Source organism: Candidatus Nitrohelix vancouverensis (genome assembly GCA_015698305.1).
Classification (GTDB): domain Bacteria; phylum Nitrospinota; class Nitrospinia; order Nitrospinales; family VA-1; genus Nitrohelix; species Nitrohelix vancouverensis.
Map to the genome: position 1 here is coordinate 1,678,299 of CP048620.1, position 57,671 is coordinate 1,735,969.

Here is a 57,671-nt window from a genome sequence, read left to right on the forward strand (position 1 = left end):
ATGGCTGCTGGTGCAATGGGCGAAGGATCGGCGGAATGCAGATGCCGCCAGTCAACCACCTCTACGTCTCCACAATGTTGAAAAACAGCGGGCATGAGGTGACATTTCTGGACGCCCAGATCGATTACCCAGCCTACGAAAAACTCGAACAGAATAATTTTTCGGGTTTGGATTTTTTGATGATGCTGTCTTCCTCAAATTCCTATAAAGAGGATTTGAATGTGGCGCGTTTCATCAAATCTAAGAATCCTTCGATCAAGGTATTATTCTGGGGATCGCATCCGACCTTTGCCCCTGAATCCTGCCTCGAAGAAGACGCCATCGATTATGTCGTGATTCGCGAACCAGAAATGACGATTCGCGATCTGGTCAACGGGGTCATCGAAGGCACAGACCTCAGCGGAATCAAAGGCTGTGGCTACAAGAAAGATGGGAAGGTTTGCATCAACCCCTTCGAAGGGTTCTTCGACATGAACCAGCTTCCGATACCGGACTGGACCTTGCTTCCCAAGGGCGTGGACTATTTCAATCCCGTCGTCAAGCGCATGCCCTATGCGACCATGCAGACTTCGAGAGGATGCCCGGCCAAATGCATCTACTGCACATCGCCCTTCTTTTACGGCAACGACATCCGCGTTAAATCAGCTGAAAACGTGATGAAGGAGATCCGTTACCTTGTCGGCCTGGGTTATAAGGAAATTTTTTTCCGCGACGAGACCTTCACCGCCTACAAGAAAAGGAACATGGAAATCTGTCAGGCCATTCTCGATGAAGGCATCGACGTGACCTGGATCGCCAATGGCAGAGTGGACATGATCGATCGCGAAAGCGCGGTCATGATGAAAAGAGCCGGGTGCCATATGCTTAAATTCGGCGTTGAGACTGGCGACGATCAGATGTTGCTCAACCTGAAAAAAGGCGCGACGGTCGCGCAAGCCAAAGAAGCCTTCAAGATTTGTCATGAAGTCGGTCTGGACACGCACGCCCATATGGTGTTTGGCGGACCGGGCGAATCGAAAGAGACGATAAAAAATACCCTCCAATTCATTTTGGAAATTGATCCAACCACGGCAAGTTTTGGTATCTTGACCCCCTATCCGGGAACCGAGCATTTTGAAATGGTCAAAAAAGAATTTCCCGAATATTCAGGGACCGAAGCGGATATGGCCAAACTGCACACCACTCCCTATTACGCTCAAGTGCTGACCGAATTGCACGGAGACGATCTGCAGAAAACGATCGGCAAAGCCTACCGAACCTTTTATTTTCGACCTTCTTATATCTGGAAGTGGCTGAGAAAAATTGAGAGCGTGGATGAACTGCTACGGTTGATGGTGGCGGGAAGCAATATTTTTCAGTTTGGCCTGACGAATAATAAATGAGCGGCTCTTCAAAGCGGTTTTTTGGCGACGATGTACCAGAAGTATCCAAAAGGGTTGAAGGGCAATCTGTCGAATAGCTGGTTGACCTTGTCCGCCCCTGGAATCCCCGCTCCTTTGGCTTCGATTTGGACCGATTCAAAATTGCTGAACATGTGTTTGATCTCTGCCCGAGTGTAGGACTTCAGGATTGGAACGCCAATCCCTTCAAGGATCATCGTCCCCAGCGCATGGTCGCTCCCGAAACTTCTCACCCGTTTTAAGACAAAGCCCTTTTGAAAGACGATGGCATCAACCACCCTGACCAAAGCTCTGAGCGCATAGGCGCCTAATACTTTGGGTGAAAATAATCTGTAAAGTGCGATGAAAACCGTCCCGCCAGGTTCGAGAACCCGATAGACTTCGTCAATCGCTGCTTGAGTCCCCGGGGTATGGTGAAGGACGCCGATGGAAGTCACGCAATCAAACGAGTCGTCCGCGAATCGTAAATCCTCAGCATTGCCAACAGATAAATCGGGCCGAACCTGAAGCGAATCTCCCGCTTCTTCGATGCTGACCAAAGCGCTCTCAACGCTTTGCGGTGAATAATCGATGCCGGTGTATCGACCGCCTGGTTGCATTTTTCGGCAAATACTAATCGCATCGGTTCCCTGTCCGCAACCCACTTCTAGAATATTTTTGAATTTTGAAATCGCTTCAAAATAGTCAACCATCCAGGTTTCTTTTTGGTATTTGAATTCCAGTCGCTGTGAAAGGCTGGGTTGACCGTCGCAAGGGTTGGCGTCCCAAAATTCGCGAGTGGACTCAAGATCAGGATTGTGCATATCAGATTCGATGACCGATTGGATTGATTGAGTTTGTCAACCGTCAGAAGTTACGATGAATTGCAGGGAGAAGATAACAGGAATGAGTTATATTATTCTCCAGACTTCAATTGATTTTTAAAGTAAGCCAAAATGAGGAATATCACAACTCCTTTTTGACTGGGTATAACGGGGAAATGATTTTGTGAAAGCCCTTTTAAATTCGCGAAATTCGCCTGGATAATTTTGTTTCGGAAATTCTTTGATCGCTTCAATGCCTTCAAATTAATAATTTCCAATGCCCTGTTTTTTATTTTAAAATGAGGTCGCTTTAGGGCCTCTTAGCTGGCGCTATTACATTCAGCCCTTATATTTCCCCTTCTATGGACCCCCTGTCTCTACTGGGGTTAATTCGCTGTCACAATACAAACTTTAGATTCCTGCTTTTAAAATATGAATATTCTTGGATTTATTTGTTTTGGCGAGCATGATTCTGCGGCCTGCCTTGTAAGAGATGGAGAGATCATCGCCGCTACTGAAGAGGAGCGATACACGCGCATTAAATACGATTCTTCTTTTCCCGTACATTCTATAGAATTTTGTTTAAGAAAGGGCGGCCTGAAAATCAGCGATATAGACCTTGTTTGTTATAGCTGGCTGAAAAGTGATTACCAGTTGCACAAGAAACTGATTCATATGTTGAAGTATTTTCCTCAGAGTTTGAAACTATTGAAATACCGGGATGCTGTGAGCCGAAAAAATGATGCTGAAAACGTATTCCGCGACACGTTCGGGTATGCGGGTCGGTTTCAGCATATGAATCATCATCTTTGCCATGCGGCCAATGTCTTTTATCTTTCGCCCTTTGAGCAAGGTTCCATACTTTCTCTGGATGGAATGGGGGATTGGGCGAGTTGCTGGATGGGGACGGGGGAGAAGAATCAGATCACTCCTTCTAAAGAAGTTTTTTGGCCCCATTCGCTTGGGAATTACTATTCAGCGCTGACGCAGTATCTTGGATTTAAAATGCATTCAGATGAATACAAGGTGATGGGATTGTCCGCGTATGGAAAGGATGCTTACAAAAAAGAGTTTGAAGACGTATTGAAAATTCGTCCGGGTGGCGGCTATAAACTCAACCTTTCTTATTTTAATTTCCATGTCGGCGGTAAACAAAAATTTTCTGATAAATTTGCGGATACATTTGGAGCGCCTGCCACTCCGGGTGAGAAGCTTTCGGATCGTCACGCAGACATTGCCTGCTCTGCGCAGAAGAGATTGGAAGAGGTGGTTCTCAATACGGCTGATCATCTGTATGAGAATGGCGGGTCTGAAAACCTGATGATCACAGGGGGCGTCGGCTTGAATTGTGTCGCCAACGGTCGTCTGCTCCGCGAGGGAAAATTTAAGAATATTTTTGTAGGCCCCTCATGTCATGACAGCGGAACCGCAGTCGGGGCGGCATTGTTAGGGTATTTCAGTTCAGGCAATAAGGCGCGCGGTAAGATTGATGCATCGGGATACTGGGGGGAATCGTTCGACGATCAACGCGTCGAGACAGCCTTGAATGCTAAAGGATTGAAGCCGACGCGTGTGGATGACATTGCGCGCACTTGCGCTGAACTTTTGAAAGATGGGAAGATTATCGCCTGGTTTCAGGGAAGATCGGAGTTTGGTCCAAGAGCTTTGGGAAACAGAAGTTTTCTTGCCAACCCGACGATCAAGGAAATGAAAGAAATCATAAACGTTAAAATAAAAAAACGTGAAGAGTTCAGGCCGTTTGCCCCCAGCATTTTAAGAGAACACATGGAAGCATATTTTGGCGAGGACTACGCCTCGCCCTACATGACGCTAGTTTTTAATATTAAAGATGAGAAAAGGGAAGAACTCCCTGCGGTCGTTCACGTCGACGGCACATGCCGGGTACAGTCTGTTTCGAAGGAAGACAACGCAAGATATTATGAGTTGATCGAACATTTTTACAAATTAACAGGCACCCCGGTCATTCTGAATACATCCTTCAATATTCAGGAACCCATCGTTAATACCCCTGAAGAAGCTGTCGCGTGCTTCCTGAAAACCGACGTGGATTATTTGGCGATACACGATTATCTGGTAGCCCGGAATAAATAACACCCACCCACGGTCACTCACTCGTTCTTTGGAAGATTGCAAGGCGTGAGATCGGCCCCCGGCAGTTGTCGGATACAACGTCCCAATCGGTCAGCGTAAGTTTCATTTTTATTCTCCCATAACCAGCCATTTGAGATTTGAAACTTTGAAGGCGTTTCAGGTTTTCTAGGATGATGATTGGTCAAGACGATAGATATTGTTCTGTTGTTCCTGACATTGAAGTTAATATCTTTTCCCGCAGGAAGCGGAGAAACCAACCATTGCTCTGATTCGTCAAGAATGCCAACCCTCACATTACCTTCCAGAATTTTGAGAGGGACCCTCAGCATATAGTTTGAATCTGGAGAAACGAGTATCTCGGGGCTTTGTAATTGATAGCCCCACTGCGAATCATTGCCTTGAATTTGCAATGTATCCCCATCGGGCGATTGAGAAATCTTATGCGTGTTTTTAGAATGACTCCATGACCTGATGTCAGGTATTGGAACAGAGGGCAACTGTACCGTGCCGTTTTCCAGCGTTTCAACAGGGAACACATTTCGAATCTGAAAACTGGAATCCAGATTCGAGTCCAGTTGCGAGATAAATAAATCCCCTCCTGGATGGTTCAAGAGCATGTATGTTTGTTTTTCGAAGGGGAAATACTGCATGACTGGAAACCCCACACCCAGATCGCTACCGCTTCCGACGATTTTGTTGCTTCCCGTAAAGGTTAAAATGCTTGAATAGTCTTGCGCCGGGTTGATGATGTCAAATGCGATCAGATAAGAACCTTGCGGAAGGTTGCCTTTCAGAACTTTGTTCGACTCGGTTTTGTATTGGACGCCATACATTGTGACGTCGAAGTCAACGGGACCGTCTTTGGTGAATTTTATCGGCAATGCATTCCCTAAATTGTAGGACCATTGAGGGCTGGAGCCGGTGTGCAATGCGACGCTTGGAGTTTTCGGAGCGGTGTTATGCTCGGATGTTTTCATATAAACTCGTGTGGAACCATAAGGAGGCGCTTCCACCAGGCGAACCAGCGCGTAATTTGCGTTTGGAAAAACTTCTTTGAAATAGTAGAAAAAGTTTTTCTCTCTCTTCAATCCTGAAATCGCGGCAGAGCGATTTTCTTCATAACTGAGGATCAGGAAATTTGGAGCCAACGCATCCCGCGCAGAGGGCTTGAACGTTCGTCCCATATACACTCCGTCGGCGAACTGCATCAGATTGACCCGCGTTCCAGATTCAAGGCCAAAAATAGGAGTGCCAAAAGCGGATGCGCCTTTGGGCAAAATGGAAATAACATGGTCGATGTAGTCTTGGATCTGCACCGACTGGTTTGCGTGGCTTTGCCATGGCGACCCCTGTTTAAGAACGCTGATCGATTGATTGGCTATGATCAGCGTCAGGAGAAAGCATAAGCCCGTTTCCATTCCTCGCTTGAAATCCGTTTCCTTCGGAAGCCATATTTCTGAGCTGGCGGCGAGAAGAGAGCAACCAGTCCACACCGGTATCCATTGCGTCAGAATTTCATAACCCGCATGAAAATTAGGATAAACGCCAAGGCTTAGTTGATAGCCGACGCCGATGAAAGTCGGTGGAAGGACCCAAGCGATCCACTTGTTTCTGGCCTCTCCGCTCATTTTGGGCAGAAGCAATAATGAAATGATAGCGATGCTGTAGACGCCGATCGACAAGATCATTTTCCTTCCTGTTCCAGGTTCCTGCCAGGCGAAATGCATGTGCTGTAGCAAGACGTCTATAAAAGGAGCGGGATTCTTCGTGGTATGCGTGCTTGCATAGTTTTGCCACATTCCCAAGAGATCCTGAAAACGAAACTCGATCATGACCAGGTAAACCAGCGCGCTGGAAAGGCCGCCTGCAAGCGCTGAGAAAAAACTTTTGACTGCGAGATTGTCTTCCAACGTCCTGACCTTGTCGGCGCGTTTATAGTCGATCGCCCACACGGCCCATATCAGAACCAGGGCTGGGACCATGGACCATGCGACCTGATGATTGGTGGCGGCGCCTGATGCGCAAAAACCGGCAATGAACCAGTTGAGCAATTTTCCATTTTTAATCGCTCCATGACAGCAAACTATGGCGATGGCGGCGAACACCGAAGCCATGATGTCCGGTCTCACCATCGGCCAATGCATCTGGAAAAATATGAGAAAGATCAGGAGGGATACAATGCCGGCGAGGGCGACGGATACCTTTCTGAATTGCCAGTAGGCCATGAAACAGATGAAAATCAAACCCAGCGGATGCAAGGCTCTCATCAGAACGATCGAATTGCCAAATAACCAGCTCACCGCGCCGCCAATGACCCAATACCAGGGGCCATAGTTGAAGAAGGAGTCGCCTCTCCATGCATTGATTCCGGTCTGCACAGGAAGAGCTGTGAACCCGTATCGTTTTAAATCTGCAATCGTAAAAGAGATATTCATCAATACGTCATCGAAGGATAGAAATGGAGCGCGATCAATGTAATTGAAGAAAATATGTAAATGCGCCAGAAACCAGGCCATTGTGGTGATGATCAGCAGATTCTGCGACCAGAATTTCAGTCTGGGAAGGATGGATGTCATCGTTTTGTTTTAAAGGTGAGAAGGTGCATGCTTGGTTTCAATTAAAGACTCAATTTTTAACCACGGTTGAAATCTTCAATAAAATTGTTGTACCAGAGTTGAAAACTCAATAGCGCCCATAAACTTCGCCCATGGTCGACTTTTCGAGACCTGTGCTCCGAAATCATCCTGTCTATTTCTTTAAATTGAAAAATACCTTGCTCGATCACCCTTTCTTTATCGAAAAGATCATCGAAAAGTTTAGAAAAGACATTGCGAGTCCAATTAGCAGACGGCGGGCCAAAACCTTTTTTAGGTTTGTTGATAATAGATGCTGGCAAATGCGGCCTTAAAACATTCCGCAACAGTTCCTTGGTTTTCCCGTTCGGCATTTTATCACTTGAAGGCAGGGCATTGACGTAATCAATGAGGTCGTTGTTCAGCAAGGGAACGCGCGCTTCCAGAGAGGCGGCCATCGTCATTCGATCGGCTTGAAACAGTCCATTGCCTTCAAGAAAAAATAGAGCGTCGAGGTGCATGATTCTGCTGACGAGGTCTTTCTCTGGAAGCTTGGGAAGTATTTCACGAACCGGAGCCAATGTGTCCTGATCGGACTGGTTCAGGATGGAAGGCATGAAGAGACGTTGTTTGGCGCTATCTTCCAAGTATCCCATCCATAAAAAATGTTGCAGTTCCGGCGCCAGGTTCATGCCTTTGATGAACCGTTTCGCCTTAAATTCCAGGCTCATGTATTTGTCTGAAACCGGCAGGCTCTGGATTAGAGGAGCTAATAACCCTTCCCTGAAAAATTGCGGGAGTTTGCGGTAGCATGACGCCATCAGGTGGGCTTTGTAGGTTGGGTAGCCCGCAAAGATTTCGTCTCCACCCCAGCCGGTCAAAACAACTTTCACAGACTTCCTCGTGTGTTTTGATAGCGTGAGCAATGGCAGGACGGTCGAGTCGCCAAAGGGCGCTTCCAGAATTTTTGCGACCTCAAATAACGAATGCGTCAACTCTTCTCTTGAGAACAAAAATTCATGATGATCCAGTTTCAGATGATCGGCGACAACCCTTGCGTCTTTCGACTCATCATGCGTTGACTCTTCAAAGCGGAGCGCAAATGAATGGATAGTCCTGCTTGAATTTTTCTGAGCAAAGACCGCCACGGCGGAAGAGTCGAGTCCCCCGCTTAGAAAAACGCCGACAGGCACATCGCTCATCAATTCAAGTGTGACTGCATGTTCGATGAGTTCCTGTATTTTTTTTTGAGATACTGCGGGCGTTTGCGACGCGCCCATTCCATATTCAGGCGCCCAGAAGCGGGTCGGTGTCAGTTCTCCGTTCTTCAGCCAGGCGTAATGTCCCGCCGGAAATTTTTGGATGCCGTCAAATGGGGATTCTGAACCTGGGATGTATCCAAAAGAAAAGAATCGGTAAATGGCCGACCAGTTGGGTCGAATCGGTTTTTTCAGCAAGGGTAGAAGAACCTTTGCCTCAGAGGCAAAGGCGAATCCATTGTGCAATGGAGCGATATACAGCGGTTTGATGCCGAGTCTGTCGCGCGCAACAAACAATGACTTGTTTTTGAGATTCCAAATGGCGAAAGCGAACATGCCATTGAATCGATCGACGCATTGTTCTCCATATTCCTCGAACGCGTGCAGGATCGTTTCGGTATCGGTTTCAGTACGGAAGTTGTGTCCCTTGCCGATCAACTGATTTCTCAATTCCCGATGGTTGTAAAGCTCGCCGTTATAAACGATGGCGAGAGAGCGATCTTCATTGAAAATTGGCTGACAGCCTGCATCCAGATCAATAATGGATAATCGCGCGTTTCCAATGAGGCAACCCGGCTCGGCATAATGCCCCTGTTCATCGGGGCCGCGATGCTTGATCAGCGTGTGGAGTTGTTGAATTAAATTTTCAGGCGATTCAGAAAGATCGGGTTGAATGACGCCAAAAATTCCACACATAGAATTAGAGGATTGAGAGGATTAATGATAGAGATTCAGGCGATGCGTTCACAGCTGGGGCGCTGAATGTGGGGGCGCATGGGCTAGTCAACGGAGCGCCGGGATTTGGAAAGAATGGTTTCCTTGATTAATTTGCTTCTCCACTCCACTCCCTGGGAACGATAAGCTTCTATCTCTAGGAAAAACCCAAAAAGAGGAAGTATCGTACCGACAAACAAAGACCATAGGCCCACGATGAGGATAAGGATTTCGGCAGTTTGTGAAAATACATCACGGGTCAATGCCCAACCCGAGATAGTGAAACCGGCGATCAAAAGAAATGCCAGACCGAGTTCGCTAAAAAAATGAAAAGGGCGTATTTGCGCCGTGAAGCTTACGGCAAGAGCGATGATATCTAAAAGCCCTCGATGTCGCAGGAGTTTGTATTTTGAAACTCCGTACTTCCTGTTATCATGCGAAATTTTAATTTCACAAACCTTGAATCCCTTGTTAGCTATCAGAGCCGGTATCAATCGGTGCAAATCTCCTTTTAGATTCAACTCCTTGTAGGCGTCTTTTTTGAACGCTTTGTAGCCGCAATTGATATCGTGAACGTTGAATTTGAAGATAAAGGTTGTGATCAGGTTGAATAGTTTGGAGATGGATCGCTTTAAAAAAGTATCCTTTCGGTTGCTTCTCCAGCCGTTGACATGGTCGAATCCTTGATCGAGTTTTTCAATGAATCTGGGGATATCTTCCGGTTGATCCTGCAGGTCGGCGTCCAGCATAATACCGATCTCTCCTTCAGCGAGATCAAAGCCTTGCATCAAGGCAAGGGATTTCCCGAAATTTTTAAAATGCCGGACAATGAGCAGGTTAGGATATTCATTCTGGAGATCTAATAGTTTCTCGAAGGTGCCGTCCGTGCTCCCATCGTCGATAAAGATCAATTCGAAGGGACGATTCATCGTCTCGAATACCTTGGAAATCCGGGAGCAAAGCTCTTCGAGGCTTTGCTTTTCGTTAAAGGCGGGAATGATGATGCTGACTAAAGAATCGGTCACGTAGGCTCGGTAGAATTTAGAAAATTAAAAACGCTGTTGGCTCTTGGACGTATTGCGTCGGTTGGCGCCCTTGACCCATATTATAGGCGATTGCCTGTTGGTTTTCCATAGGATAGGCGTCTGCGTTCAGGCTGTTTGCAGTAAAGAGTTAAAAACAATCCGCTTTTCCTTCGACCCAGTATTCATGCCAGAGAACGGCGTTCATGACGGTCCAGATATGAAAGCTGTATCCGCCTCCCTGCTTCATCTGATGTCTGATGAGATCGGTGAAGTAGTCGTTGTTCAACAGTTTTGATTTGCTGATGTGCGAGCGTTTGAAGGCGGAAAGACATTTTTCTCCAAAGTCGCCTTCCATAAACCATTCGTCCATAGGCGCGCCGAACCCCTGTTTTTTTCGGTAGATGATATCGTGGTCCAGATAAGGCTCCGACGCTTTCTTCAAGATTTTCTTGCCAAGGCCTTCCCATAGCTTGTAAGAGGGCGGAAGGCGAACGGCAAATTCAACAAGCTCGTGGTCGAGAAAGGGAACGCGCGCTTCCACCGAATGGGCCATGGTCAATTTGTCCACTCGCATTAACAGGTGCTCGGGCAGTCGGAGTTTGTGCTCCATATAAGGAATCTTTTGCAAAATTTCCGGTTCACTCAGGCGCCCTTCGAGACGATCCATATAACTGGCAACCACATTGTGGCTGTCCAGTTCCCGATAACTGTCCGGTAGTAAATTTTCAATTGGGCACTCAACCGTTTGCATGAAGGGCGAGGGATTGGGAGTTAATTGGTCTCGCATTTCTCCCCACCAGCAAGTGGCGCCGCCCCAGAACAGTTCCTGACCCGCTTGCGCCCGTTTTTGAATTTCCAGGTCCTCGCCGGATAGCAGGCCGGGTTGCAAGGATTTCCCCTTGATAAACATTTTTTTCCACCAGCTCAGTTGCTGGTTACGCATTGGGTTGTAGACTTCTTCGGCTTTTTTCCTGAAATGTTCAACCCACCAATAGCCGAGGAAATTTTCATCCGCGCCTTCTCCGACCTGCACGACGGTTGTGCCGCTTTGTTTGACAAGCCGCGATAAAAAGAAAAGCGGTATGCAAACGTTGTCCGCCACCGGTTCGTCCTGAATGTGTACCAGTTGAGGGAGAAACTCCTGCATTTCATTGCGATTGATCAAGGTTTCGTGGTGGTCTGTCTTGTAGCGTTGGCTCACGCGGCGGGCGAACTGAAACTCATTGTAGTCTTCCTTGCCCTCATAGCCGATGGAAAATGTGGACACCGGGCGGTCCATCAACTCGCTCATCAAAGCGACATTCATGCTGGAGTCGACTCCTCCGGATAATAAAACGCCGAAGGGAACGTCGGATACCATGCGTCGTTCAATTGATTTTTTGAGGAGTTCGGTGAGGCGGCGCGTCGCTTCTTCTTCGCTGATATCATTCGGAGTCAGGAGCGTGTTTTTATCTGGCAGACAATCCCAGTAGGAATGCGCTACGGCTCTGCCGCTGGCGTCTATACTCACGAAATGCCCTGCCGGTATTTTGAAGATCCCCTTGAAGAGCGTCATGGGAGCCGGAGCGACGATGAAGGTCAGGTAATGCCAGAAAGCCGTCAGGTCCATTTCCTTCGTCATGTCGGGGTGAGGGAAAAAAGCTTTGATCTCCGATGCAAACAGCCATTCCCCTTTAAGTGTGCGCGTGATGTAAAGCGGCTTGACGCCGACGCGGTCGCGAACCAGGTGAAGGAAGGGGCGGGCTTTGTCGCGCGCATCGTAGACGGCAAAAGCAAACATGCCGTGCAAGCGTTGCATGCAATCCATGCCCCATTCTTCATAAGCGTGAAGCAGGGCTTCGGTATCGGAATGATCCGTCAGCCATTGATAACGGCCCGTAGCTTCGAGCTCTTTCCGGATTTCTCTGTGATTATAAATTTCGCCGTTGAATGCAAGGACGACCGAGCCGTCGTGATTCGCCATTGGTTGAGACGCAGATTCTGACAGATCGATGATGGAAAGGCGACGATGGGCAAGGCCGCAACGGCCCTCTGTTTCGCGCCAGATTCCGGCGCCGTCCGGTCCGCGATGGATCATTTGATCTCGCATGGCGGTGAGAATTTCGTCGCTACATACGTTTCCGGTCGGCTTAAAACTTCCTGCAAATCCGCACATTGAGTGATTCCAAGAGAATGAGTATTATTTGAAAAAAGAGATCAGAGAATAACGCCGCCTGCGACGGGGTTCCCTGAAATTTCAAATACGAATCTCCCTAGTTCGGGTATTTCGCTGAAACGGTCGTACAGAGAGTCCGTGTTCAGGGTGATTTCAACTTCAGCCACTTCTCCCGGAAGGATCTGTTTTGAATTCGATTTGTCGATGCTCACAAATGCAGGGTCAAATTTATTGTAAATGGTTTGAATTCTGGCTGTTGCTTCCTGCGTCGTGCATTTCCATTCGAAATTGGCGTTGATGTCCAATGGCGTGTTTTCGAGGCAAAAGACATGCGCTCTGAAGGAACGACCGACCCGGCAGGGGATGACATCCGTCACAACGTTGCCTCTTTGGGGAACGATGCCTTCAAGTAAAACGCCAACGCATTCTCCAGCATGGACTTCATCAATTTTTTCCTGTTGGAATTTTTTGATGGAAAGGACTTTGCATTCCTTGTTGTCAGGATAGATGTGAACGGTTTGTCCTTTTTTTAACACCCCGGATTCAATGCGCCCGACGGCATGCGTTTGCCCGTCGATATCGAAGGCGCCTTGGATGGGAAATCGCAGATGTGTGTCGGCGATGTCCTTCTTGCCGAATCCCCCCAGTGTGGATAATGCAGTTGGGCCTGTATACCAGGGCATGTTGTGAGAAGTTTGGACGATATTGTCGCCATTTTTTGCGCTGACAGGAATGATATCTGCGGCCTTCAGGTTTAACGAGGACAGTTCTTCCAGAATTTCAGTAGTCATCTGTCCGAATGCGCTTTGTGAGTATTCGACCAGATCCATTTTGTTGACCAGAACGGCAATTTGCTCAATGCCCAACAAAGATAAGATGTAACAGTGTCTGCGGGTTTGTTCGCAAATGCCTTGCTGAATATCTATCAAGAGAATGGCGGCTTCTGCCTGCGAAGCGCCGGTGATCATTTTCTTCAGAAATTCATGATGACCGGGCGAATCAATGACGATGTAATTCCTTTTGTTGGCTTGAAAATAGGTGTGGGCGATATCAATGGTTCGCCCCTCTTTTCTTTCCTCTTCAAGATAATCAAGAAGGCTTGAGTATTCAAATTCCCGACCTTCCGATTCAGCCAACCTCTGGAGTTCTTGAAATTTCTCTTGAGGCACGTTGCCTGTTTCGCAAAGGAGTCGCCCGATCAAGGTGCTTTTACCATGGTCCACATGACCGACAATGATGATGGGGAGATTTTCTGTGAATTGCTTGGTATCTTGCTCTGACATGCGTGGGTCCATTTCAAAAACTGTCGTTATTCGCTGGTGGCTCGCGGCCAATTACATATAGCCCAACGCCCTTAATTTTTGCATGGTGTAGGCGTCTTCTTTATCCTGAGATCTTCCCGCTCTCTCTGATGTGTTGGTGCTCTTGAGTTCTGTGATTATTTCTGAAATGTCTCTCGCCTCCGATTGCACAGGTTGGCAACAGGGCATGCATCCGATGCTTCGGAACCGGTTTCCAGAACGGCTGAAATAAAGCTCGTTGATGGGAATGTTCTCGCGTTGAATGTATTCCCAGATATCCAGCTCCGTCATATGAAGAATCGGGTGAATTCTGTAATGAGTGTCTTCAGATAAAGTGGATTTGTGCTGATCCCAGAGTTCGGCAGGCTGGTCCTGATAATCCCATTTAAAATCCTGAGTTCTGGGCGAGACGAATCGTTCTTTGGCGCGTATTCCATGTTCGTCGCGCCGGATCCCCAGAAGGATGGCTTTGAAATTGTGTTTCTCAATGCCTTGTTTGAGAGCGTTGGTTTTAAGTTGATTGCAACAGTCAAACTTGGAATTGCTTTCAGGGTTCATTCCTTTCTGAATTTGATCTTCGTTTCTTTCGACGATCAGATCCAAATTCCAGTCCTTGACGTATTTGTCCCTGAACTCATACATCTGCGGGAATTTATAAGACGTGTCGATGTGGAGGACGGGGAAGGGGATTTTCCCAAAAAATGCTTTTCTACAAAGGTGCAGTAGCGTTGTGGAATCTTTTCCCATCGACCAGAGCAAGGCGATGTCTTTAAATTTAAAATAGGCTTCGCGGATGATGAAAATACTTTTATTTTCGAGCGCGGTTAAATGATCCATTATAACGGTCTCTCAATTTTCAGATGCAATGTGGTCAAGAATCAGACTGGCGACATCTTCGATATGCAGTCGGTCCTGATACAGTCTGGACGGCAGAATACAATGCGCGTCGTAAGATGTGTGCATGCCTGTCATGGGACCTTTGCCCATGAGCGCTTCTTTCTGGATGTATCCTTTCAGGTCGTAGCCGTCGTTGGCGAGGCAGACAAGGTCGGGCCCTTTTGACGAAGATTGTCCCGAGTACAGATCTTCCTTTTTATAAACGGATCGGATGATTGGAATTCCATCGTCGTCTTTTAACTGGGACAAGCCGTCTTCTAATTCTTTCAGAAGAAGGTCCTTGCCCGAAGCGTTTACCGACCCTCTAGGGAACTTCCCCTGTTCATTAATATAGAGTCTGCCCGGGTCCATGGCAAAGGCTTGGCTGGGCGTTTCGATTTGCTCATAGAAACTTTTACCGGGGTTCAGCTTGAGGAATCCCTGTTTCTTCAGCCAGGCGTTCAGATAGACTTCCTTTTTGGACTCGGTGAAACCGTGATCGGAGACGGTGATGAACAGTCCTTTTCCCTGTGTCTGATCCATGAATTTGTTGAATAGCCGTCCAACAATCGTATCGAGTTTTTTGTAGAATTTAACAAAGGTTTCGTGGCGCGGGTGGTTGGCGTCGAATGCGGCGTCGTAGAAAAAGTGATGCAAACGATCCGTTTCGGTGATGCCGCCCATGAACAGATCCCAGCTTTCATTTTCCATGAGGTGTTCGTAGGCGAGCAGTCGTTTGTCCAGTGCGAGAAACAGTTCGCTGAAAAATTCTTCAGGAGCAGAAACCGCTTTGGTCGCATCAACGTCCGGGATATAGCCGATGGAGATCAAATAATTGTAGAGCGATTGGGGGAATGTTCCGGTTTTTAAGTCAGGGCAAACAAAGCCCGCCGTCATGAGTCCGTTGAGTTTTTGTGCGGGGTAGGTCTGCGGGATATTTAAAATGATGGAGCGAATGTCTCTCGTAAATTTATTCTTGTAGTTCCCGCTCAGAAGTGACGTTTTGCCGCTAGACCCATTCTCCATGATCTCCCACACTGTTGGCGCAGTTATGTTTGTGAAGTTTGGAAAAAATATTTCGTAGCTGTTGGGGAGCAGGTCGACAAAGCCAAAGATGCCATGCTCTCCGGGATTGCTTCCGGTCATGAAAGACGTCCACGATGTGGAAGATACATCGGGAATGGATGCATCCATTTGAGTCAAACTGTGTCCTTGTTGCCGGATTTTTTTGAATTCGGGAAGATGGCCGTCGTTGATATAACGTTCCAGCAATGTGAAGGAAACTCCATCGAGCCCCAGCGCGAGCGTCTTATTGTGGCTTGGCATTGAATCAGAGTGGGGCATGGGAGTTTAGTTTGCCTGGGATAACGGTGACTGGATGGGCGATCACTTAAAGCCGTTGCAAAAGCGATTCACTTTTGAAAAGAGCGTATCACTTTTTCAATAATTTTAAATGGAGACGCGCTCTCAAATTCTTTTGAAAACTGCTTGAGCATTTCTTCTTTAGTTTTGAGTTCTTTGTATTGTTTCTGCAACATGTCGTCTCTGATCGCGATCTCTCCGTATAACTCGTCGTTCAATTGAGCGTATGCCTGGTCTCTTTTTTCAACTTCTTTATAGAGGTCCTGCAACATGGAGTCCCTGAGTTTTACGGATTCGTCTCGTTTAGCATTTTCATAATTTAACGATTCTACGATTTTTTCGTGATCAGTTTTTAATTGATTGATTAGAGCGTCTTGTCTTTTCAAAGAATCCTGCATTGTTTGAATGTACCGATCCTTGTCGGAATCCTGGTTCTCAGGTTCTGGGGGGCTCGGGGATTCAAGTTCAGAGAATCCCTCTATGTAGCCAAGAGCCGCCAGTCGTTGTTTGATTGCGTCTGAGTGGTCTGGATTCGCAGTCTCTGCTTCCTCGGATGTTTGTGGTGAATTCCATTTGAAGTCAAATGGGAAATGAGACTCCTCGTTAGGGTAATAGTCAGAGAGTTCTCGAATTGGTTTTCCGTCGATGCCTTGGGGGAGTGGAAGACCCATCAGGCGCATGACGGTTGGCGCGATGTCTTCTATTTTAGCGTGAGGAATGCTGGTCGGCTGAATGGGCCCATGGCCGACAAATAAGACGCCCCATTTTTCGTGCATGCTGGTGTAGCCTGTGATCGGTCGTTTGCGCGCCAGCAGTTCCTGGGTTTTTAACGAGGGATTGTTCAGGGTTCCCTCGTCGTATTCAATGACGATATCCGGCATTTGATGTTTCAAGGCGCCTGAAAACAACTCATCTCCGGAGTAAATCCGTTTGAAAAGAACTTCCCTGGTTTCTTTTTCATAGGCGTAAAGTTTCTGGGTTATTTCCGATGTGACTTTTGATGCGTCTTCGGTGGAAATTTTACCCCAGGGTTCTCGACCCTTGACGTTCAGCCGAATCCCTCCGTGTAGTCCAAAGGCGTAAGCGGTGGTTTCTCCCCAATCGATCATTTCATGAAAATCGTCGATTTCATATCCCGAGTGGTAGTCCTTGTTCTCTGTCTTTTGTTTTACAAGGTAACCATTATTTTCGAGCCATTTGTTGATGGCAAAGCTCTGGTACACCCTTGTCATGCCATGATCGCTATTGATGACGACGATGACATCGTCATCCAGCGTTGAAATAAATTGCTCGAATGCTTTATCAAAGGCAAGCGCGATTTGCTGAAGAGGGCTGTCCTCTGCTTCTTCGTAGGCCTGAAAGTCAGGGTGAGACAGGTCCACGTTGTGCCATGTGAAATGTTGAAACACGTCAAAGTCTGTGAACGTTGTTACGATGAGGTTCCATTCGGCCTTTTGCATGATTTGCTGAATCATATCAAAGCGTGCTGGAATACTCGCCAGTGTCTGGCTCAATATTTGACTGCGGTATGCTGAATCATCGTCCCATTTATTGTGATCGACTACGGGGTTTTGAAGATACTTTCCCAGCAGGGAGTTTTTATATACCGTGTCGATGCCCAGTTGTTGGAAGCCCCCCTGAAACAGGGAATCAGACTCTTGCAATGGGTGGTAGGGCGGATTGATGACAACGGTATGATCGTTCGTTTGCGTGGCGTCTGCAAAAACTGTGTTGAATAAAATAGTTTTTTGGGACAAGGCGTCCAGATATTTCCATAGCGCCCCGTGCTTGTAATGATCCAGATCGAGAGTCAGGTTGTAAAGCCCCTCTTTATGAGTCAAAAAATCCAGTATTCCATGATTGGCCGGGAGTAAACCGGAATAGGTCGTGTTCCATGCGCCAGGGGACATGGGCGGAACCACAGTCGCCAGATTGGCTCTGAAATTTCTATGCATCCACTGAGAAAAAAAAGGAATTTTCCCTGAGTGATGCAATATGTTCAATAGCCTGTAATTTAAGGCGTCAAGCCCGAGCATCAAGACTTTCATACTAAGGGTTCCTCAAAATGGACGAAAATTCAGTCTCATAATTATGGACAAGAATCACGTCCTTTTCCAGATTATTATGTCCTTGAATATTTATTTCATAGCTCCGCGAGTGGATGTCCAGCACGCCTTCGTTGATGGTGTAGAATTTTCCGGAGGAGCTTTCAAAATAACCTTCATTGAATATCGCGGCAGTCACCTGATATATTCCCTCTCCCAGAGAGAATTTCGGGCAGTCAAAGTTCACCACACCTGATGAAACTTCTTTGCCGTCGATCAGCGATTCCGAATGCATCAGCCGCATTATCTTTATCGACTGCATCTTGAAAAATGTAAGTACAAAAATGGGTTTCTGTTTTACGTCGGGATTCAAGACCTTGAAGCTGAATTGAACCTTGAGTGGATCGCCCGTTTTGAAAAAATCACTCGATTGGTTTGATTGATCTATGAAATCGACAGATGTGATCATGATATCATGAGTGCCGACACGTTTCATTTCCTGCCCGAGATGGAGAAAATTTTTGTTTTTCACGGTTTCGAACGATTGGAACTCGGTGAAAATTCTTGCGTCGAGGGGGAAGCGAGTTTCCCGCCATTGTTCCGTTCCAGAATGATCGATAGTTCCTAGTGGAATGGCCTGTCCGTTGGGAGGAAAAACATTCACGATAAATTTTGCGGGATAGGAATCAAAGGATTTGATTTTCAGAGCGAAATCCGCGGGGTTCTCTTGTTCCGCGGCGCCCACCATCATAAGCGAAATTGAATTGGCAATCGCTCCTACAGGTAGAAAATCTCTTGCGCCGGTCCCGTCTTTTTCATAGGCTTCTCCCCAATTGGATTCATCTTTGTCGAAAATCAGACCGCTTTCTGAATCCTCCGACGGGTGTTGAGGGCGTCCGCAATCAACAAATGCAAATTGACGCTCGCCTTGTAACAACTCAAACGAACTGAAGGAGACCGGGGATTCGAAATTGACCCCCTGTTCTGGCTTGATCTGTATATAAAGAGCGGACGCATTCGTTTTGGAACTTTCTGAGTCTTTTGACAGAATCTGGCTTGCGCGATTCGATTGTACGTTGAAAAGGGATTGCTTTGTCATTCGCAGTCGCTTTCTCCTCAGCCGGTCTTCTTCCTGGGTTTTAATCGAATATTCATAGGCGTCGATCACTTTTTTGGGCGAGTCGTCGCAGATGATTCGTCCGTTATCAATCCATATGAAGCGGTCGCATAGGGAGCTTGCGGCGTACACATCGTGGGTTACCAGTAAAAGCGTGGTGCCCTGGCCTTCGCAGAGATATTTGATCCGTTCCAGACTTTTCTTCGCAAAATAGGCGTCGCCGACGCCGAGAACTTCGTCGATGACAAGTATGTCGGGCGTGATGATCGTGGAGGTTGCGAACATGAGTCGCATTCCCATTCCCGTTGAATAGGTTTTGACGGGTTGGTTGATGTATTCTTCAAGTTCCGCAAATTCGACGATTTCTTCGAGTCGGTTTTCGGCTTCCCTGCCGATGACTCCGAGTTGGGCAAGGTAGGAAATGACGTTTTCCCTTCCGGTGAAGTCCTGATGAAACCCGGCCCCCATGGTGAGAAGGGCGTGTACTTTTTCAGTGATCTCAATGGAGCCTGATGTGGGTTCAATGACGCGTGAAAAAAGTTTTAACAGAGTGCTTTTGCCCGCGCCATTCCTGCCGATGAAAGCCACCTTCTCGCCCTGGCGGATTTCAAGGTTGACGGATTCAAGCGCTTTGTGTTCGGTGTAGGCCCCGTTATTTGTTTGTAAAAAACCGAGGAGATCAAGAAAACGATACAGGGGTTTTGTATACAGGCGATAGATCTTTGTGAGTTCTGTTGCTTTGATTACGATTTTACTCATGATCCATTAAAAATCCTTTGGATTTTTTGAAGATGGCCGCTCCAACGGCAAAGGTTGCCACGCTAAAGAAAATATAGAGCGACGCCGAGTACAGGTTCGGGAATTTCCCAAAGAGGAGGCAGTCCCTATACATTTCGGCCATATATGATATCGGATTTAAATAGATAATGAAATCAAGGCGCTCCGGCACCATGTCGGGTTTGAACCCTATGGGAGAGATAAACAGGATCAATAAAAGGAATAAATTGACAAAATAGCTGATGTCGGGGAGCGGTATGGCCAGAAAGGAAAGCACCAGAACCAGACCCATCATGAACAAAATCTGAAGGAACAATACAATCGGTAGCCAGAGGATGTGAAACGATAGTTTCCCGTCCAGCGCGACCATGAAAAATAATATGACCAGGCTGACCAATTGACTGGCGATGCCGATGAGAACAGTTCGAATGGGCACCAGCTCAATCGGCAACATGACATTTTTCACCAAATGAATGTTCTGCTTCACAGAAACCGTACCCAGCGACAGGGCCTCCATAAAACCCAGGTAAGGAATGAGGCCGCTGAATATATACAAGACGTAATGGTATTCGCTGAAGCCGGGAAAGCGAACCCTGAAGACTACGAGATAAACAAACAGGTAAAGGCATAACAGCAGGGCGGGATAGATGAACACCCACAGGAAGCCGAGTATGGACCCTGCGTACCTTTTTTTCAGTTCCACCAGCGTGGTGGCCCACAGGATTTCTTTGTACTGAAGGATCATGCGGACAAGTTCAACGGCGGCAAGTGTTGACGTTTTGGCGATCTTGAATGGATTGATTCTCATCGATGGGACAGGCTCTCGCAGAGTTCGCTTATTATTTTCTGAAAATCAGCGTCATTGAATGTTTTTTGAGGAACAATGCCGAAACCGTAAAAATGTGTTCCCTCGAGAGTTTCGTCCAGGTCGAAATTCAATGCAAGACAATCCATTCTCTTTCCGTAAGAGGGCGAATAGTGCGCGTCGTCGATCCTTCCCCTTAGCGCGGGAGAACTTTTAAACAGTAACTCATGGTTGGGAGTGTGAATCAAATAATCATCGTCATTTTCCTGGGAGATTTTCACGCCAGGCGCCGTGTGGTAGTGCCAATGCAGGCGATGCGCCCCGCTCCCGGTCAGTTGATCCACCCAGAACAGGCTACCATCTTTTTTGTATAGCCGGAAACAGCGTTCATGAACCACAGCCTGTTCCAGACGTGAATAGCCGACGTGCTTGCCGTGGTATTGCGCGTAATGTTCGGCTTCGTTCCAACTGATATGTTCCGCTTGAGCCGCTTCTATAAGACGAAAGAGCCATTCCGGGTTGGTTTCATTCTGCTCCACGCCGTCGATGGTCAAGGTATTGTGGTAGCCGGTACTTCGGAACAGGTTGCGCGCTTCGGGATCGGATGTATAGACATAACTCCCGGGGTCCACGAATACGGCATCGTCGTTCCGGTGATATTCAAAGCTCAGTTGATCGTTGTGTTTGTGATTGCCAAAGCCCTTGGTCCCGACGATTCCATTGCTGATGAGCAGGTAAACGCTCTGAGTACGATAGACGGCCAATCCCGCTTCTGGAAACAATTTGAAAGTGTCCGGCGGGGCTTGAGAACGGGTAATAGATTTCTGATAGTCCAATCCCCACCAGGCGGCCTCCCACAAGTCTTTTGGGGAAATATAATTCATCCAGTCGGGGCGATTTAAAATGGAGCTGGCGGGGGCGAGTAGATGGCGTCCGTCTTGAGGGCGCCATTGGCCGTAGCCAGAAAAAATATGCAATCGGCCATCGTCGGCGTCTCCGATTTGCGGCATCAATCCATCGGGACGTAGTGTGCCAAGGAAAAAATCCATCATGTTTTCCAACTGCTGGTAGTATTTTTTTGAAAACGGTTCCGAGTGCAATTCTGCCAGTCGCGCCGGGCCTAAAAACAATTCCACAACCAGACGGTGGTAGGGAACTGAAGATTCATAGTCTGCGCCGTCGTCTAAAATCTGGACGCTGATTTCTTTTTCAAGGTGTTTGCGGCAATACGACAACCATTGCGCTCCAGCGGGCAGTTCCTTGAAGATGCAGGCCAGATAAAACAGCCCTGAAATATTACTTAAAAAATGATTGCTGGTAACTTCATAATTGTTTTCCAGATTATTGAATATGAAGTGACCGTGGTCAAAGAGCGCTTCATAAGCCTCTTCAATGAATTCAGAGGACAGCGCGTTTTGTGTCATTGACAAACCGATAGCCCAATTGGCGGCTCTGAGAGCGACGTCCATCGTGCAGGTCCAGTTGATGCCAATGCCTACCGGGTTGGCCTCCATAAAGTCAACGAGCTGGTCCCTTATCTCATCGGCGTATTTGCTCTCTTTCGTGAGGAGAAATGCCTGACCCAAAGTGGCCCAGTGCTGGCAACGGGATAGCTCCCATGGAAATTTGATGTCGGCATTCCCGGGGCGCATGGAATACAACTCCCATTCCTTGTGAGGAATGCCTTCGGGAAACCTCAGCCTCAGTTTGGGGTCGAGATACCAGTCGATTGGCAAATAGCCATTATGACGCGGTTTGCGTTTGGGGTCTTTGGGAGTGAAGGGACCGCTCCCCAGAAAATCAAATTCATGTCTGAGAATTTGATCGGCATCAGCGATGCAATGTTGAACCGCTTCTGGAAAATCGTTTCGAATGTCGTTGATTTTATCGTCTGATAAAAAAGTGTATAAGGGTTTTTGTGATTTTATAGTCTCAAGCCAGCTTGGGAAGTCAGTTCCCGCTTCGTTGAGTTGCAGAGAAAAAGACGAGGGACCGGTCTTTTTCATGGGCCGATTGCGCAAAGCGGACAGAGATTTCTTGATCGCCTGTTTTACAAAAACAGGAAGGAAGGGAGCGACCTTGCTGATAAACTGATTGCGTTTCATGAGGAATGAGGTTTTTGGGCTTTGACGATCAGATTCCACCCCATCAACGAACCTGCCAGTTTCAGCGGCATCCAGCGCAGTCTTTTGGGCAGTTCGTCTTGAATGAGCTGTCTTTGAACGATATCAATAGTTTCAAAATCGCTGAACATTTGTTTCAATCTGGGTTTTGTATACACTTTGACAAGGGGCTTTTGATCGCTTTCGCTGATCTCGACATGTTGGGACATGATAGCGCCTATGGACATTTGCTCGAGAAGTCTCTTTTGCAATCCTAGTTTCCAGACGAGTTCCGTCCAGTAATGCAATGAATGTTCCGCGTAGACCATGACGATCGCTCGTCCGCCGGGTTTGAGAACCCGAAACATTTCCTGCACAACATGGGATGTGTTGGGTGTGTGATGAATGACGCCATTGCTATAGACCAGATCGAATGAATTGTCTGCAAAGGGTAGAGTCTCAGCGTCGTGATGAATGAATTTACCTTCCAATTTCCGATGCTGAAAATTTTCTTGAGCGAGAGCCAGGTGGCCAGCGGAAAGGTCGATGTCCGTTGTTTGAGCGCCGTGGATGGCAAATTGTGAAAGATCGGTGCCGATACCGCCGCCGATTTCCAAAACCTTTTCCCCTCCGTGTTTTGCGAATTCCATGGTTTTATGCATCCAGGGCGCATAAATATTATAACGATAGGCTTCCACTTCCTTAAACCACTCCAGAGTATGTTGCGCCGTATGCTTAACGTAATGCGATCCTGCGGGATCGTTGTTCCACTGGTTTTGCACCTCCTGTTTGTAATCGTCCTCGGTATCAATACGAGTCAGACCCGGTTTATTGGCGGTGGAATGTTCTGGGTCGGTTTTGAGCTGAGGAAACAGGTCGATTTCTTCGCCTTTGGCAAAGCGCCAGATTCGCTCAATGTTTTTCTGCCATGAAAAAGTATCGAGAACCGATTGTCTGGCATTGTTTCCGAGCGTTTGTCTCAGTTCCAGATTATTGGCAAGCGCCACAACGGAGCTGATGAATTGTTTTGCATTGCCAGGCTCGCACAGGATCGCGCGTTGATCTTTAGCTTGAAAAGAGGACGAATCGATCTCGGCGAGCGATAGGGAGGGGTGCAGGATTTGTCCAATCTGTTCCAGATCACTGGCGACGATGCCCGCGCCCATAGCCATGTATTCAAAGAGTTTGGTTGGCGATCCAAAAAACTTGCTGTCCACCATATGACTGCTGTGCGGCGACACCAGAATGTCGCAGGCCTTCATGAGGCGTTGCCCCTCGGTTTGCGGCACGAGACCCGCGCTGTGCACTCGATCTTGAAGTTTGTGCGTTACGACGGCGTTATCGACCAGATATTTTAGATTGCCGTCGCCGATGAGCATCCAGCGGACATGGGGCGCGGACTCGCAAATGGATTGGATTGATTCGGCCAGAACATCCACCCCGTGCCATCCTCCAAATGTTCCTGTGAAGCCGACGACCGTGTGTTCGTCTGTCCAGCCAAATTCCTTGCGTAGCTCGGTTTTCTTTTCAGATGTCAGAGGGCCATAGGCATCAGGATCGGCGCCATTGGGATTGACCAGCACTTTTGCAGGATCGACGCCTCGTCCGACCACGTCTTCCTTAACAGCCTCAGAAATCACCACGATGAGAGAGGCTTGTTTGAACGCCGCCAACTCTGCGTTCAGGTAAAGGTCTTCAAATTCATAACTGTCGCCATCTTCGAAGCTTCGCTTCATTGAAATTTCAGAGCCGTTGTACTCTATTATGTAGGGAATATCTAGTTCACGACTCAACTTGGCGGCGGCATAATTACCAAGCACGATGCGTTCATAAATATAGGGCGGTTTTAGAATTTCAAGAACAGGTTTGAGCGCTTTGTAATAATGGTCCGTCCCTTTGACAATGTTGGCTTCCGTGCCAACCTGACTTGGCGGGTCCAGAATGATTTGTCGCAACCCCATTTCATCGAGCAGGGTAAAACGCGAAGCCATGAAGCAGACAAAATTTTCAGTTACTTTGGCGAGTTCTTTGGCGACATAGCAGGTATGCCCATAACTGCCTCCTGTATTGATAGGGCACCAGAAATCCATACGCAGATAAACGCCGGTTCCTGCGACAGGCTGGTCCGGGCTAACAAATCCCTGGGGTAGATTGAATGACGCCGGGTTCGCGTTGGATATGATGTTTTGCGTTTCCAGTTTGCCTCGTTCCACGATGCCCTGAATCTCGCGTTCAGACGCTTGTTCGATGAGGCGCGTGGCCATGATGTCGGCAAGATCTGACGGTCGCCTCATCCAGTAACGAATGCCGCGAATGATTCGGTCCGCCTGGCAAAAAAACCAAAGTCTGCTGTAACTTTTTAGCCGCTCCCAGTCTATCTCTTCCAGGGCGCGTTCTTGCGACCAGTGGAACCAGACTTTGTAGCCTCTCAACAGGAGCTGACCCGCAAGTTTTAAATGCGAACGCCCTGGCCAGCCGCGATTTTGCTGGAGAACCACTCCTGCAAAGTAAAATTTGGTTTCCAATTCCCGTAGAATTCCTGGCGAAGACGAAAATTCCGGCAAGTTGATGCGCAGTTGTTGACGTTCTTCCAGCAGGGTCAGTCGTTCATCTTCGAGAATGCAGGTCTGTGTGAGAAAAGGAGAGGCGTATAAAAACTGATTTGTTATGACATCCGTAAAGAGTGCGCGTCTGGAGAGGGTTTTGCTCTTAATGAATCTGCCGAGGAACAGGTCTTTTCTGTAGCGTCTTAATGTCTTAGGGGTGATGCGTTGGAGTAACTTTACCTCTTTCCAGTAAAACCAGACAGGCGCCTCGTGCGATAGCGCGATCTGTGCAAGGTCAATATGCATACTGTCGGGCCAGGCGGTGTTCAGGCAAATGACAAGTCCGCTGATATCCTTGCGGGTTTCAAATTCCAAATCGATTCCCGGGGTGCCTCGCCATTGATTTACAGGTAAATCCAGCGTGTGAACTGCCGACAGGGAATCCAATTGAGCGTTCTTGAACTCACCGGCGGCCGAACAATCGGGGATGCAATAAAGATAAGTTGGCTCTTGAGTCGCATTGATGATTCTTTGGACCTTTGGACGCCAGCCGGAAAACAGTCTGGGAAATTTACGATAGATTCGCGCTTTTCCCCACTGGACTGCTTGTTGCTTCAGATGCGATGCCTCCAGCTTAAAGATCGTTTGTTGAGTTTCCCAGAAAAAAAACACGTCCTTATGGAGCTTCAAAAGCTTGCGCGCAATATGGAGACGTCGCAATGGAATTGCTGGAGCGCTTAGAAAAAATATAACGCCGCCGATGTTTGCGTCGCGCGCGAGTTCGCCAAATATGCCCGGAGTTTCACCTAAAGTGAAAGCGGGCGGGTTCCATTGCTGGTATCCATCAACCGGGCCTAATTCATTTTTGGAAATTGAAGCGACAGACGTCATGTCTGGAGAAAAAATCAGGTAACGGGGCGATGATTCGGATGGCGTGTTTGGGAGGCCGGATTCCATATGCTGTGTCACTCTTGAACGCTCGACGCGAGTCGCCTGGTAGAAATTAAAAGCGATTGGATTGAGAAAATTGTGGGATCTGTCATCAAGGTTTTCAGGATCGAATCAGCATATCTTCAATGTGCAGGGACACGGCAGTCGTTTCAATGATTTCTTCAAAGGCGATAGGCGCGGGCGAGCCTTGTTGGATGGCGATTCCCAGGCGGGTCAACTCTTCATAATGCCCTTTGTCCGCTTCATCGCTTTGCCAGAGGATTACTCCGTCGCTGGCTCGAGTCAAAGATTTAAAGTCGTCAATGATGTAAGCCTCCCCGTCGCAAAAAACTTCAATACGTTCTTTGGGCAAACCTTTTTTGGGTCCCAGCGCAATATAGGTCAGATTGCCAACGCTACCGTCTTCATAGGTCATAGTGGCGCAGAAATTGTCACTTTTCAAATAAGGCAGAGCGCCGGGGTCGATGGAACTGGCGTTGATGGATTGAACCGCAGAACCGGCAAGGAATCGAAAGACGTCGTACATATGGCAGGCTTCGCCAATATTGCGACCGCCGCCCTGCGGCCCTTGCACCCAGTGGTCGAGAGGGATGTAGCCTCCGTTCAGTCGGTAATTGACGACAAGGGGAGTGCGCCGATTCGCCAGGGTCTTGTGCAGGTTTTGCATGGCGGGTGAAAATCTTCGATTGAAACCAACCATGAGAAGAGGCGGCGATTCGAGTTCATTGTAAGTTTGCGAAATCTGGTCCAACTCCGCCCAGTTGAGGGCCAGAGGTTTTTCGACAAAGACATGCTTGCCCGCTTTCAGGCAATCGACGGTTTGCGAGGCATGCTCCTGATGCCGTGTCGAGATCACCATCAAATCAAAATCCGGATCTTTCAGCAGTTCGCTCATGTCGGAGGAAAACACTTCGACCTGATGAGTGCGCACAAAATTGCCTCCTTGCGTCGCGTTGCGGCTGACGACTCCGCGCAGGAAGAACAGGTCTTTTCTTTTTTTCATTTGCGGTACGAGCATGCAGGTTCCAAAGGCTCCGGCTCCGACAAGCGCGTAGCGGGCAGGGCCGTCGGGGCAGATTCGGTGACCGCGCAAGGTAATGCTTTTCGCCTCAGGCGCCTCGGGGAGATCGCGAAGATCGTCCGGGTAGGACAAGAGGACGCCGAGAGGCAGCGCTTCCCCGTCTGAGGCCAGGGCTTTGTAAGCTTCCGGGGCTTCGTCGATTCCGATTTCCAGATCAATCAGGGAAGCGATATCAAGTTTTTTCGATGCGATGGCGTCCATATACGCTTCCATGTTTCGATTGAGCGTCCAGCGCACGTAAGCGTAGGGATAGTCGTGACCTTCCAGTTCGTAGCTGGCGTCGTATCGACCGGGGCCGTATGACGTGCTCATCAATAGATCGATTTCTTTTTTATAGAAAATAGGGCGTTCGATATCGAGTCCGACGTCTCCCACGACCACCACTTTGCCTTTTCTGCGGGTGACGTTCATGGCGAGGTTGACGACGCTACTGGATTTGGTTGCGGCGGTGATGATGGTTCGGTCGGCGCCGAAACCCTGAGTCAAGTCCCTCACCAACACTTCGAAAGCGAGCGGATCGCTGGCGCCAGCTTGCAAACCGTGTTTCCTGGCGCGTTCGACCCGGCTGGGGTCAAGGTCGAGGCCGATCACCTGACAGCCGTTCGCCTGAAGCAGTTGCTGGGTGATTTGTCCTAAAAGTCCGAGTCCTATCAAACAGACTTTTTCTCCCAATTGAGGTTCCGCGCGTCGCACGCCTTGCAGGGCGATGGTTCCGATGGTTGTGGAGGCGGCTTCCTTGAGAGAGCAGTCTCGCGGGACGGGGGCGACCAGATTGCGCGGCACGCACACATAATCGGCGTGATTGGCTTTTCCTGCGCCGCCGCAAGCGACGCGTTGTCCTATCTTGAGATCCGTCACGCCTTGTCCCAGAGCGATGACTTCTCCCGAGGCTGAATACCCGACGTTCCAGCCAAAATCTTCCATCTCGCTCAGCGGCAGACCGTCTTGCGGTTTGGGCGTCAGAACGATTTCTGCTTTGCTCAATGCGACGGAGATTTCTTTTTTGGAGCCGCCGTTGGACAGGATCAAGGTGACTTGCTTGGAATCTTTGGGGTCGAAGATGATCTGGTCGGAAAAAGTTTCATTCTCGTAGCTTCGATTGCCAAGCCAGGCGTCTTTTCTCTCATTCAACAGCCCGATAGAGATCGCGCCTTCGGAGACCGTCCCTTCGACTTGAACGATGGGAATGTATCCTTCCGTAATGCTGATGGCTTGTGAAGACGCCTGATAGGCCCATTCCGAGGCGTCTGTGAGCAGGTCTAGCGTCCCGTTTTTAGTTTCAAAAGTTTTTGCGTCGCAACGCGACCATTCAATCGCGCTTGCCTTGATGTCTTCTTTTTTGGGCGCAGGGCGTTGCGGCATGAGTTTGGCGAATTGCTTTTGAGCGATCGCCTTGACGCGCCGCGCCGCTTTCTCTGGATCCAGAATGGCTTTTTTGAGGTATCTGCCGCCGAGAGATAGTGTTGACTTGGCGCGTTCGATGGAAGTCGATTCTTCGGCGTCGCCGGGGTCTTTGCGAAGCGGAGCGATTTCGGTTCCCACGCTGACCATTGAGTGTTTGACTTGGATCAACACACAGCCGGGTTCTATATTGGGTTTTGGCGCTCGTGTCAGGAACGCTCCGTTGTCGTTACAGAGAATCTGCCGCATGGATTAATAGGAAGTTGTGGAAATAATGGATAGGGACCGTGCGTTACCAGAACTTGACTTCGCAAAGGATAGCATCAGCATATTAATATTTTGGGAAACAAGTTGCAATTCATAATGCTTGAATCCAATGAATGGGAAATCCCTGAGACCTTGTCTCAACAGGCTTCGGGGTCTGGTTCAGGCCCACAATCCTTTCGTGTCTATAATGATTTTTTCCTTAAGAGCAACGGGATCAACATTGGAAAAAACCTGATGATCCACCAGCAATAAAATGATATTGGCCTGTTCCAGCGCCTTTTCGAATCCCGTCAGGCTCACATTCTTCAGATTTTGAAAATCCTCTGGAAGCGCGTCTATATGCGGTTCCACGGCAAGGATGTCGCCGATATCAGCTTCAGCCAGTTGCTTGACAATTTTGACGGAAGGGCTTTCCCTCAGGTCGTCTATATCGGCTTTGAAGGCCAGGCCCATGCAGGCGATGACCGGCGCTTTGAGCGAGTCTGCAATGCGTTTGACTTTATTGATGATGTATTGAGGCTTGCTGTCGTTGACTGTGCGGGCCGTGTGAATCAGCTTTGAATGTTCGGGCGACGAATGCACCAGAAACCATGGATCGACCGCGATGCAATGCCCGCCAACGCCGGGCCCGGGTCGCAGGATATTGACGCGCGGGTGGTGATTGGCAAGGTCGATGAGGTTCCAGACGTTGATATCCAGTTGGTCGCAGATCAAGGAAATTTCGTTGGCGAAGGCGATGTTGACGTCGCGGAAAGCATTTTCGGTTAATTTTGCCATTTCGGCGGTGCGCGCGTCGGTTGTGTAGCATTCTCCCTTCACAAAAGTTTTGTAGAGCGCGGTTGCGCGAACGGAGCATTTGGCGGTCATGCCGCCAACGATGCGCGCGTTTCCAACAAGTTCGCGCAGGATATGTCCCGGCAGGACGCGCTCGGGGCAATGGGCGATGTGAATATCCGCCAGGTCGCCGGCTTGATGCGGGAACGTTAAATCAGGTCTCTCTTCCGCCAGCCAGTTTGCAACGGATTCGGTGCCGCCAACCGGAGAGGTGGATTCAAGGATGACCAGATTGTTCTTCTGCAATACCGGAGCGATGGCCCTTGCGGCGCTTTCCACAAAGGTCATGTCGGGAGTGTTGTCGCTCTTGAGTGGGGTCGGAACCGCAATGATGAAAGCCTGAGAGGCTTCTACCTGTTCGGCGGCCCTCAGTTTTCCGGCCTTGACCATCTTGCGCACCAGCGTGTCCAGATCCGGTTCCACAATATGGATCTGCCCTTGATTGATTGTTTTTACTACCTTGGGATTTTTGTCCACGCCCACCACTTCGATGCCTTGATTGGCAAGGATAGCGGCGGTTGGCAGGCCGATGTAGCCCATGCCAATAATGGATATTTTGTTGAAGGCGTCACTCACGCAATAGCTCCTCGACGATACGCCCGGAGGCTTTGCCGTCTCCATACGGGTTGTGGGTTAACGACATTTCTTTATAGATGTCGGGATTGTCCAGCAAACGATTCGATTCGGCTACGATGGCGTCCCTGTGTGGTCCGACCAGTTTGACGGTGCCGGTTTCCACGCCTTCCGGGCGCTCTGTTGTGTCGCGCATGACCAGAACGGGTTTGCCCAGCGATGGGGCTTCCTCCTGAACGCCGCCAGAATCGGTGAGTATCATATATGAGCGCGTCATTAAATAGACGAAGGGGAGATAGTCCAGCGGTTCGATCAGAACCACATTGTTCGCATCGCCAAGAATTTTCTTTACGGGATTTTGAACGTTGGGGTTGAGATGAACCGGATACACGATCTGGACGTCGGGGCGTTTCCCCTGCTCTTTGATTGCCTGGCAGATGTTTTCAAATCCTTCGCCAAAGTTTTCTCTGCGGTGGCCGGTGATCAGCAATAATTTCTTCTCTGGATTCAGGAACGCAAATTGTTCTTCCAATTGGTTTTTTAATTCGGTGTCGGACTGAATTTTCCCGGTCACCATGAGCAAGGCGTCGATGACCGTATTGCCGGTGACATGGATCGCGTCTTTTGAGATTCCCTCTTGAACGAGATTGTTTTTCGCCCAGATAGTTGGCGCAAAATGAATTGAAGCTAAAGAACTCGTCATCGTTCGGTTGATCTCTTCCGGCCAGGGGAAATGCGGGTCTCCGGTTCTCAGCCCGGCTTCGACATGACCGACTGGAATTTTCTGATAAAAAGCCGCGAGACTCGCCCCGAATGTGGTGGTGGTATCGCCTTGAACCAGTACCCAGTCGGGTCTCCATTCCTTTAATACATCTCTCATCCCGAGCAACACATTGCAGGTGATATCGGTTAAATCCTGATTCGGCTTCATGAGATTCAGATCAAAATCCGGAGTGATGTCGAACAGGTGCAAAACCTGATCGAGCATTTGCCGATGCTGACCGGTCACGCAGATTTTCAAGTCGCAACGCGCATCCTGTTTCAAGAGGTCGATCAAGGGACCAAATTTGATTGCTTCGGGCCGTGTTCCAAACACGATTAGAATTTTTTTGCCTTTTTTATCAATCATTTGGCGGGAGCAGAGAAGGTGACTTCAAGCCGCTAAAAAGTATCAGAAACATGTTTGTTATTCAAGAAATTAACGGAGAATCAGGTTCGCTCAAAGTTCACATTGAAAACAGTCGGTAAGTTGTAAAGATACACATCAGGTGGATGGTATCAGTGCGACATCTTCCTTTTCGGTATTTTGAGGCCAAAGGTGAAGGCCAATGAAGAAAGAAATCGCTTCCGCGAGCAAGTTGCGAAATTTTATTTTCCGTTATGAACCCGGGCTACTCGGCTCCATTCGATCAGAAATTTAGCCTTTGAACAGCTTGTGTCGAACGGCCTTGATTTTCATGAAGCGCTACCCTATAAATGGTTCGATGCGGGATGTCGAGTCTATGAACAGGGCTTTTTTTATTTGGATTCCATGTTTTTGCAATCTTCGAAAATAAAGTTTGCCCGATAGGTGGAGGAGTGGATGGCCTGTTAATTTCCGGAATTAAATCCATATGTTATTTAGCGCCCCAGTTTTTATTTTCTTATTCCTTCCTCTGACGCTGTTGCTGTTTTATTCCGCCAGGAAGCGCAATTTTATATTACTGCTTGCCAGTTTGTTTTTTTACGCCTGGGGCGAAAATCTATTTGTAATCCTGTTGCTGGTTTCCGCAGGGATCAATTATTGTATTGGATTGTTGATCGATGATTCTCAATCCGAAACAAGAAGACGAGTTTTTCTGACAGCGGGCATTTGTCTGAACTTGATCGTTCTTGTGGTTTTTAAGTATGCCGCATTTCTGATTGAAAACCTGAATTCGATTCTTTTAGTTTTCTCTCTTCCAGCCTTAAAACTACCCAGCGTTCATCTTCCTCTGGGCATTTCATTTTTCACATTTCAGGCGATCAGTTACATTGTTGATCTTTACAGAAAGGAAGTTGCCGCGCAACGTAATTTCTTCAGCCTGGCTCTTTATATATGTATGTTTCCCCAATTGATCGCGGGGCCCATTGTCCGCTATCATCAAATCGAAAAAGCATTGAATGAGAAATTTGTAAATCTCAACCGCTTTGCTTTAGGGGTCGAACGATTCATCATTGGTCTTGCTAAAAAAGTTATTCTGGCAGATGGTCTTGCTCTGCTCGTGGATCCTATTTTTGCTCTGCCCAGTTCGGAATTGACATTTACTTTAGCCTGGACGGCTGTCATTGGTTTTTCCCTTCAGATTTTTTTCGACTTCTCTGGCTATAGCGATATGGCTATCGGGCTGGGGAGGATGTTCGGGTTTCGCCTTCCTGAAAATTTCAGCTATCCATATATTTCAAAATCCATTCGTGAATTTTGGCGACGATGGCATATTTCCCTGTCGAGCTGGTTTCGAGACTATCTTTATATCCCTCTGGGCGGGAATCGACTTGGCGCGGTTAGAACCTGCGTCAATCTGTTCCTGGTATTCTTTTTATGCGGTTTGTGGCATGGGGCCAGCTGGAATTTTGTGATTTGGGGGATGATTCATGGACTGTTTCTTGTATTAGAAAGAAGCCGTTTGGGCGTGTTCATACAATCTCTCAGCGCGCCGATACAACATTTATATGCCTTATTCATTGTGACGACGAGCTGGGTGTTTTTCCGTTCAGAATCCCTCGATCAGGCATTGAATTTTCTTTCTGCCATGTTTGGAGTGAATGGATTTTCTAATGCCTTGCATCCCATCAGTCGCTATGTCGGACCTTATATCCTGTTGCTTTTAGTGGTAGCAATTCTGATATCAATGCCGCTTAAAAATTTTGCGAGAAGGGTCTTTGCCCGGGAGGGGTCGTCGCAATACCTCCGACAGCGGTTGTCAGTCCAAAGGTCGGTGAAGTATAGCCTGCTTGTATCCCTGCTGATATTGTCTATTGCATCGATTGCCACGCAAACGCTTCAAACATTTATATATTTTAGGTTTTGATTTTAATGAATGGTTTGCAAACTATGAAAAATCATGGAACCTCAGTTTCAAGAATATTTTTTATATTTGTTTTCCTTTCATTGCTGGTCGCCCCAGCTATTTTAATCAACAGTGAAAGCGGGCTCTTTCCTGAATTCAGGGAAAACCGGAACTTGGCCGAATTCCCGACGCAGGAGTTCAAGGCGGGAAATTTCAAAACGTTTCCTCAGCGGTTTGAAAATTTTTTTAACGACCACTTCGGACTCAGGCCCTTTTTCATTACTCAATTCAATTGGCTCAAATACAAATTTTTTAATTTTAGCAGCAACCCGGAAGTTCTCGTCGGTAAAGACGGGTGGTTGTTTTTTGGGGATGACCGTTTGGACGTTGAGGACTATCAGCGTTTGGCAAGACCGGATACGGAGTCGCTCGACAAGTGGGTATTCTCTCAGGAAAGTAGGCAGACCTGGCTAGATGAGCTGGGGACGCGCTTTGTTTTTGTCGTCGCGCCGAACAAGGCAACGGTTTACGAGGAATATCTTCCAGACTGGATCGGTCAGAGTGATGCTCCGTCTCGTATCGATCGGATGATTAACGGTTTGAGAGAAAAATCCAGCGTTGACATCTTGGATCTGAAGCATGCGTTGATCGAAAATAAGAAGCAGGGTTTATTGTATCACCGTAAGGATTCGCATTGGACGCATCGTGGCGCCTTGGTTGGGGCGACCGCTATTTTAAGTCATCTGAAAAAATATTATCCCGCTCTCGACCTTCCAGACTTGAACGATTTTGAAATGAAGGAAAACTGGATTGCCTCTCCAAATTTTAGTTTGAGGCTGGGGATTAGCTCTGGCGAAACTGTTTTAAAGCCGGTTCCTGAAAATGGATGGACCACTCGCGAAACCGTGGTAAACACCCCTCGGGGCGCAATCCATATCTATGAGAAGGATGACGATTCGTTGCCCACGCTTGTAATGTTTGGGGATTCGTTTTTACCTTATACGCAACGGTACCTGGCGGAACATTTCAAGCGTTCAGTGTTCTCAAACATATGGTTCACTGATTTCATGGATCCGTTTCCGCATGAACTGATCGCCGATGAAAAACCGGACGTGATGGTTTATCTTCGCGTTGAGAGGGGAGTCGTGTCGGACAAGATCAATGAGTATGACGTCCGTTTTGCCAGGATAAAAGATATGAATTGGCTGGATGGATTTGCAGTGCGATTGCAACAGATCTCCAGTGACTCTATTGAAGACAGGTCTTTCGCCGCTAAAAACGAATTGGCCAAAATCTCCAAATGGATTCAGGGTTCCGGCTCTGTGAGCATTGAAGAGAGAGAGAATCGGGAAATTTTCATTACAGGAGATGATAATCCAGGAGCCCTGCAGTTGACGTCGCCTCCCATTCCAGTGGAGAGGGAAAAGCGCATGGCTTTATTGCTTCCCGTTGTTGAGATTCAAGGGGGGATAGCGATGGGGATTCTTGACGATTCAGGCCAGTGGCTTGTTTCACCCAGTCGTCATAACGTCAATAATGAAATCTACTTCAATACGAACAACACCGGCTCCATTAAGATTGTATTTACATCCGCTTCTTCGCCTGATGCAAAAACAACGACTCCAGGATTTGTGATCAATCCCTCTTTTCAGGAAATTGAACACCCAAAGGATCGGCTTGTGTCCGTTCCAGGCGACATGGACTCTCGGCCCGTTGCGGCTTCAATGTTTCATGCAAGCGGAAACGGGGTGAAGGTTTCATTGGGTGATAAAGCCAGTCTCTTGGTGGAGGGGGATTCAAGCCAGTTTGGATATCAAATCTCAAGTATGCCTATTTCTGTTCTTCCCAATAGCAATGTGGTTCTTACGCTGCCCCTGAATGTTTCTGCGGGAAATCTGGGGGTTGGCATTTTAAACCAGTCTCAGGACCGCTGGCTATTAGCCGCGTCTCATGTGAATGAAAGTTACCGTTTCAATACGGGCGATAACCGGATGATCACCATTGTTGTTGCAAACGCGAATCATGACGCTGAATTCATTTTGCCGAGCCGTTTCAGCTTGCGCGCTGGAACTATTGCAAATGAAACTCCATAAGCTGATTGAGACAAGGTGATTCAGGGGTGCGATCTATAATGTTAATTATCCCTGAGTGAGAAACGGGGTTTAACAGAAATGAGAATCGGGGCCGGCGTGTGCGAAAGTTGTCGAATTTGTTTTTGCGGGGTTTTCTTCTTTCGGCTATCATGATTTTGCCGTATAGGGCGCATTGTTATACGGAGTCAAAATAATGAAATAAGGCGGTCATGGGTTTGGGCCGCATTTTGATCAATCGATCAGGGCGATGCAGGAGATCGGTCTGTCAGAACGGTTTTACTATTATGAAAGTTCTCGTTACAGGTGGGGCTGGATATTTGGGGACTTCGATGCTTCCTTTATTGCTTGAAAAAGGGCACGAGGTTCGAATTCTGGATAAATTGATGTGGGGCGTGACTCCCATTTTGAGCTATTTTTCTCATCCACGAGTTGAATTCATGTCAGGAGATATCCGCGATCAACAAGTTATTACGGATGCCTTGTCCGGTATGGATGCAGTGATTCATTTGGCGGGCATTGTGGGTTATCCCGCATGCACGGCGGATGTGGGGCTGGCCGAATCGACCAATGTCGACGGCACAGCCTTGTTGGTCGATTCCCTGCAAAGTCACCAGAAACTTGTTTTTGCTTCCACGGGGAGCACTTATGGCGTTGTCGACGGGGTTTGCGATGAATCGACGCCGATCAATCCACTGACGGTCTATGGGAAGAACAAGCAGGATGGAGAAAATCTTGTCGACAAAGTGGGAGGCGTCAAACTGCGGCTGGCGACGGTTTTTGGCGTTTCGCCGAGATTGCGTCTGGATCTGCTGGTGAATGATTTTTGCTATCAGGCGATTCATAATGGATTCATCATCATGTTCGAGGGCTATCACCGTAGAACTTTTTTGCATGTGCGCGACGCCGCCAAGGCGTTCGTATTTACCTTGGATCATTTTGATGAAATGGCTGGAGATGTTTTCAACGTGGGGGATGAAAATCTCAATTTCAACAAGAAAGATATCGCGCTGAAAATACAGAAATTGAATCCATTTTATCTGCATGAAGCGGATGTTGGAAAAGACATGGACCAGAGAAACTATGAAGTGAATTATGATAAAATCAAGAATCTGGGTTTCACTGCAGATATCTCTCTCGAACAGGGGATCGAAGAACTTTTAAAAGTGTGTCGTTTCATCAAGATTGAAAATCCCTGGCGAAATCATTAAAAGGTCTTCCTTCCCATGAAAGCATGCATTCTCCCGCTCAAACAATGGCGTTCTTATTTCTTTCAACCGACTCTATAACAAGCTAACTAATGAACAGTTTCTGGCCAGGAAAGAAAGTGACGGTCACAGGCGGAGCCGGTTTCCTCGGGCGTCATATCGTAGCGCGTCTTGAAAAGGCTGGCGCTGAGGTGTTCGTTCCGCGCCGGAAGGACTATGATTTTGTTCACCCGGACGCCTGTTCCCGATGTTTCGAGAATCACCCTGCAGATATCGTGATCCATAGCGCCGCCTATTATGGCGGCCTTGGCATCACCCTGGCGGAGCCGGGAAAAATATTTTACGAAAACCTGGTGATGGGAGCCAACCTCTTTGAAGCCGCGCGTTGCGCTGGCGTTGAGAAATTTGTGGGCATAGGAACGGCATGCAGTTATCCGGGTTACCTTGAAGGCGATCTTCGCGAGGTCGATTTATGGGCGGGACCTTTGCATGAAACCGTCGTTCACTACGGCCTCACTAAAAAAATGATGGCAGTTCAAGGCGTTGCCTACAAGCAACAGTATGATTTTGATTCCATACATCTGATCCTGACCAATTTATACGGCCCGTTTGATGATTTTGGTCCCGAACGGAGCCACGCCGTTCCCGCTCTTGTCAAACGCTTTGTCGATGCCTGTCGGAATAAGTCTAATGAGCTTGTATGTTGGGGAACGGGGAGCGCGATCAGAGAGTTTCTTTATGTCGATGACGCGGCGGAAGCGGTCTTGCGCGCGACGGAAACGTATAATGATACGCTTCCTTTAAATATTGGAACCGGCGTCGGCACATCCATTAAGGAACTGGTTGAGCGTATTCAATCGATCACCGGTTTTAAAGGCAGGATAGTTTGGGACGACTCCAAAGCCGACGGCGCCGCCAGAAAAGTTCTCGACCTCAATTTGATGAAATCAGCGCTGGGCTGGACGCCTTCCACCGACCTGCAGTCGGGTCTTGAAAAAACGATTGCATGGTATACTGACAACTCCTGAGGCGACGCGCAGGACGTCAAGCAAAACTTTCTTTAAGCTGATTCATTAAATGCGTATTCCGTTTTGCTGAAAGATGCGATCAGCTGTTGACGATTTCCCACCCTCTATTATTAGCGTCTGCATGAATCACCCGACGTTTTAAAAATTCTTCATTCTGATGAACAGTCAATTTCTGGTTCGGTATGGAAGGGGGATCGTCTTGAATTCAAATGAAATTGGAGATTGCTGGTTGTGAATTCAGTAAAGCGCTCCATGGAAAATCAACCGAATCATTATGAGACAACACCGATGACTTTTATGTGCGTTGATGAAAGTCTGGAACGTCTGGGAAGCTGGCCTCATGCGCCTTTTTCATTGGATGGATTGTGTCAAAGATTCGCTTTGAATTTGCCGGAATTGCACAGGGAGAGCGGTCTTTCTGAGAAGTTACTGCGGCAGAACCAACTGCAAGGCGTCGTTTTTCTGATCGGGACCGTTTGCCCAGCTCGAAAACAATTGGGTCTCGCTCGCAAACTCCTTTCCCAGGGTTTGAAGATCTGGTTTTACTGGCAGGATGTTCAAGTGTTGCGCCCGATAGACGATGGTGAATTGAAGAGCTATTGGAAGCAGTGGGTGCGGGCTATGTTTTATTATCGATTTCCAGATTGGCTTGAAACCTGGGTTCCTTTCATTCCGAGGATTCCGTCGACCGGTTCTCACAGATATCTTGCGGTGGTTCCAAGGCTTTGCGCTGTGGCGGAGATAGTTAATGATCGATTGGATTCGATCACAGAAATACAGGAGCTACATTTTGAATCGGTCCAGTGGCGTCTCACAGACAGAATTCTTGCTGAGCTGGACGGCGATAGCGAATTTCAAGGCGTTGTCCTGTTTCTGGAGACTGAATCGCCAGGGTCGGCTCACATGGCCTTGGCCCGGGCAATTATGGCGCGCGGTTGCCGTCTGTATTTGTATTGGCCGAAAAAATCTGCCATTGAATTGTTTACTGAAACGAAATTCAAAAAATACGGGATCCTTTCAAGAGCGTTTTCCTTCAATAGCAATAAGGTGATTCCGGTATCAAGCGAGATAGGGGAATTTGAAATTCCAGACATGAGCGAATGGTATCGCGGCGCTTCAAAATGGATTGAGGGGGATGTTTTAGAGTCCGACGCTGATAAATACAATACCATCATCCACTCGCCGCCGATTTATCTTCAAAAAGGCAAGTCCTGCAATTTTGAAGCGACAATGGATTTTGTGAATAAAAGCCGCGTCAGCATCCTGCTCCAGAAATGGGGATGCAGGGTCCCCGAAGTGGAACGCGATATTCAGGGAGAGGGTCCGCTCAGTTGTTCGTTTCGATATAATGCCGATGCCGATCATGCTTTCCAGATTGTGATTCGCAACAATCGTCCAGATGCGGCGTTTGCGACGAAGTTGCGGAACTTGAGAGTCACTGCAGACATATCTGATTCTCTCACAGAGTCTCCGACGTATTTGCCGCATTGGGGAGGGGTGAAGCGTTGGTTGCATGCGAGATGCAAGGAGTCTCGTTTCTGGAACTCAGTGGTGAGCGCGTTGGAGATGCGGCTGGGTCGGGAGGAGTTGTTGAGTCTTCCGCAGTACATGGCCCTGTGTCCAACGGGCCAGTGCCAGGCTTTGTGCGGGTTTTGTTCGGTAACGACGAACCGAACGGGGATCGTGAAGAAGGAGTTGCCGTTCGACAAGTTATCGCGATTTCTGGCGCCGGTGAGTCGTACGATTCAGATGTACGGTTTGGAAGGTAATGGGGAACCGGCGTTGTACGATCGCTTTGACGATCTGGTGGACGTTTTGACAATGGACGGCGCGGAAGTTTATTTGATAACGAACGGCGAGCGTTTGACGCGCGAGCAGGTGAATCTGTTGCTGGCCCGCCCGGTATCGTCGGTTAATTTTTCGTTGAATGCGGCGACAGCGTCAACGCACGCGCGGGTGATGAAGCTGAAGGATTTTGAGAAGACGGTGTCGAACATCAAGTTCTTGACGCACAATCGTCTGCAGGAAAGCCATCCAACCGTGTCGGTATCGTTTGTGGTGACGAGCGAGAACATCCACGAGGTGCTGGAGTTTTTGGAATTCTGCGAGGACGAGTTGCTGGCCGACGAGGTGTTTGTCCGCCCGCTTTCGGAGTTGGGCGGCCTTCAAGGCGTTGTCGAAGACGTTCGCGAGCTGGTGCCCTACGAAAATGACGTAAGGGATATGATTGAGGGAGTTGAAGCGTATTTGTCTTCGCGTCCGCGTCGAAGCCGGGTGACGTTTAACGCGAAGTCATTCCGGGCGATCCGTCCCGACCCGATGGATCGCGCCTTGTATCCTGCAGGTTATGAGGGACGTTTGCTGGCGTCGCGTCCTGCAGATTGGCAGTGTTCTGATCCTTCATTGAAGTATTCTTGGAATCAGAATGTATTGCATGTTGAAAGGCGAGAGACTAGTTCTCAAGAACTGTTGCGAAGCGGCTCGATTCCTGTGGAGCGCGATTGCGATTTGAAGTTTCGCCTGCGCTGGCGTTTGCCGAAAGGAAACGCGCGAATGCTGGTGGTGGACGCGTCGGGTGTTGAACTGGGAGCGTTGCGCTTGCAGACCGCTTCCGAATGGCAGGAGGGTGAGTTGTCTGTAGCAACAGGGGCGCATGAATATTTAGGATTACGTTTGGTCGCAGACCAGGGCGCCTTGTCGGGAGAAATTGATTTTGAGCGTTTGCGCACGCCGGGATTTGGCGTGAGCCGCGAGTTTAAATTGCCGTATCGCGAACATTGGCAGGTGGAGAGCGAGGGCGCGCAGGTCGATTGGGAGGGACGTCGCAGTCGCGTTCGCTGGCAGGGCGATCCGGGTCCGTATTTATTGGGGAGTTATTCGACGCCGTGTCCGCGCGATACGCATCTTTCATATCAGGTTGGAGTGAATGTGCGACAAGGCGAGCTGTGCATTGGGGTATTGGATGAAGGTTCCGGCTCATGGATCAAGGTGTTCAGCTTTAAGGAAGGCGAGACCTTGGGCAATCTGGAGTTTGATACGGGAACGAACAGCCGCTTGAAGGTGGTGTTGTCGAGCGTGAAGTCTCCCCTGGATGCGGAAGTGGACTGGGGCGATTTACTGAGCGTGCCGCCGGGTTATTTGAATCAAGCGAAAGAGAAGCCGTCGGTCCCTCACACTGAGGCGTTGAAGCGGCCGTTGGAATTAACGAAGCTTGAAGAGCCGCAATCCAGAGAAGAGGATCCGCGCGGTTCATTGTGGGATCGGGCGTTCAAGAGGAAACCAGAATATTATTGCCAGAAGCCGTGGACGGATTTGAATAATTTTACGGTGGACGGTCGTATGGATGTGTGTTGTATCGCGACAGGGCCGAGCCAGGAGCGCTACGCGTTGGGAAATATATTTGACCAGGAGTTTCAGGAAATCTGGAACGGCGAGCGGATGCGCGAGTTTCGCCGTACGGTGAATACGGAAGACAAGATGTCTCCGTGTCAGCGTTGCCCGATGGCGTATTCGTATCAGGGCAAGTTTTTCGACCCCGAAAGAACCTTTGATATGTTATGGAATTATTTTTATGTCCGATGGGGATGGAACAAAGACAGGCCGCTCACATCGAAGTTTTATTCCTTCTCGAGAATGTTGTTCAATGCGACCGTCTTCATGAGATTTAAAAAACAATAGAGACTGCTGTCATTTAAATAATGATTTCCTATGGAAGAAGTTCTGGAAATAATTCCACCGGTGGACCGATGGAAAGTTAGGCACGCCCGTTGGGTTGAAGGCGGTCGTATGCTGGAATTTGAGGCGTTGCCTTATCGGCGTTTGCTCGAGTCGCCCTCATTCAAACTTGTCGGAGGGAGGGTGTACCGGATTGAACTGTCCTACACTCCTGTGGGAACAGGAGGGCTTGGTATTGGAGTGCGCCGGGGGCGTAACTGGTCCTGGGATCTGCGGCGCGATTATGTCAGCGATGAGCCGGTGAATACGACCGTGTTTTTTCCCGTATCCGAGACAGAGACTTTTCAAATAGTCTTGCATCATTTGCAGGGTGGAGAGCGGGCGACGACGCAAATCAGAGATCTGTCCGTTTCTCTGGCCTGCGTCAATGAAGGCCTGAGCGCAGAAAGCGATAACGCCGAGATCCCTTTCAAGTCGGTCTGGAAACGGAAGCTGCATTCCCTGTGTAAAAATTCTGGATTATGGAACAGCGCTGTTGCGGCTATCGAGATGAGGTTGGGGAGAGAAGAAGTCCTCAGTCTCCCTCAATACATGGCCTTTTGCCCGACAGGACAATGCCAGGCGCTGTGTGATTTCTGTTCGGTCACGATCAACCGCGCAGGCGTGGTCAAGAAACAATTGCCGATGCAAAAGCTGGATCGGTTTCTGCTCCCCGTAGCTAAAACGCTCAGGATGGTAGGGGTTGAAGGGAATGGTGAGCCGACCTTGTATGACGAGTTTGGCGAACTGATTGAACGGATCACGACAAATGGAACGGCGTTTTACTTGATCACGAATGGAGAACGCTTGACTTCGGTTTTGATCGACCGTCTCCTGGCGTCGCCTGTCGATTCAGTTAATTTTTCGGTGAACGCCGCGACTGAAGAGACGCATGCCAAAGTGATGAAGTTGACGGATTTCGATCGTGTTATTGGGAATATTCGCCAATTGACAGGGCAGAGATCTCCGGGATTGAACCCGACGCCTCTTATTAATGTATCGTTTGTTGTGGTGCATCAGAATATCCATGAAGTCGTCGAGTTTTTGAAGATCGCGGAAAACGACTGGGGCGTCGATGGAATTTATATCCGTCCTTTGTCTGAACTTGCAAATGATTTTGGGGCGATTGAAGATCAAAGAGACCTGGTTCCCTTCAAAGAAGATATCGAAGGAATGGTTGAGCAGGTCAACGACTATTTGAGAACGACGCAACGTAAAGCTCAAGTTCATTTCTTTCCTGAGACCTTTCGATCTTTTCGGGAAAATCCATTAAGCGATTCATCATCTACGTTCAAGCTTCCCCCAAAGAGCCGCTGGCAATTGGAGAACCACAGTATCAAGGCATCCTGGTCGGGCAGTCGCGTCGCTGTGAGAGGAGAAGGTTTTGTCGGTCAGTATTTATTAAGCAGTTACAACGCCCCTTGCAGAACCATGCAGGATATGGAGATTCCGATTGAAGTGATTGTGGAATCCGGGACGCTGGGTATTGGCGTGTTGGATGAACAAAATAGTAAATGGATCAAAACGGCATCCTTTGACAAGGGCCGTCACGGGGAAACGTTCAAATTCAATACAGGCGACAACGGCGCATTGAAGCTGGTTCTATACGCAGGTTCCGATGATGCTCTACAATGCGAAGTGGACTGGAAAGACGCTCTGGATGGGGGGGCGAAGGATGAGGCGGTTTTAAATTCAGGATCGGAAGCCGTATCGGAGAATGAAGGTCGCTCTTCTGCAAGGCATAGAGATAAAACACAGACGCTCTGGCAGTCGCTCAGCGGGTTTTTATTCAAACCGCGTTCCCCTGGCTCGGTGAAATATTATTGTCAGAAGCCTTGGACGGATTTGAATAATTTCTCGGTGGATGGGCGGATGGATGTGTGTTGCATTGCTACCGGTCCGAGCCAGGAACGCTATGCGCTGGGGAATATCCACGATCAGAGTTTTCAGGAAGTGTGGAATGGCGAGCGGATGAGGGAATTTAGACGCACAGTCAATTCGCCGGACAAACTGCCTCCCTGTCAGCGATGTCCGATGGCTTACGCTTATCAGGGCCCGTTCTTTGATCCGAAACACACTCTGGACTGGCTGTTTGAAAATCCCTTGCTCATTCTGGGCGTGGGGTCGCTGAAGCCGGTGTATCAAAAAATTATTCACAGAATGATCAAGACCGTTTTGGAGCTTGCGGTGTTTGCTGGTTTCAAAAGGAATTGATTCATTTGTTTCATAGAGTGATAAGGCGATGAAATACGATTTAGCCATGATCGGCCTGGGTAATATGGGAATCAGCGTGCTTGGAGCTTTTCTGCATCGCGGGAAAACCTGTATGGGCATCGATATCGATGTCTCAAAATTGAATGCGTTACAAAGCGGAAAGATGATTGTGCGCGAGTCGGGCGCCGCGGAAATTTTTGAAAAGGCGCGTAACGAAAAGAGACTGGATTATGCGACGGGTATCGATCAAATAAAAAACGCGAAGGTTGTTTTTATCAGCGTGCAGACGCCGGCGAAGGGGAATGAATGCGACTATTCGGCCCTTTCCGGAGTTTTGAGGCAGATCGCTTTGCAGGCGGCGCCCGATCAGGCCGTCATCATTGGAAGCACCATCTTTCCGGGAGGCTTGGCGGACGAATTGCTGAACGAACTCCGAGATCGACCGGATATTCGTCTCATTTATGAACCGGTATTCCTTCGCGCTGGATACGGTATTGAAGATTATTTGCGTCCAGGGAAACTGGTGCTGGGTATCGACGATCCTGACAATCCACCGCCGGAAATTGCGGAGTTATTAAGTCAGGTGGTTGAGGCCGAGCCGAAATGGGTTTCCTTGCAGGAGGCGGAATGGATCAAGATGGTTCACAACGCCTGGATGTGCGGCAAGATTTCCTTCGCCAACGAAATGGGCGCGCTGTGCGATGAATATAAAGTGGATACGAACCGGATTTTTGACATCTGCTTTTCCGAGAACGCGCAGGGAAGGTTGATGACCTTGTCGCATATGAAACCCGGCGCGCCGTATTCGGGGCCTTGTCTGCCAAAGGACGCGACAATTCTGGGCGGAATTCTTGAAAAGCAGGGAAGACCCTGGATGCAATCGGGAAGCGTGCTGGAGGCCTTGCGAGTCAGTAATGAAAATTACATCGACGCCATTGTAGAGCAGTGGCTTGCCACGGGGCGGGAAACGGGCAAGCCCTTGGGCTTGGTCGGCTTGACCTTTAGGCCGGGCTTTGATGAGATGCGCGGTTCTCTGGCGTTGCCCTTCATCCGCAGGGCTTTGGCTGAGGGATTGGAGGTCCGCGGATACGATCCATTCTTTGACGGCATTGGCATCGAAGAGTTTATGCTGGTCTGCCGAAATGATAAGGAATTGGAAAGCTATCATGCCCATTGTTCGCATTCTCTGGAGAGCGTTTGGAACGAATGCGGCGTTGTTTTACTCAATCGCAATCTGGATATTAACGAGCGTCGGCGTCTGGATGATTTTTCCGATTGCCCACGCAAGATAGACCTGTATGGAAATAAATTCTAAAAACGAAACCTTCGATTTGTCGATCGTGGTGGTCGGCAGAAACGACGACCACGGCATCGGTTTTTTTGATCGCATGGTCGCCTGCATGGAATTCAACCGCAAGAACCTGTTGCAAGCAGGGGTGAACGCAGAATTTATCTTTGTCGATTGGGCCTACGATCCGGGAAAACCCCTGTTCGCGCAGTTGCTGAGAGACAAACTCCCCTGGTGGCATACCGCGATTGCTGTTCACCCGGATTGGCAGGAGCGGCTCAAGGAGAATCCGCGTTTGGCGTTTCTGGAATTTTTTGCAAAGAATGTGGGCATTCGGCGCGCTCGAAGCGAATTCATTCTTGCTACCAATTGCGATATCTTTTTTTCAAAAGATTTGGTGCGATTTCTTGGTCGGGGAAAATGGCTGGAGGATTGTTTGTATCGATCCGTGCGTATCGATTTGCTCAGCGCCGTGGGTATCGATAAAATTGACTACGGCATTTTGGAGCGACCCGAGTCGGTGTCTTTTGTACGTTACCCTTGCCCTCCCTACTACGACCACGCTTCCGGGGATATGCAGTTCATGTCGCGCAAGCTCTGGTTTCAGGTGGGTGGTTACAACGAACGGGTGCGTTTTAGCAAAATTCATAAGGACTCCAATCTGTGCGCTTGCGTTGAGCTGAAACATCAGGTCCCCCTGAAGTTGGTGGGTTCGGTTTACCATTTCGATCATGAAATGTCTTATAATGAAAACCGTTTGCCCTTTGGTCCGCGCAATGAAACGGCCCCGTACGGGCCGGACTGGGACTGGGAGGTTTCATACGAAAACCCGCCTCATTGGGGCCTTGGCGATCAGGAAGTCCAAGCCTTCCCCGGCGATCCTTCAGTGTTTTGGATTGATTATCCAAATTGAGACGATGCCTTGACCATGCCAAACACACCTGAACTATTATTGATCAATGCGGTTTCTCCGAAACCCGCCGACGTTGAAAGACTTTGCGCCGCGCTGACGGCTTTGCCGAACGATAGCATCGAGACGATTCTCTATGTCGCGGGCGAGGAAAGAAGCAAGGACTGTGCGAGCCGCTATCCTTTAATTCGCATCTTTCCCTATCATCGACTGTGGTTGCAGGATGCGAATGCCTTGGTCGCTGAATCGCAGGCGCGACGCGTGGCCTTGAATTTTTCCCCTGAACTGGACGCAAATTCTCTAGCGGAAATTGTTCATCGTTCCCGCGATATTGAAAGTAGCGTGATTGCGGCCTACCCGGATTATTGCGAGACGTTAAAGCGTAAGCCGAATGGGTTTGATGCGCATCATTGGCGATACCAGACGCCGCGCGCTCCATCCGGGGCTTTTCTGTTCGACCGGGCTGAAGTGGCGGCGATGGGCGGTTTCAATCCGGCCTATCCCCTGGTCGCTTACTGGGATATGTGCTTGCGCATGGTGTCTTCCGGAGGTTCCTTCAATGCATTGGATGCAAGGTGTCTTCCCGACTCTCCCGCCTACGCGCCAGGGGCGGATGCGTCTGAGCGCATGCAGTTTCTCATGCAGGGCGCTCTCATGCTGGTCGAGCATGGCGAAGTGGCTTTGGGGGCGGTCAACCATCTTCTACTGCAATACAATTTGTACGAGCAAGTGAAGCCCGGTTCGCCTTTGTATCCCTGGCTGAACGATACTATGCGGGACAACTTGTTGATGTCGATACGCTCGACGCTCGCCGGATACAATGCGCAAGGAGCATGGTTCGAGCGAAACGGGCTGGATGCCTACCCGGAGATCACCGGAGGCAAGATTCATGATATGCGAGCGGCGTCGATATACCCGGCGGGACTCCAGCCGCTGGCGCGGTTTTTAAAAAAATGGTTTTTGAAGCGTTTTGAAAATAAATTCCGCAGAGGTTTGCGGTGAGGGCGCCGGCGATTGACGAGGTCAGGGAATTTTGGGATCGCAGACCCTGCAATCTCAAACATGGCGTCGCCGAGATTGGAAGTCGGGAATACTTCGATCAGGTTGAGGAGCGAAAGTATCTTGTCGAGCCGCATATCCCCGAGTTTGCCGAGTTTGAAAAATGGAAGGGCAAGCGCGTGCTTGAAATCGGTTGCGGTATCGGCACCGACTCTATCAATTTTGCCCGGGCCGGAGCGGACCTGACGGTCATGGAGTTGTCCCAAAAGAGTTTGGACTTGTGCAAGAAGCGTTTTGAAGTGTTTGGCCTGAATGCGCGGTTTTTTCTTGGAAACGCAGAACAACTCGAAGAAACGCTTCCAAACGAAACTTTCGATCTGGTTTATTCTTTTGGCGTGTTGCACCATACCCCGCATCCTGAGCAGGCGGTTGCGGGAATCAAAAAATTCATGAATGCAGATTCTGAACTGCGCGTGATGCTGTATTCGAAATTCTCGACCAAGAATCTGATGATCCTGTTTGGATTGTCCCAGCCTGAAGCGCAGACGGGTTGCCCGGTTGCCTATCGCTACCACTTTCGCGAAGTAGAGAATTTATTGAAGGGTTTTAAAATTCTTGAAATGCGCAAAGAGCATATCTTCCCTTATGTGATTTCTGAATACGTTAAATACAATTACGTTCGCAAACTTCCCTGGCGCGTTTTGCCCGATTCCCTGTTCAGACTGTTCGAACGGCAACTGGGTTGGCACACGCTTGTCCGCGCGCGCCTGCCTCGAAAATGAACAGCGATCAACACCCTTCCCCTGCGCTCCCAACCCTTACGGTGGTTGTGCCCAGTTTCAATCAAGGCGAGACGATCGAACAAACCCTAATCAGTATTTGCGATCACAATGCGATGGATGGCGTCGAAGTTTTGGTGTTCGATGCCTGTTCGACGGACGGGACGGAGCGCGTCCTCGATGCCTGGAAGTCACGTTGCACGGTGATTCAGGAAAAGGATCGCGGCCAGAGCGATGCGATCAACAAGGGATTCAAAAGGGCGAGCGGGGACATTGTCTGCTGGTTGAACACCGATGACATGTTTTTCCCTGGCGCGCTGGATCGGGTGCGGACCTTGTTTGCTGAAAACCCGGAGGCGGGCGTCATCAGCGGTCGCGGTGTGCACCTGAAGAAAGACGGCAGTTTTGACATTCTCTTTCCAGAAGGACCCGATTTGAGCGAGCGCAACATTCAATCCATGCGCATTGACCTGTTGCAACCTGCGGTATTTTTCCGTCGGTCTTCTCTGGAGCAGATTGGCGGCATCAATCCGGACTTGCAGTACCTCATGGATCTGGATCTGTGGATGCGCTTCGTCAAGGCTGGCGTGAAATGGAAACTGGTAGATGATTTTTTTTCCTCCGCGAGGGTTTACCCGGAGACAAAAACTTCGAGCGGCGGCTGGACCCGCTTGAGAGAGCATATGAAATTGACGCGCAGGCATACAGGGAGCATGTTTTCCCGAACGACCCTGAGCTTGCTCATGACCTGGGGAATGGCGTCGCCTTATCCTCGACTTCAGAAATTATTTGAGATTCTGTACCGTGTTTATACTTTGATGCGGTCGGGTTCGGTTCGCCCGCCACGGCACCAGCCGCTGGAGTGCTTGGGAGAGACGCGTGTCAGTTTCCCCTGGTATCAAGGGAGCTGTGACTCCATTCGAGTTTGTCTGGAGCGCCTGGACGGGACAGCCGGGGCGGCGAAGGTCAGAATCCTGTGTGATGGCGTGGAATGGGAAGGGCCGTTCCACGCGGGCGAAAACGAAATCGAACTGCGTGGAGATTTTGCATCTCCGTTATTTTCCGTTTCGGTGGAAACCTCACCGCCTGTTGTATTCAAGCTTCTGAATGTGATTCCAGGCCGGAAATTTTGAAACCGGGGCTTAAATGAAACGGTTGATTTTGTGTGGGTAGCAATTGAGTTCAGAAGCCGGTGTTTTCCTTGATGCGGTCGCAAACGTATTCGGCAAAGGGCAGGGCGCAGGTGAAGCCGGGAGAGACCGCGTTCAGAATATGCATGGAATTGTCATCTCCTTCCAACACAAAATCCATTTCCAGTTTTTTCTCTTTTATGTTGAGTAGCTGGGCGCGAATCCCCGGCTTGCCCCATTTGGAATAGTCGGAGAGGCGAACGCCTTCGAGAAGTTCCGAAGCAAGAGAGACCAGACAGGAGCGGGAGTATTTTCGGATTTCTTCGTAGGCGAGTTTTTTGAAATCAAAGTTGGAGTGAAAAAAAAGTCCCAACTGGCGAATAGCGATCTCCATCATTTCGTTCAACTTGAAATTTTTCAGTCCGTCGTATTGTTCGCGCCAGAACGCGGGAATGGCGGTGGGGCCAATTTTGACGTGGCCTGCAGAGGTGACGGTGAAATGAACGCCGAGAAACGGATTGCGAAGATCAGGTACGGGATAAATATTCGTCCTCAGAGAGCCGGGTTCTTGACTGGAATAGAGATAGAGTCCTTTGAAGGGAAGGATGCGATAGTTTTTTGAAAAACCAAAATCCAGGCCGATGGTGTCCGCGTACAAACCGGCGGCATTGACTAGATAGTTGCACTGAAACGAACCTTGGGTCGTTTTTATTCCCGACGCTTCTCTGCCAAGATAGCGAGCGCTTGAGATGATTTCGACTCCAGATCGAACGGCGTCATCTTTTAGAGAAAGTAATACTTCGACTGGATCAACCGAAGAGGTTGAAGGGGAAAAAAGCGCTTTTTCGAAGGTGCGGGCTTTGGGCTCAATGTCGCGCGCTTCCTGTTCCGAAATGAGTTTCAGTTCCACTCCATTGTTTTTGGCGCGATTCAATAACTCGTCGAGCCAAGGCAGTTCGCTTTCATTGCGAGCGACAACGAGTTTTCCGCATTCATTGATATTGAGTTGCTTTTCTTTACAGTATTGGGTGAGGCGCTGGTTTCCCGAACGAGTGAAGCGAGCTTTCAGGCTATCGGCGCTGTAATAAAATCCGGCATGAAGAACGCCGCTATTCCGTCCGCTGGCGTGCAATCCGCATCGCTCTTCTTTTTCGAGGACGGTGACAGAGGCGTCTGCGTGGCGTTTCTTTAACTCCTGCGCGACGGCGATTCCGATAATGCCTCCTCCGATCACCAGAAAATCGCGGTGGTTCATTTACAAGTTCTCCTGATTGTATTTAGGGGCGAAGTATTGGAAGATGGGGGTAGATTTGCCTGGTTCATTTGTGCGTGAGTATATCGAGCCGGAAATGGCGTTTCAATATCAATATTATTTTCATCATTGCCTGATAATTTTTCTCTGGGTTGCGATCAATGTCTGATTGGCAAACGGATTTTTCTTAGGGACAATCAAAGTTACAGGCATTATTATTGATCGGGGTGATCCGAAGGATTAGTATGTGGGTTTATAAAGGGAAGCCCTTTCCCTGCGCGCCTGTTGAATGATATAAAACGTGATTGTTTAAAAACTAAAGTGATTTAACGAATGAAAAAAAATCTCGACCTTTTGTTGGTAACGCCTCCAAGCAAGGATCAGGTGTTTCAGAAATTAGGAGAAAATCTCACCGGAATCGAGCCTCCGGTCTGGTCCACTTTGATGGCTACTTTTGTGCGGAATAGCGGTTTTTCAACTCACATCCTCGATGCTGAGGCGGAGTGCATTGGTTTTGACGAAACGGCGAAAAGAATCCTGGATATAGATGCGGTGTTAACCGTTTTTGTGATTTACGGACATCAACCCTCGGCGTCGACGCAATGCATGCCAGCGGGCAGAGCGGTTTGCGACAGAGTCGTTGCCGCAAACGCTGAGTTAAAGACCCTGGTGATGGGCACGCATGCATCGTCTCTTCCAGAACGCACCTTGTCGGAAGAGCCCTACACCTATGTCTGTCAAGGGGAAGGGCCTGACACCGTCCTCAATTTATTGCAGGCCCTGAAGGCAGGAAGCGATCGATTGGATAAGATTCCGGGTCTCTGGTACCGCAAGGACGGGAAGATTTTCAATAATCCAACGGCGGAGAACATTGTCGATCTGGATGGGCGTTTGCCTGGCCAGGCATGGGATTTACTGGATATGACTAAATATCGGGCGCACAACTGGCACTGTTTTGATCATATTCATGCAAGGCAACCCTATGCTTCGTTGCAAACGAGTTTGGGGTGCCCCTACAAATGCTCCTTTTGTTGTATCAATGCGCCCTTTGGGCAGGCGGGTATTCGCTACTGGTCTCCCAAGACGATTGTGGACCAGATTGATATTCTGGTGAATCGTTACGGGGTGAAGAATATTAAAATTCCTGACGAAATGTTTGTGCTCAATGAACAGCATGTTTTGGGCATTTGTGATTTGATCATTGAGCGCGGTTACGATCTCAATATCTGGGCTTATGCCAGAGTGGACACGGTGAAAGACAGATACCTTGAGAAATTGAAGCGGGCTGGATTCAACTGGCTGGCTTTGGGTATCGAGTCTGGAAGCAAATATGTTCGCGACGGCGTGGAAAAAGGTCGTTTTGGCGATGTGGACATTGTCAAAACAACGGACAAAATCAAGGAGCATGGAATATACATTATCGCGAATTATATATTTGGTCTCCCAGACGACACTCACGAAAGCATGCAGGAAACGCTGGACCTTTCGATTGAAATCAACGCAGAGTGGGCAAATTTTTACTGCGCGATGGCGTATCCGGGATCTCCTCTTTATGAGAGGGCCGTTCAGTCGGGATGGCAATTGCCGGATGGACCGGGCGGACCTGGGTGGATTGGTTATTCTCAACATGCTTATGAAGCCTTGCCACTAAGAACGGATTCTTTGGCTTACACGGAGGTTCTGGATTTTCGTGATAAGGCTTTTGATCATTACTTCACGCATCCCAAATTTCTTGAAATGATCAATAGGAGATTCAGCCAGGAGTTGGTCGACCACATACACGACATGGTTCGCGTAAAAATCAAAAGAAAGCACCGGTCGGTAAGCCTTTAGTTTGGCGATTTGATGAGTCTCCCCGGAAATTCTCTAAATGAATTCCTTCCTTCAATTTAAAATTATTCGCGACGTTCCAATATGTTTGCGAATCTTGAAGCCTCGAGCCAAAACGGTTGATAGAGTTTGGTCGGGTCGTTGTTGCAAGTGAAAATTTTCTACCTGGGTTGCGGCTGGTTTTTTGCGGCCTTTTTTATCCAATGGGCGCTATGGAAAATTCGACTTCCACAACGACAGGCGAAAACCTTGCTGATTCTTTTCGGCTTGATCTGGTTGACGAGTTTGGCGCTTGTCTGGATGGTTTCTAGCGATCCCGACCATTGGGCGGCCTTGCAGAATCCAGCCGAGTACCTTCATTATTCCTTCCTTTATATCGCGTTGACCCTTGCCTATCTGAACACCTACCCGGGACTGGAAGCGGACAGCCCGTCTCTGGTCATTGTCATGACCATTCATCAGGGAGGCGAGGAAGGGGTTGCAGTTGAAAAATTCTATGAAACGCTGACCGACGATTTGCTGGTTAAACCGAGAATCCGTGATCTGCTGGTCGACAAGATGGCGACTCTCGACGATGGAAAGTACCGCCTGACGCGCAAAGGACGCCTGCTCGCCGTTCTATTTGGCGCTTATCGTTCCCTGTTGAAAGCGCCGAAAGGAGGCTGAGGAAATCATGGACTATTCCCTTTTGAATTTGCTCAGCCCGTTCATCGGGCTGGCGGTCAATCTTGCGGTACAAGTTGCGAGCTATCGTTTGATTGCGCGCCTGGCCTTGTTGCAATCCTTGTTCGTTGGTTGCGGTGCGGGCTGGTTAGGTCTTGGCCTGTTTGAGGGAGGCCTGTTGACGGCGACTGACCGGGATGGGATTTCCTTTGCCGCGCAGTTTGTGGTCAATTCGACGATTTATTTTCTTCTGGCCTACAATTATTTTCACTTCATCAATATGGGGGAGACCGCCCGAAGGATTCGCATATTGAGAGAGTTGCATGAATCTGAAAACGGCCTGTCGCAAGAAGAAATTCTGGAGCGTTACAACGCGCAGGATATGATTCGTCTGAGGATGCAACGCTTGTTGAACAACGGGCAGATCATCCAAAAGGGCGGTCGCTACTACATTGCCAACCCCACCGTTCTGAGAATTGCCCAGTGCGTGACATGGTTGAAATGGATCATGCTGGGCAAGCGTAGCGAATTCGAGTGAGGGAAGCTCTGGATTCGATGATATAATCCGACAGCTATAATTCGGTCTGGCGTACGCTAATATTTTTGCATCAAGATCACCTTTCCTGAATCAATGAAGGTCCAATGGACGATTCTCATTCCACCCCAAGGTCGAGACCTTTCTGGCTGATTCCTTCCCTCCTGCTGATTCTTTTAGCTAAAAACCTTCCGGGTTTTTATAAATGGACGCTCCCCGTCCACGATAACTTGTGCGTGTATGAGAGTTTCTATTTTTTCTATAACGACCTTCTTTTGCATAACGAGATCCCGTCCTGGACGCCGTTCATCGTCTATGGAATGCCGACCGATTTTGAATTCGTTCGTTTCCTGACGGCAGGTAAATATCTTGCGGGACTGCTTGGCTGGCTCTTTTCGATTCAGGACACCTTGCTCGTTTACCAGTTTGCGATTTTCGCGGAAGAACTCGTTTTGCTTTATGGCATGTACAAGCTGGCGGATCGTTTGTTTCAACTGGACGCGACCGTGTTCTATGTCTGTCTCGTTGCGATTCTTTCGATCATCACCATTCGCCAGCCAGGGATGGGCTATCATATTTATTATATGTACCCGCTCATGTTCCATCTGCTGTTGAGTTTTCTGGAAGAAAAGGACTATCGCTATTTCTTTGGAGCGGGCATTGTTTTTGTGGTCGCGCAGTTGGGAGGGACGGGGTATACGATGCCGCTACAACTGGCGACTCTCTTTTGCTTCTTTTTCTTCGCTGCATTGGCGCATGTTAGAGATCTCAAGGATTTTGTCGCGCTGGATGGGAGGCGGCGCAGAAATTTTCTGGTTTCGCTTGCCCTGCTATCCATTGTCGCCATCACCTATTACCGATTCGCCACCCTGTCGATGGAATCTTTGGAGTTTGTTTCCTATTTAAGAGATCCCGAGACGTCCAAAGTTTCATTGATGACATTTCTGACCTATGGGAAAGTATTGAAGCCGGAAAATTTACTCTATGACATGTTGTGGCCGATGGCGTTTAGAAACGATTTTCCCAGTTTATACATTGGCGCGATACCTCTCATTTTCTGTTTTTATGCGGTCTTTAAAGTCCGTGACTGGCGATTTTACAGTGTGACGTTGACGGGCATTTTTCTTTTCTGCTTTGCGATGGGATCGCGAACCCCGCTTGCCGTCCTGCTGTACGATTATTTTCCATTCATGCAATATTACCGTCATGTTTCCTATGCTGTCGGCGGACTGATTATAATTTTCGCCATCATGTCGGGCTATGGATTTGACAAGTTTTTTACTTCCAATTCGGTGGAAACAACACTGTCGCGAATCCGGCCGGAGAATATTGCCATAGGCCTGACGCTTTTTAATCTTGCGATATTTCAAATGATGACGGACGTTTATTATCACAACAAGTCGCATGTAGGACGACAAACGGTCATTGATTCGGATTATTTCAATGTGCATCCATATAATTATCAGAACATTCGTGAAATCAGTCGCTCCGTAAAAGAGGGGCTTCCGGTGGATAGGCGTCAGAGAAAAATTCTATCCAGCAATATACATATTTTAGGCGAATTGGATTATCGTCTCTACAATCACTTGCAGTGGGATGTGTGTTTGATTCCCGCCCGGATTGATTTTTCAGGTAAGAATGTCGAACAATTTTTCAATGAGCATGATTTGACCTTGTTTGAGGAGAAAGGCGGCTGGTTGGATCAGTCTGATTCGTTTTACGAAAATGAGGTAATACTTTCTAAACTGGGTTGTAATTTCCCCAAAATGCATATTGTGAATAACGCCGAGGTTGAAGGGGACGCTTTGAGGACGGTGACGTTTGAGCCGGATCGGCTTGGCACAGTTCAGATTCTGAATTATCGGGCGAATTATGTCGAAGTGGGGCTTGATAACCCTTTTGATGAGACGTCTTTTCTTTATTATGCGGATCTTTGGAGTGCGGGGTGGGATGCGCGTGTCAATGGTCGTTCCACTCCAATATTAAAGGCAAATACGGCTTTCAAGGCTGTAGCTATTCCTGCAGGCCAATCAATCGTAGAGTTTCATTATGAAACGCCGCATAAAATTTTGAGGTGGATTTTAATTGTTTATGGCCTGTGTTTCATCTGCTGGGTATTAATCGGGATTCTGTTGGATTCATTTGAAAATGCAGTATCAAGGAAACAAGAAATTATTGCCGGTCCTCAAACCGATGAGAAAAGTTGATGAAGAGGATCGAAAGATATGCGCCGCTTCAATAAATCATCGCACTTTTGTGAACCATTAAATGGATAATACCCTTTCTGTTGTCAAGAGACGATCGTTTTGGTTGATCCCTTCTCTTATTCTAATTCTTATTCTGAAAAATTTACCACTCTTCCTGAAGTGGAACGTCCCAGTCCACGATGGGCTGGGAGCGTTTCAGTCATTTTATTTTTTCTATAACGATCTTCTATTGCATAACGAAATCCCGTCATGGACGCCGTTCATTGTCTATGGAATGCCCACTGATTTCGAATTCGTTCGCATCCTCACTTCAGGGAAGTATTTGACAGGTCTGATGGGGTGGTTGTTGCATGTTGAAGACGTTTTATTGCTATACAGTGTTGCCGTTTTGGCGGAAGAGCTCGTTTTGCTTTATGGCATGTACAAGCTGGCGGATCGTTTGTTTCAATTAGATGCGACGGTCTTCTATGTCTGTCTTGTCGCTGTTCTTTCGATCATCACCATTCGCCAGCCGGGGATGGGTTATCATATTTATTATATGTATCCGCTCATGTTCCATTTGCTGTTGAGTTTTCTGGAAAAAAAGGACTATGGCTATTTTTTTGGAGCGGGCATTGTTTTTGTGGTCGCGCAGTTGGGTGGGACGGGCTACACGATGCCGCTACAATTGGCGACGCTTTTCTGTTTCTTTTTATGCGCGGCGTTGGCGCATGTTAGAGAGCTCAAGGATTTTGTGGCGCTGGATGACAGACGGCGCAGAAGTTTTCTTGTATCACTCGTCTTGTTATCCCTTGTCTCCATTGCATATTACCGCTTTGCGACGCTTTCGATGGAGACTTTGGAATCAGTTTCATTTTTGAGAGACCCAGAAACCTCAAAAGTTTCTCTTAAGACTTTTTTGTATTATGGAAACACTCTGAATCTGTCGACAGTTATCTATGACATGTTGTGGCCAGTGGCATTCAAGGAAGATTTTCCCAGTTTATACATCGGTGCGATACCGCTCTTTTTTTGCGTTTATGCGGTCTTTAAAGTCCGTGACTGGCGTTTTTACAGCATGATGTTGACGGGTATTTTTCTTTTTACTTTTGCGATGGGGCCGGGGGCTCCGCTTGCAGTCCTGCTGTACGATTATTTTCCGTTCATGCAGTATTACAGACATGTTTCCTATGCGGTCGGAGGTCTGATTATTATTTTCGCCATCATGTCGGGCTATGGATTTGACAAGTTTTTTACTTCCAGTTCGGTGGAAACAAAACTGTCGCGAAGTCGACCCGAGAATATTGTCATAGGCCTGACGCTATTTAATCTGGCGATGTTTCAAATGATGACGGATGTTTACTATCATAACAAGTCGCACCTGGGGCGACAGGCGGTCATTGATTCGGATTTTTACAATGCGCATCCATATGCATATCAGAGCGCTCGGAACATCAGTCGTTCTTTGTTGGATTCGAACAGGTTAAGGGGGCGTCAGAGAAAAATTTTATTCAATAATATTTTTATTTTTGGCTCTCTGGATTATCGCCTTTACAACCATCTGCAATGGGATGTGTGTTTGATTCCCGCACGGATAGATTTTGCAGATAAAGACGTTGTGCAATTGTTTGATGAGCATGATGTGGCATTATTCAAGGTCAATGGAGGATGGTTGAATCAGTCTGAATCGATTTACAGCAATCAGGAACTGCTCTATAAACTGGGTTGCGATACGCCCAAAATGCGGATTGTTGAGAATGTTGAAGTTGCGGGGAACGCATTGAAAACAGTTGGTATGGAAATGAATCCTCCTGAATCGGTGAAGATGCTTGACTATCGCGCAAATTCCGTGAAAGTGGCGCTCCGTAATCCTTTTGACGAAAAGTCATACCTGTATTATGCCGATGCCTGGGATGAAGGCTGGAGCGCGAGCGTCAACGGTAAGCCGACGGCTCTGTTGAAAGCGAATACGGCTTTCAAGGCTGTGGCCATTCCCGCAGGCCAATCAATCGTAGAGTTTAATTATGAAGCGCCTCACAAAATTTTGAGGTGGATTTTGATCGTCTATGGTTTGGCCTTCATGTCCTGGGTTGTGATGGGACTTTTAATTGAAATGATGCGGACCCTTGCGAGTCGCGACAAGGAAATTCCTGCTCCTATAGCCGATGTGGAGAAGCGGGAGGATGAGGTTCTCTGTGAATCTCCTGATGCGGCGAAAAAGTCCGAAGGTGAGTCTTGATCGCTTGCTCGTGCAGATTTTTTACTTTGGCAATGTTATTTTGTAATATTATTTTGCGATTAATACAATGTTTTGATCGCCTTGAATGAATCAATCCTGAAATATATATCCTGATATCAATTCACCCGGATCATTAAAGCTTCAATGAACGATTCACAGTCCACCCTTGTCAGGGAGAGAGCTTATTGGCTCGTTCCGTCCCTGCTATTCATACTCTTGCTCAAAAATCTACCGAGCTTGTTTAAATGGACCGTTCCCGTCCATGACACCTTATGCAACTACGAAAGTTTCTATTTTTTCTATAACGACCTGCTTCTGCATAATGACCTCCCTTCATGGACGCCGTTCATTATATTTGGCATGCCCACCGATTTTGAATTCATTCGGTCTTTGACGGTAGGTAAGTATCTGGCTGGTTTGATTGGCTGGATATTTTCTATTCAGGACACATTATTTTTGTACAGTTTTGCTTTTTTCACGGAAGAACTGGTTTTGCTT

At 48.4% G+C, this 57,671-nt stretch carries 36 protein-coding genes (2 of these 36 cut by a window edge); 19 read left to right on the forward strand and 17 right to left on the reverse strand.

Features of this window, described 5'->3' with window-relative positions; genetic code table 11:
- Positions 1-1,382: the 3' portion of a radical SAM protein gene (locus G3M78_07850; protein ID QPJ65306.1), read on the forward strand. Its footprint begins 124 nt before the window's first position; the window shows 1,382 of its 1,506 coding nt (coding positions 125-1,506); its start codon lies beyond the left edge, outside the window; the stop codon is at positions 1,380-1,382.
- Positions 1,383-1,390: 8 nt separating this feature from the next.
- Here the strand turns inward: G3M78_07850 and G3M78_07855 are convergent, their stop codons facing one another.
- A complete protein-coding gene (locus tag G3M78_07855) occupies positions 1,391-2,203 on the reverse strand; it encodes a class I SAM-dependent methyltransferase (protein ID QPJ65307.1) in 813 nt (270 codons plus the stop codon).
- A gap of 432 nt (positions 2,204-2,635) precedes the next feature.
- Between G3M78_07855 and G3M78_07860 the strand changes: the two genes are divergently transcribed.
- The gene (locus tag G3M78_07860) at positions 2,636-4,315 is read left to right on the forward strand and encodes a carbamoyl transferase (protein QPJ65308.1); all 1,680 of its coding nucleotides are present in this window, start codon (positions 2,636-2,638) and stop codon (positions 4,313-4,315) included.
- A gap of 17 nt (positions 4,316-4,332) precedes the next feature.
- Here the strand turns inward: G3M78_07860 and G3M78_07865 are convergent, their stop codons facing one another.
- The 15 genes from G3M78_07865 to wecB form a co-directional block, all read right to left on the reverse strand.
- Positions 4,333-6,891, reverse strand: coding sequence for a hypothetical protein (locus G3M78_07865; GenBank protein QPJ65309.1), 2,559 nt, complete (start codon positions 6,889-6,891; stop codon positions 4,333-4,335).
- A 56-nt stretch (positions 6,892-6,947) separates the two neighbouring features.
- Complete coding sequence (asnB, locus tag G3M78_07870) at positions 6,948-8,843, reverse strand: asparagine synthase (glutamine-hydrolyzing) (GenBank protein QPJ65310.1); 1,896 nt, start codon at positions 8,841-8,843, stop codon at positions 6,948-6,950.
- Positions 8,844-8,926: 83 nt separating this feature from the next.
- Positions 8,927-9,886 (reverse strand): glycosyltransferase family 2 protein, encoded by a 960-nt coding sequence (locus G3M78_07875; protein QPJ65311.1) that lies wholly within the window; start codon positions 9,884-9,886, stop codon positions 8,927-8,929.
- Positions 9,887-10,034: 148 nt separating this feature from the next.
- Entirely contained in the window at positions 10,035-12,041 is a 2,007-nt protein-coding gene (gene asnB / locus G3M78_07880) for an asparagine synthase (glutamine-hydrolyzing) (GenBank protein ID QPJ65312.1), read from the reverse strand.
- A 41-nt stretch (positions 12,042-12,082) separates the two neighbouring features.
- On the reverse strand, positions 12,083-13,324 hold the full coding sequence (locus tag G3M78_07885) for a hypothetical protein (protein ID QPJ65313.1): 1,242 nt from the start codon (positions 13,322-13,324) through the stop codon (positions 12,083-12,085).
- Between the two features lie 51 nt (positions 13,325-13,375).
- Positions 13,376-14,179 carry a sulfate adenylyltransferase subunit 2 gene (locus tag G3M78_07890; GenBank protein QPJ65314.1) on the reverse strand — a complete coding sequence of 268 codons (804 nt, stop codon included), beginning with the start codon at positions 14,177-14,179 and terminating at the stop codon, positions 13,376-13,378.
- Between the two features lie 12 nt (positions 14,180-14,191).
- Positions 14,192-15,544, reverse strand: a complete 1,353-nt coding sequence (locus G3M78_07895) for a hypothetical protein (protein ID QPJ65315.1) — start codon at positions 15,542-15,544, stop codon at positions 14,192-14,194.
- An 86-nt stretch (positions 15,545-15,630) separates the two neighbouring features.
- Positions 15,631-17,628, reverse strand: coding sequence for a hypothetical protein (locus G3M78_07900; GenBank protein QPJ65316.1), 1,998 nt, complete (start codon positions 17,626-17,628; stop codon positions 15,631-15,633).
- Position 17,629: 1 nt separating this feature from the next.
- A complete protein-coding gene (locus G3M78_07905; GenBank protein ID QPJ65317.1) occupies positions 17,630-19,501 on the reverse strand; it encodes an ABC transporter ATP-binding protein in 1,872 nt (623 codons plus the stop codon).
- Positions 19,494-20,327, reverse strand: a complete 834-nt coding sequence (locus G3M78_07910) for an ABC transporter permease (protein QPJ65318.1) — start codon at positions 20,325-20,327, stop codon at positions 19,494-19,496. Before G3M78_07910 ends, G3M78_07905 begins: the two co-directional genes overlap by 8 nt.
- A complete protein-coding gene (locus G3M78_07915; GenBank protein ID QPJ65319.1) occupies positions 20,324-22,429 on the reverse strand; it encodes a hypothetical protein in 2,106 nt (701 codons plus the stop codon). Before G3M78_07915 ends, G3M78_07910 begins: the two co-directional genes overlap by 4 nt.
- Positions 22,426-25,929: a methyltransferase domain-containing protein gene (locus G3M78_07920; protein ID QPJ65320.1), complete on the reverse strand. Its 3,504-nt coding sequence runs from the start codon at positions 25,927-25,929 to the stop codon at positions 22,426-22,428. The genes G3M78_07915 and G3M78_07920 overlap by 4 nt, the downstream gene beginning before the upstream one ends.
- A gap of 94 nt (positions 25,930-26,023) precedes the next feature.
- Entirely contained in the window at positions 26,024-28,555 is a 2,532-nt protein-coding gene (locus G3M78_07925) for a Gfo/Idh/MocA family oxidoreductase (protein QPJ66804.1), read from the reverse strand.
- Positions 28,556-28,831: 276 nt separating this feature from the next.
- Positions 28,832-30,127 (reverse strand): UDP-N-acetyl-D-mannosamine dehydrogenase, encoded by a 1,296-nt coding sequence (gene wecC / locus G3M78_07930; GenBank protein ID QPJ65321.1) that lies wholly within the window; start codon positions 30,125-30,127, stop codon positions 28,832-28,834.
- Positions 30,075-31,208, reverse strand: a complete 1,134-nt coding sequence (gene wecB / locus G3M78_07935; protein QPJ65322.1) for a UDP-N-acetylglucosamine 2-epimerase (non-hydrolyzing) — start codon at positions 31,206-31,208, stop codon at positions 30,075-30,077. The genes wecC and wecB overlap by 53 nt, the downstream gene beginning before the upstream one ends.
- Before the next feature lie 484 nt (positions 31,209-31,692).
- Between wecB and G3M78_07940 the strand changes: the two genes are divergently transcribed.
- The 11 genes from G3M78_07940 (at position 31,693) to G3M78_07990 (ending at position 48,471) form a co-directional block, all read left to right on the forward strand.
- On the forward strand, positions 31,693-33,129 hold the full coding sequence (locus tag G3M78_07940; GenBank protein ID QPJ65323.1) for an MBOAT family protein: 1,437 nt from the start codon (positions 31,693-31,695) through the stop codon (positions 33,127-33,129).
- A 5-nt stretch (positions 33,130-33,134) separates the two neighbouring features.
- Positions 33,135-35,201: a hypothetical protein gene (locus tag G3M78_07945; protein ID QPJ65324.1), complete on the forward strand. Its 2,067-nt coding sequence runs from the start codon at positions 33,135-33,137 to the stop codon at positions 35,199-35,201.
- Positions 35,202-35,485: 284 nt separating this feature from the next.
- Positions 35,486-36,409 (forward strand): NAD(P)-dependent oxidoreductase, encoded by a 924-nt coding sequence (locus tag G3M78_07950; GenBank protein QPJ65325.1) that lies wholly within the window; start codon positions 35,486-35,488, stop codon positions 36,407-36,409.
- 89 nt (positions 36,410-36,498) lie between these two features.
- The gene (locus tag G3M78_07955; protein QPJ65326.1) at positions 36,499-37,434 is read left to right on the forward strand and encodes an NAD-dependent epimerase/dehydratase family protein; all 936 of its coding nucleotides are present in this window, start codon (positions 36,499-36,501) and stop codon (positions 37,432-37,434) included.
- A 297-nt stretch (positions 37,435-37,731) separates the two neighbouring features.
- Positions 37,732-41,112 (forward strand): radical SAM protein, encoded by a 3,381-nt coding sequence (locus G3M78_07960; GenBank protein QPJ65327.1) that lies wholly within the window; start codon positions 37,732-37,734, stop codon positions 41,110-41,112.
- A 30-nt stretch (positions 41,113-41,142) separates the two neighbouring features.
- The gene (locus tag G3M78_07965; GenBank protein QPJ65328.1) at positions 41,143-43,362 is read left to right on the forward strand and encodes a radical SAM protein; all 2,220 of its coding nucleotides are present in this window, start codon (positions 41,143-41,145) and stop codon (positions 43,360-43,362) included.
- Positions 43,363-43,390: 28 nt separating this feature from the next.
- Entirely contained in the window at positions 43,391-44,677 is a 1,287-nt protein-coding gene (locus tag G3M78_07970) for a nucleotide sugar dehydrogenase (GenBank protein ID QPJ65329.1), read from the forward strand.
- Positions 44,661-45,563: a hypothetical protein gene (locus tag G3M78_07975; GenBank protein QPJ65330.1), complete on the forward strand. Its 903-nt coding sequence runs from the start codon at positions 44,661-44,663 to the stop codon at positions 45,561-45,563. Before G3M78_07970 ends, G3M78_07975 begins: the two co-directional genes overlap by 17 nt.
- A gap of 15 nt (positions 45,564-45,578) precedes the next feature.
- Positions 45,579-46,562, forward strand: coding sequence for a hypothetical protein (locus G3M78_07980; GenBank protein QPJ65331.1), 984 nt, complete (start codon positions 45,579-45,581; stop codon positions 46,560-46,562).
- Entirely contained in the window at positions 46,559-47,341 is a 783-nt protein-coding gene (locus tag G3M78_07985) for a methyltransferase domain-containing protein (GenBank protein QPJ65332.1), read from the forward strand. The genes G3M78_07980 and G3M78_07985 overlap by 4 nt, the downstream gene beginning before the upstream one ends.
- Entirely contained in the window at positions 47,338-48,471 is a 1,134-nt protein-coding gene (locus tag G3M78_07990) for a glycosyltransferase (protein ID QPJ65333.1), read from the forward strand. The genes G3M78_07985 and G3M78_07990 overlap by 4 nt, the downstream gene beginning before the upstream one ends.
- A gap of 49 nt (positions 48,472-48,520) precedes the next feature.
- On the opposite strand, the gene lhgO is transcribed toward G3M78_07990, so the two are convergent.
- Positions 48,521-49,723 carry an L-2-hydroxyglutarate oxidase gene (gene lhgO, locus G3M78_07995; GenBank protein ID QPJ65334.1) on the reverse strand — a complete coding sequence of 401 codons (1,203 nt, stop codon included), beginning with the start codon at positions 49,721-49,723 and terminating at the stop codon, positions 48,521-48,523.
- Positions 49,724-50,053: 330 nt separating this feature from the next.
- Here lhgO and G3M78_08000 point away from each other — a divergent pair, with 330 nt between their 5' ends.
- The 6 genes from G3M78_08000 to G3M78_08025 form a co-directional block, all read left to right on the forward strand.
- A complete protein-coding gene (locus G3M78_08000) occupies positions 50,054-51,553 on the forward strand; it encodes a radical SAM protein (GenBank protein QPJ65335.1) in 1,500 nt (499 codons plus the stop codon).
- 147 nt (positions 51,554-51,700) lie between these two features.
- Positions 51,701-52,216, forward strand: a complete 516-nt coding sequence (locus G3M78_08005; GenBank protein ID QPJ65336.1) for a hypothetical protein — start codon at positions 51,701-51,703, stop codon at positions 52,214-52,216.
- Between the two features lie 7 nt (positions 52,217-52,223).
- Entirely contained in the window at positions 52,224-52,751 is a 528-nt protein-coding gene (locus G3M78_08010; GenBank protein QPJ65337.1) for a hypothetical protein, read from the forward strand.
- Between the two features lie 104 nt (positions 52,752-52,855).
- On the forward strand, positions 52,856-54,955 hold the full coding sequence (locus G3M78_08015; GenBank protein QPJ65338.1) for a YfhO family protein: 2,100 nt from the start codon (positions 52,856-52,858) through the stop codon (positions 54,953-54,955).
- 229 nt (positions 54,956-55,184) lie between these two features.
- Positions 55,185-57,173 (forward strand): YfhO family protein, encoded by a 1,989-nt coding sequence (locus tag G3M78_08020; GenBank protein ID QPJ65339.1) that lies wholly within the window; start codon positions 55,185-55,187, stop codon positions 57,171-57,173.
- Positions 57,174-57,317: 144 nt separating this feature from the next.
- Positions 57,318-57,671, forward strand: the start of a protein-coding gene (locus G3M78_08025) for a YfhO family protein (GenBank protein QPJ65340.1). Its footprint extends 1,758 nt past the window's final position; only the first 354 of its 2,112 coding nucleotides appear in the window; the start codon lies at positions 57,318-57,320; its stop codon lies off the right edge, out of view.

Excerpts from the sequence above, each read along its gene's own strand:
- G3M78_07945 (QPJ65324.1), top strand. The coding sequence starts at position 33,135 with ATGAATGGTTTGCAAACTATGAAAAATCATGGAACCTCAGTTTCAAGA.
- G3M78_07900 (QPJ65316.1), bottom strand. The coding sequence starts at position 17,628 with ATGAAAGTCTTGATGCTCGGGCTTGACGCCTTAAATTACAGGCTATTG.
- G3M78_07920 (QPJ65320.1), bottom strand. The coding sequence starts at position 25,929 with ATGGAATCCGGCCTCCCAAACACGCCATCCGAATCATCGCCCCGTTAC.
- wecB (QPJ65322.1), bottom strand. The coding sequence starts at position 31,208 with ATGATTGATAAAAAAGGCAAAAAAATTCTAATCGTGTTTGGAACACGG.
- G3M78_07860 (QPJ65308.1), top strand. The coding sequence starts at position 2,636 with ATGAATATTCTTGGATTTATTTGTTTTGGCGAGCATGATTCTGCGGCC.
- G3M78_07895 (QPJ65315.1), bottom strand. The coding sequence starts at position 15,544 with ATGCCAAGCCACAATAAGACGCTCGCGCTGGGGCTCGATGGAGTTTCC.
- G3M78_07885 (QPJ65313.1), bottom strand. The coding sequence starts at position 13,324 with ATGTCAGAGCAAGATACCAAGCAATTCACAGAAAATCTCCCCATCATC.
- lhgO (QPJ65334.1), bottom strand. The coding sequence starts at position 49,723 with ATGAACCACCGCGATTTTCTGGTGATCGGAGGAGGCATTATCGGAATC.
- G3M78_07865 (QPJ65309.1), bottom strand. The coding sequence starts at position 6,891 with ATGACATCCATCCTTCCCAGACTGAAATTCTGGTCGCAGAATCTGCTG.
- G3M78_08015 (QPJ65338.1), top strand. The coding sequence starts at position 52,856 with ATGGACGATTCTCATTCCACCCCAAGGTCGAGACCTTTCTGGCTGATT.
- asnB (QPJ65312.1), bottom strand. The coding sequence starts at position 12,041 with ATGTGCGGATTTGCAGGAAGTTTTAAGCCGACCGGAAACGTATGTAGC.
- G3M78_07890 (QPJ65314.1), bottom strand. The coding sequence starts at position 14,179 with ATGGATCATTTAACCGCGCTCGAAAATAAAAGTATTTTCATCATCCGC.
- asnB (QPJ65310.1), bottom strand. The coding sequence starts at position 8,843 with ATGTGTGGAATTTTTGGCGTCATTCAACCCGATCTTTCTGAATCGCCT.
- G3M78_07960 (QPJ65327.1), top strand. The coding sequence starts at position 37,732 with ATGTGCGTTGATGAAAGTCTGGAACGTCTGGGAAGCTGGCCTCATGCG.
- G3M78_07905 (QPJ65317.1), bottom strand. The coding sequence starts at position 19,501 with ATGAGTAAAATCGTAATCAAAGCAACAGAACTCACAAAGATCTATCGC.
- G3M78_08000 (QPJ65335.1), top strand. The coding sequence starts at position 50,054 with ATGAAAAAAAATCTCGACCTTTTGTTGGTAACGCCTCCAAGCAAGGAT.
- G3M78_08010 (QPJ65337.1), top strand. The coding sequence starts at position 52,224 with ATGGACTATTCCCTTTTGAATTTGCTCAGCCCGTTCATCGGGCTGGCG.
- G3M78_07970 (QPJ65329.1), top strand. The coding sequence starts at position 43,391 with ATGAAATACGATTTAGCCATGATCGGCCTGGGTAATATGGGAATCAGC.
- G3M78_07990 (QPJ65333.1), top strand. The coding sequence starts at position 47,338 with ATGAACAGCGATCAACACCCTTCCCCTGCGCTCCCAACCCTTACGGTG.
- G3M78_07980 (QPJ65331.1), top strand. The coding sequence starts at position 45,579 with ATGCCAAACACACCTGAACTATTATTGATCAATGCGGTTTCTCCGAAA.
- G3M78_07910 (QPJ65318.1), bottom strand. The coding sequence starts at position 20,327 with ATGAGAATCAATCCATTCAAGATCGCCAAAACGTCAACACTTGCCGCC.
- G3M78_07940 (QPJ65323.1), top strand. The coding sequence starts at position 31,693 with ATGTTATTTAGCGCCCCAGTTTTTATTTTCTTATTCCTTCCTCTGACG.
- wecC (QPJ65321.1), bottom strand. The coding sequence starts at position 30,127 with ATGGAGACGGCAAAGCCTCCGGGCGTATCGTCGAGGAGCTATTGCGTG.
- G3M78_07955 (QPJ65326.1), top strand. The coding sequence starts at position 36,499 with ATGAACAGTTTCTGGCCAGGAAAGAAAGTGACGGTCACAGGCGGAGCC.
- G3M78_07975 (QPJ65330.1), top strand. The coding sequence starts at position 44,661 with ATGGAAATAAATTCTAAAAACGAAACCTTCGATTTGTCGATCGTGGTG.
- G3M78_07915 (QPJ65319.1), bottom strand. The coding sequence starts at position 22,429 with ATGAAACGCAATCAGTTTATCAGCAAGGTCGCTCCCTTCCTTCCTGTT.
- G3M78_07950 (QPJ65325.1), top strand. The coding sequence starts at position 35,486 with ATGAAAGTTCTCGTTACAGGTGGGGCTGGATATTTGGGGACTTCGATG.
- G3M78_07925 (QPJ66804.1), bottom strand. The coding sequence starts at position 28,555 with ATGGTCAGCGTGGGAACCGAAATCGCTCCGCTTCGCAAAGACCCCGGC.
- G3M78_07965 (QPJ65328.1), top strand. The coding sequence starts at position 41,143 with ATGGAAGAAGTTCTGGAAATAATTCCACCGGTGGACCGATGGAAAGTT.
- G3M78_07855 (QPJ65307.1), bottom strand. The coding sequence starts at position 2,203 with ATGCACAATCCTGATCTTGAGTCCACTCGCGAATTTTGGGACGCCAAC.